Here is a 56,907-nt window from a genome sequence, read left to right as displayed (position 1 = left end):
GGAAGCGTTGGACGCCTTTCCGGACGCGTTGACTGGCTTGCGGATGCGTTGGAAGGCATTCCAGGGCCGTTGAATGACTTGCGGAGCCGTTGGCAGCCTTTCCGGTACCATCGGACGAGGTTCCGGAGCCGTTGAATGACTTGCGGAGCCGTTGACTGGCTTGCGGAAGCGTTGAATGAATCGCCGGAACCGTTGGCTGGCTTACAAAGAGCGTTTATTCCCCGCCATACAGCGCCTCCAGCGCCCCGCGCAGCTCCGGATACTCGAACCGAAAGCCTTGCGCCAGCACCTTTTGCGCGCTCACTTTCTGCGAGGCCAGCACGATTTCGCTCATTTCGCCCATGGCCAGCTTCAGGCCGAAGGCGGGCACTTTGGGCAGCACCAGCGGCCGGTGCAACACCTGGGCCAGCGTTTCGGTGAACTGCTGGTTGGTGACGGGGTTCGGCGCCACTGCATTATAGGTGCCCTGCCAGGAAGCATCTTCCAGCATGGCAATGAACAGGCGGCAGATGTCGTCCAGGTGAATCCAGGACATATATTGCTTGCCGCTGCCCAGCGCCGCCCCGGCGCCCAGCTTCACCGGCCGGGCAATCTGGGGCAGGGCGCCACCGTCTTTGCTCAGCACAATGCCGATGCGCGGCACCACCGTCCGGATGCCCAGCGCCGCAATGGGCTCAGCGGCCAGCTCCCACTGGTGCGCCACGTCGGCCAGAAAATCCTGCGTGGGCAGTCCGGGTGGCGTTTCTTCGGTGAGCAGCTTGTCGCCGGTGTCGCCGTACACCCCTATCGCCGAAGCCGATATGACGGCTTGCACGTGGTGCCGCGGGTTGGCCAGTTCGCGGTGCAGCAAAGCCAGCCCGCCCAGGCGGCTGGTCATGATGTCGCGCTTGCGCTCGTCGGTCCATTTGCCGTCGCTCACACTTGCCCCGGCCAGGTTCACAATGTAGTCGGCGTAGAGAATGGCGGCATCATCGATGGTGCCCGCGCGCGGGTCCCAGCGGAAGCTGCGGTAGTGGCTGCTCTTGGCAGGCTCGCGGCTGAGCAAGGCCACCTCGTAGCCGCTGTCAATCAGCATCTCCGCCAAGCGGGTGCCAATGAGGCCGGTGCCCCCGGTAATGAGAACTTTGCGCGGAGAAGTTTCGGTCATAGTGGTCATTTCCAACAAAAGTAACCCCCGTTTCTCACCGCTGAATGCCGCCGCTTCAGCGGGGTGGCAACCAGCGGTGAAGCCAGCCCGGCTTATTTCCCGATTTGCCGCAGAAACTCCCGCCGCAGGGCTTCGTCGGTGGCAAAACGGCCGCCGTACTCGCTGGTCAGGGTCGAGCTGCTGGTGTCGTTCACGCCGCGGCTCATCACGCAGAGGTGGTCGGCTTCGATGAGTACGGCCACGTCGTCGGTGCCCAGGCTTTGCTTGAGCTCTTCCGAAATCTGGCGGGTGAGGCGCTCCTGCACCTGCGGGCGGCGGGCGTAGTACTGCACCACGCGGTTGAGTTTGCTCAGGCCCACCACGTGCTCGCCGGGCAGGTAAGCCACGTGGGCCTTGCCAATGATGGGCACGAAGTGGTGCTCGCAGCACGAAAACAGCGTGATGTCGCGCTCCACCAGCAGCTGATGGTAATCGTAGCGGTTCTCGAACATGCGCACTTCGGGCCGGTTCGCGGGGTCGAGGCCTTTGAACCACTCCTTCACGAACATCTTGGCCACGCGGCGCGGGGTGCCGGCCAGGCTGTCGTCGGTCAGGTCGAGGCCCAGCTCGCGCATGATGGCCTCAAAGTGGCCGCTGATGGCCGAAATTTTCTCGTCGTCGCTGCGCGCGAAGGCATCGTCGCGGAGCGGAGTGCGCAGGCCCATAGGCAGGTGCGAATCGGTTGCCGGGGCCGGCCCGGAAGGGTTATCCATGGTATTCTACAAAGTTACGGTCCGTCTCGTAGAGCGTGACCGACAAAGTCAGGCCGGCGGCAAGGTGCGGCCGCAGGCGCTGCCAAATAACGACGGCAATGTTTTCCGCCGTGGGGTTGAGGGTTCGGAATTCTTCCGTGTCCAGGTTGAGGTTGCGGTGGTCGTAGCGGTCCAGCACCTCGTGCTTGATGAGGTCGCTCAACCGCTTGAGGTCGTACACATACCCCGTTTCGGCGTCCACCTCGCCGGTGAGGCGCACGGTCAGGTTGTAGTTGTGGCCGTGGTAGTTAGGGTTGTTGCACTTGCCGAAAACCCGTTGGTTTTGGTCGTCGCTCCAGGCGGGGTTGTACAGGCGGTGAGCGGCGTTGAAATGCTCGGTGCGGCAAACGGTGACTTGCATAGGGGCTTACAACCCGCGCACGGCGGCGTTTGTTGCGTCTGGGCGCCCGAGGCAGGGCATTCACAAAATCAGCCTATCTGCATTTACTAGACTTAAAACATTATGAATTGAACAAAAGAAATAAAAACTGCATTATTCCTAAAAAAATTCTCGCGAAGAGAATTTGCATGAAAGAAAGGACTTAAATTTGAAAAGCCGGAAAACGATACCGGGGACAACAGTTCTTCCTTCGACCTCTTTTTTAGTTCTCATTAAGTTTATTGTTACCATGAAACGAAGCCTACTAATCCTACTTGTTGTATGCTTGGCAACGCTGGGTGGTTATGCTCAGAAATCCCCTGTGGATGAGGCCGATATGTCCATTGGCAACGTTCCGCGCACCGGCCAGCGCGTGAGCGTGCAGCTCGATAACAAGCGCGTGGAAGCCGCTTGGCTGAAGCAGCTGAACGACAAGTTTGGCAGCAAGGTGAAGAACAACAAAGGCGTCGTGACCATGGACGGCGTCATCATCGAAGAAATTGCACCCACGCCCATTCGCGTGATTTCCAAGGTGGACGCTACGCCCACCGGCACCACCGTGTGGTGGAGCATCGACCTGGGCAACGCTTACTTGGCAAAAGACAAAACCCCCGTGCAGTGGAAGTCGGCCGAGAAGTACCTGAAAGACTTCGCCCGCATGATGTACCGCGAAGACCTAGTGTCGCAGATTGCCGAAGCCGAGCGTGCCCTGGTGGCCTCGCAGAACAACCACATGGCCGTGATTGAAAAGGCCAACACCATCAAAAAGGACATCGAGAAGAACAAGGCCCGCAAGATTGAAATCCAGCAGATGCTGGCCGCCAACGCCGCCGAACTCCAGCAGTTCAACAACCTCATCGACCTCAACCTGAAAGAGCAGGAAGCCGCCCGTGGCGACATTGTGAACATGCGCGTGGCCCTCGAAGCCGTGAAGGACCGCATGAACAAGATTGAGTAGTCGGCCAAATCCGACGGCTCCGCAAAAGCCCCGCCAGCACTGGCGGGGCTTTTTTGTTTCTGGCGCGGGCCCAACCCCGCGGGGCCTTGCTACGTTGGCAAGGAAGGCGGTCCGCTCCGGGCCGCAATTGCTTACCGATACCACTACACCCCACCCATGGAAAAGAAAGATTCGCAGCACCAAGTGCACCTCGACAGCGCCATTCACCTCCTCACCGGCGACCTAGCCTCCACCGCCGAGCGCGCCGGCCTCGACAACCAGCTGCAGCGCTGGATTGAAGACCTGAAGGACGCCAACAACCCCGCCCTGCATCAGCTGGTGGTCGACCTGCAGGCCTTGAAAGCGCACTTTGGTAGCGGCTCGCTCGACGTGAACGTCATTGCCCCGTTGCTGGCTCGCCTCGGCACCGAAACCACCCAGGCCGCCAATTTCGCCGAGAACGTAAATACCGCCACGCGCATCACCAAGCTGGGCGAGGTCCTCAGCGGCGTGGCGCAGCAGTTGCAAGGCGGCACGGCAGAAGTCGACGGCAACCTGCCGCAGGATTTCTCCTCGCACAGCTAAGGAAATGCTCTGGCTGTCGCAATTGCGACTACCCAGAACCTAAAAAAGCCGGCCCCACGCGTGGGGCCGGCTTTTTTATTACAGGCAGCTGAAAAGCTGCGGCGTTGCTTAGGCGGTAGCCTTGCTGGCCACGTTCAAGCGACGCTCTTTGATACGAGCTTGCTTGCCCGAGAGGCCGCGCAGGTAGAACAGACGGGCGCGACGCACTTTACCGCGACGCACCACTTCGATTTTCTCGATGTTGGGCGACAGCAGGGGGAAGATACGCTCGGTGCCGATTTGGTTCGAAATCTTGCGCACGGTGAAGGTTTCGCCGTTCGAGCTGGGGTTGCGGCGCTGCAGCACCACGCCCTGGAACTGCTGGATGCGCTCCTTGTTGCCCTCACGGATTTTTACGTGCACGTTCACGGTGTCGCCGGCGGCGAAGTCCGGAAAGCTGGCGCGGCGCTCTTGCGATTCGGCCTGGATAAAGTCAAGTAGTACGCTCATGGCTGAGAAATTGCGAAAGACGGCGCCGCCGTCGGGAATTAGTATTTTATCGAAACGGAGCGCAAAGATAGGGCTTTCCGTTGAGGATAGCAAGTCATTTGTAGAACATGCGTTAGCTTGTTCACTGATTTGCTGTTGATTCAGAAAACGAAGCGCCCGAATCTGGTTTTAGCCCAATAAATCGGGCCGCCGCTGCTGGGTGCGGGCCAGCGCCTGCTCGTGCCGCCACTCCTCAATCTTGGGCGTATTGCCCGATAACAGGATTTCCGGCACCACCTGGCCGCGCCACTCGGCTGGCCGGGTGTACACCGGCGGCGCCAGCAAATCATCCTGAAAAGAATCGGACAAGGCCGACTCCTCGTTGCCGAGCACGCCGGGCAGCAACCGCACCACGGCATCGACCAGGATGGCCGCGCCGAGCTCGCCTCCGCTGAGCACGTAGTCGCCCACGCTGATTTCGTGGGTGATGTAGGTTTGGCGGATGCGCTCGTCGATGCCCTTGTAGTGGCCGCAGAGCATGATAATGTTCTGGAACAGCGACAGGCGGTTGGCCAGGGGCTGGCGCAGCGTTTCGCCGTCGGGCGTGAGGTAGATGATGGCGTCGTAGGGCCGTTGGGCCTGCAGCTCGTCTATCCAGGCGGCAATGGGCTCTACGCGAAGCACCATGCCCGCGCCGCCGCCAAATACGGCGTCGTCAATCTGGCCGTGCTTGTTGATGGCCTTGTCGCGCAGCTGGTGCAGGTGAATGTTAACCAGGCCCTTGTCTTGCGCCCGCTTCACGATGGAATGGGAAAAAGGGCTAACTAGCAATTCGGGCAAGCAGGTGAGGATGTCGATTCTCATAGAATGGCTGCAGGCCACATGCCGCAAGCCGCAAGCTGACTAGCCTTGGAAAGGCTTGTAGCTTCTGGCTTGCAGCTTGCGGCTGGTTTACGCTTCGTCGAATTCGTCGGGCTCGTCTTTGTCGCGCGAAGACGGCTTGAGGTACACATCGAGCAAGCCTTCTGGCAGGTTTACGTGGACCTGCTTTTTCTCGTGGTCGGCGTGGCTCACTAACTCATCCACCACCGGAATCAGCACTTCCTGGCCCTGGTAGCGCATGGCCAGCATGTCCTGCTGGGGCAGCTCGTAGAAGTTTTCGACGGTGCCCAACTCGCCCAGGGTTTCATCGACCACGGTGAAGCCAATGACGTCGTGGAAGTAAAACTGGTCGTCTTCCAGCTCAGGCAGTTCGGCTAGGGGCAGGTAAAGCTGAGAGCCGCGCAAGGGCTCGGCTTCCTCGATGCGGTCGATGCCGCGCAGCTTCAGCAGCACGCGGTTGCCGGACTGGGGCTGCACTTTCTCTACCTTGTGCTCTACTAGCTTGGCGGGGGCGGCGGGCAGGGCGAGGTACACTGTTTTGAGCTTGAGGTAGTCGTCCACGTCGTCCACGTCGAAGTGGGCGGCCACGTGGCCGCGCAGGCCGTGGGTTTTGAGGATGTAGCCGAGCTGATAGGTTTCGTCGAGGGTCATAGCGAGCGGGGGAGGGGAAACGAAAAAGAGTTTGGGGGTTGCCAGCCGGTCCGGCTCACAACTCCCAAACTCTTACGGTTTTCAGTTGCCTAAAAACTACTCGGCAGCTTCGGCGGCAGCCTCTTCGGCCGGAGCCTCGGTGGCTTCCTCGGCAGCCGGAGCGGGGGCGTTAGCAGCCAGCAAGGCAGCCTGCTTCTGACGCAGCGCTTCGGCGCGAGCTTCTTTCACCTTGGTTTCGGCGGCGAAAGCAGCTTTGCGGGCTTCTTCCTTCGCGTCGACCAAGCCAGTGCGCTTGCCTTCGATTTTGGCGTCCTTCTCCTGCTTCCAAGCGTTGAAACGCTCGTCGGCCACCTCTTGGGTGATGGCGCCTTTGTCGACACCCAGCTGCAGGTGACGACGGTAGAGTACGCCGCGGTAGCTCAGCATGGCCCGCACGGTGTCGGTGGGCTGGGCACCGGTCATCATCCAGTAGAACGCGCGGTCGGCGTCGTAGTTGATGGTGGCGGGGTTGGTGTTGGGGTTGTAGGTGCCGAGTTTCTCGATGAAACGGCCGTCGCGGGGCGAACGGGAGTCAGCAACTACGATGTCGTAAGTGGCGGCCTTTTTGCGGCCACGGCGGGCGAGGCGGATTTTAACTGCCATAAACCGGTGGGGTTGTGCGACGCAGCTCGTGCGTCTGATGAAGATTTCCCGAAATTGGGAGTGCAAAGGTAGCGCTTGGTCAGTGGATTAGCTAGCAGAAGAATGAAAAAAGCCCTGGCGGTAAGGCCAGGGCTTTCTCTTTGCTCTTGTTGCATCTACGCTGCCATGGCTTCGCGCTTGGGCTTGGCTAGCTTCGACATGGTGTTCAGGTTCATGTTTTTGCGCTTCACCTTGATGATGCCCACTTTGTTCAGGCCCCAAATGGCCACATAAGTAGGGTCGAATTCCCACCACTTCACGCCGAAGTTGACGCGCATAGGCAGCTTGTGGTGGTTGTTCTGGAACAGCTCGCCGAAAGCCAGGAAGTCCAGGGCCAGCGTGTTCATCGACTTGTCGTTGTTGTCGAAATTCTGGTAGCCGTACTTGTGGCCGCCCCAGTTCACGATGGCGCCGTGGATGGGGCCCATCAGGAAGTGGATGGGCAGCAGCAGGTACTGCCACCAGGCCGTGGCGAAATTGATGTAGAATAGCACGTAGGCCGTGCCCCAGCCCACCCGCGAATACACGGTGCCGCCGAATTTGTCGAGCCAGTTCCACTCCGGAATGTCGCCCTCGAAGCGCTTGGCGCCTTCGTGGTTGTTGTTCACCACGTCGTTGTAAATCACCTTGGTCTTCCACATCATGTCGAACGCGTTGTTCGAAAAGTGGGGCGAGTGCGGGTCCAACTCGGTGTCGGAGTAGGCGTGGTGCATGCGGTGCAGCAGCGCGTAGGCCCGGGGCGAGAGGAAACTGCTGCCCTGGCAGAGGTAGGTGAAGAGGAAGAAAAACTTCTCCCAGAAGCGGTTCATGGTGAACATCTTGTGCGCCGCATACCGGTGCAGGTAAAACGTCTGCGTGAACAGCGACAAGTAGTAGTGGGCAACGAAGAAAATGAGGATAGCCATAAGGGGTTCTAAAGCTGAACTGCAGGCAGAAGCAAAATGCCAGCGCTTAGGTTCAGTGGAAACGATGCAAAATTACGGCCACCGCCAGGGCAGGGGAGTTTTCGGTGCCAGAAGGCCAAAATCTTGCACCTTCGGTGAAATAAGCAAACGCCTGTCACCTTGAGTGCCGTGAAGGACCTTGCCACGTGGGCACGGCTTGTCTAGGCGTGAGAAGGTCCTTCGCGACAATCAAGGCGACAGGCGCTTAGCTGGCAACTGCTTACTTGTAGTACTCCCGGGCGGCGTCCCAGTGCGGAGCGTCGGGGAGGGGCGCGATGAACGTGAGGGCTTCTTTCGTGACGGGGTGCTGCAACTGCAGTTGGCGGGCGTGCAGGGCAATGCTCACGTCGGGCAGCGGGGCAATGAAGCCGTACTTCACGTCGCCCACGATGGGCGTGCCCAGGCCGGTGGCCAGCTGGGTCCGAATCTGGTGCGGGCGGCCCGTCACGGGGTTCACCTGCAGCAAGAAACGGTTGCCGGCCGGACCCAGCAGTTCGTATTTCAGCTCCGAGCGCAAGCCCTGGCCGTGGGCCGTGGGGTAGGCTTTGGTCACGTTGCGCACGGTGTCTTTCACCAGCCAATGCACCAGCGTGCCGCTTTCGGGCACCGGCGGCTTGCCGGTGAGGGCCCAGTAGGTTTTGTGAATCTTGTCGTCGCGGAACATCTCGTTCAGCCGGCTCAGGGCCTTGCTGGTTTTGGCCAAGATAACGATGCCCGACACGGGACGGTCGATGCGGTGGCACACCCCCACAAAGGCTTCGCCGGGCTTCTTGTATTTGAAGCGCAGGTATTCGGCGGCTTTTTTCGAGAGGGGCTCGTCGCCGGTGGCGTCGCCCTGCACGAGCAGGCCGGCGGGCTTGTTGATGACGAGGAGGTGGTTGTCTTCGAACAGAATTTCTCTGCCTTCGGACCAGAGGTTGGGACGATTCACGCGGCGGGGGCGGGCGGGAGGTTGGGTTTCGCAGGAGCGGGCCGGGGCCCACACGGGGGCTTCCGCACGTCATCAGACCACACTCGCCCGGCGCTCCGCTCTTGCTCTTTTGTGGGGCGAAGATACGAAGCCAGGTTGGAGTAGTCGGCTGTCACCCCGAACGCAGTGAAGGACCTTCTCACGCTGGAACGAGTCGTTCGTGGGCGAAAAGGTCCTTCACTGCGTTCGGGGTGACACCCGATAAAAAAGGCGCTAGTATCCCTCTTCTTTGCTCGGAAACTCGCGGTTTTTTACGTCGGCCACGTAGTGCTGCACCGCCTCGGTCATCACGTCGTGCAGCTCGGCGTAGCGGCGCAGGAAGCGCGGCTTGAACTCCTTGGTGAGCCCCAGCATGTCGTGCACCACCAGCACCTGGCCGTCCACGTCGGGGCCGGCGCCGATGCCGATGACGGGAATGGTCAGCTCTTCGGCCACTTGCTTGGCCAGCGAGGCGGGGATTTTCTCCAGCACCAAGCCAAAGCAGCCGATTTCCTGCAGCAGGCGGGCGTCTTCGAGCAGCTTTTGCGCCTCGGCTTCTTCCTTGGCGCGCACCGTGTAGGTGCCAAATTTGTAGATGCTCTGGGGCGTGAGGCCGAGGTGGCCCATCACCGGGATGCCGGCCGTGAGAATGCGGATGATGCTGTCCTTTACTTCGGCGCCGCCTTCCAGCTTCACGCCGTGGCCGCCGCTCTCCTTCATGATGCGGATGGCCGAGCGCAGGGCTTCCGAAGAGTTGCCTTGGTAAGAGCCAAAGGGCATATCAACCACCACGAAGGCCCGTTTCACGGCGCGCACCACGCCCTGGGCGTGGTAAATAATCTGGTCGAGGGTGATAGGCAGGGTGGTTTCGTGGCCGGCCATCACGTTCGAGGCCGAGTCGCCGACGAGCAGCACGTCGATGCCGGCGCCGTCGAGGATTTGGGCCATCGAATAATCGTAGGCCGTGAGCATGGAGATTTTTTCCCCCCGCTGCTTCATGGCGAGCATCTGGTGGGTGGTGACGAGCTTGACTTCCTTGTGCTGGGACATGGGGGTGGCCGGCCGGGGCCGGGTTGACGGGGATGGACAGCCGTTTGGCGGGGCAAAGCTGGCAACAATTTCGTTATCCGGCGGCGGCAGCCCAGCAAAAAGCCCCTGGCCGAAGCGCAGGGGCTGAAAAGATGGGGCGGAGATGAAAACGGGCGGCAGCTATTCGGCCGCGTCGCGGGTGGGTTCGGGCGACAGGTCGGGCTGGGGCAGCGACGAGGCTTCCGAGTGCTGGGGCCAGGCCGGGGCCTGCAACGCGAGCAGGCCCGGCAACTCGTCCGGGTCGCTCACCACGACGATGGGCGTGGGGGCCAGCACCTGCTGCTCCAGGGCCGTGGCCAGGGCCACCCCGTCCATGGCCCCCTGCAGGGTGCCGCTGAGCACGATTAGGTCGGGGTGCACGAGGCGGGCGGCCTTGAGGGCGGCGTCGCCGCGGGCTTCGATGCGCACCACTTCGTGGCCGGCGTCGTGCAGGTGGTGCTCAAGCGCGGCGGCTTGTTCGGGCGAGTCGGCGGCGAGGAGCACACGCAGAAAGAAGGGGTTCATGGCAGCGGCAGGGTCGGGTAGGATGCCAAAGCACGTCCTGCCATTTTTGCCACGCCGCCAATAACGTTCAATCTGAGCCGGCGCCCCCCCAACGACGGCAATCCCTATGCGAACGAAAACGGGCTTACTGGAACTGTACCGTGCGGTTCCGATTAATCTTCAAATCCTGCAATAAGCTGCTCTTGGCCGCAATGGTGAAATTGTACCCTTTGTACTGTCCAAACGGAATCCAGGTGCCGTTTATCTGCCAGCAGTGCAAATCCCGGAAGAAGCTCACGGTGGGAAACGTGACGGCCTGGCTGGTGAAATCGTAGCCGAAGCTGGTGGTGAGGCGCAGGTTTTCGGTGAGTTTCACCGAGCCATCGGCCCGAATGGTGTTGACGGCCAAGATGGGCGGGCGTCCGTTGGCCCGAATGTAGGCCTCGGTGAGCGGGGTGGTGGCCGTGGTGTAGCCGGCGTTGTAGCTCATGTTGAGCTCCCACGGAATGTCGAAATCGACGTAGTCGGCATAGTAGTTGGGCGGCCCCACCGTGCCCAGCGAAGGCGTGTTGGATGGAGCCACGGCGCGCGGCACGGTGCTTTTTTTCTTGCCCGAAGCGGGGTTGAAGGCGTAGTTGGTAGAGAACACCGCCGACTCCAGGCGCAGCAGCCGGCGCGGGTTCGATTCGAAGAGGTACTTGTTGATGGTGCGACCGGAGGCGTCGCGCTGGTAGGGGTCGAAGGTGAAGCTGCTGTTGAAGGCGAGCTTTTTGGCCAACTGAGTGCGGAAGCTCACGCCCAGCTTGGACAGGCGCTGCGTATCGGCCGCGAAGTTGTAGCTAAGGTTTAAATCAAGCCCTTCGATGAGGCTGACCTTGCGGAAGGGGTTGAGGCCGGTGGTGTCGTTCTCATCCCGAATTTTCAGCTCCACCGCGTTTTGCAGCTGAAATGAAAGGAGGCTTTGCGGGTTGCTGGTGGGCGCCCCAAACAGGAAGCCGTCGTAAGAATTGAACGTGTAGGCATTGAGTATTTTAGGGTCCGTCACCACGCGGCCAAACTGGTCCACGAAGCCGGTCAGGACTTCCTGTCCCTGCCGGTACACCGGCACGCCCTGCGGAAAATTGTTGTCGAGGCCCAGCGCCGGGGCGTAGGTGTAGGTAAGGCTGGGCGTCGCTTTGTGGCGCAGGGCCTGAATCTTGTGGGTGCCTTTGCGCACAATGGTGCCGTAGAACGTGGTGTTGAGGCTGGCCCCGCCCGAGTAGGTGCTCACGCGGTTGAATCCATACACCGTGTCGATGCGCACGGCCTGGGCCACGGGGCTGTAGCGGTAGCGCAGGCTCTGGGCATACCATACCTCGCTGTAGCTCACGGTGGGGCTCAGCTTGAAGTAGGGCCCCAGATTGTAGGAGCCCAGGCCGATGCCGAATTGGTGCTGCACGCCGTTGCGGGAGTTGCGCAGCAGCTTGCCCACATTGTTGAAGCTGAGCGGAATGCGGCTCACGTCGGTGGTGCCGCCCAGCAGGGGCAGGCCGTTGCTCAGCGAGCGGGCGCTCACTTGGTTGCTCAGTTCGTTGCGCGCAATGAGGTTGTAGCTCAGCGTGAATTGCTCGTAGGAGCTGGCGCCGAACTTGCCGCCCGCGCCGGGCTTGATGCCGAACCACTGGTAGGGGTACTGCCGGGCCACGCCCACGCTGATGTCGGGCAGCGTGAAGGTCATGGTGCCGTCGGTGCCCTGGCTCTGGCTCAGGCGCACGTCGTAGTTGATGGGCGAGTTCCGAATCTGCTTCGAGTAGCTGATGGTGGAACTGAACTGCGTGGACACGTTGCGCCGCACGTCGAGGCTGTTGATGCGGTTGTAGCTGGTGGTGCCGGCGTTCACGCTGGCCGAGAAGCGCCCGCCGCCGGGCTTGGGCACCGGCGTGTGATTCCAGGTAATCCAGAACGAGTTTTCGGACGGCGGCTTGATGTACTCGGGGCCTGTGTTCAGCGAGCCCGGGTCCAGTATCTGGGCCGTGGGGCGGGTGGTGAAGCGGAAGTTGAAGTTGCCCTGGTACGTGTAGCGCTTCAGGTACGTCACGTCGGCGGTGGCGCCCCAGCCGCCGAAGGTCTGGGCGTTGCCAGCGTACACGTCGCCGGTGAGGCGCACGCCGATGTAGTCGTTCGGGGCGAAGTAGTAGCCGCCGTTGGTGAGGTAGTAGCCGCGGTCGGCGGCCTGCCCAAAGGTGGGAATGAGCACGCCCGAGCCGCGGCTCTTGTTGGGCGTGGGGAAGAAGCCGAACAAGAAGCCCAGCGGCGTGGGCACGTCGCCAATCACCAGGTTGAAAGGTCCGGTCACCACCTTGTCGCCGGGAATTACCTTCATTTTCTTGGCCTGAATGTAGAAGTGCGGGTGCTCCAGGTTGCAGGTGGTGTAGCGCCCCATCAGGCCGTTGATGTCGCCGTTGGGCAGGCGCTTGATGACCTGGGCGCCCACGTAGCCTTCGCCCTGCGTGGTCACGGCCTCGGTCACCTTGGCTTTGCGGCTTTTGAAGTTGTAGGCAATGCTGCGGGCCTCGTACTTCTGGCCGTTGTCGGTGAGCAAGGGCCGGCCCACCAGCTTGTTTTTCACCGTGTCTTGTTTGCCTTCGGCCTGCATGGTGTTGTTGCCGTAGTTCACCGTGATGAGGGCGGCCTTGAGGTCGGTTTTGCCATACACCACGCTGGCGTTGTCGTAGAGGCGCGCTACCTTCTTGGTCACGTCGAACTGAATGGAGTCCTTGGCCGTGTAGTTGATGGTGGTTTCAATCTGGCCCTTGCGCTTGGCCGCCAACTGCAGCGAGTCGCCGGAGCGGCTCACCCCATTCACCAGGCCGGTGGTATCGGTAGGCGTGAGGCCGGGCAGGCGGGTGGTGCCGCCGGGGGCCAGCGTGTCGGGCACGGGCTTGTGCGAGGCGCCGGGAATGCGCGACTGGCCGGCGTTGACGGCGCCGGGCGGCGGCGGGCCCACGGGGTCGCGCGGGTCGGGCGAAATGTTGCGCACCGGCGGAGTGGGGGCGCTGCCGGGGCGCTGGCCGGGCTTGGCTTTGGGAATGGGGCGGGCCGGCACCACGGGGGCGCGGTCGGGGGTGGCGGGCGTGGCCAGTATGGCCTTGCGCCGGTCTTTGCGGGCTTGAATCTTGGCCTTGCGGGGCGTTTGCTCTTTGGGCGCCGAGGGCGTCACGGTTTGGCCCGCCGCCGGGCCGGCTACGCCGCAGAGCAGCAACAAAAACAGGGCCTGGTGCAACACCGCGCGCAGCCGGGCCCGGCGGAAACGGGACGGCCGTGCCCGAAAATCGGTGGCAGCAGGTAGGCCAAACCAGAGAGGCAAAGTATAGTAGCGGTTAATTCGTTTACTTTTGGGGCTTCTACAAAGGTAGCAGGTCGCTACCGCCCCTTCAACGAACGACGTGCGGATTATTGTCATCCTGGCCAGTGCCGCCCTCTTGCTGCTGGGCGCCGCAAGTGGGGAGTGGAAAGCAGAGGCCCAGACCACGGCCGACTCCACCCGCGTGGCGCCCGACTCGGCGGCGCTGCCCGACGCCAACGCGCCCTACCGCTACCGCCTGCGCACCGTGGTGCTCGACGCCGGCCACGGCGGCAAAGACCGGGGCTGCGCCGGCGCCAGCGCCCGCGAGGCCGACGTGGCCCTGGGCCTCATCCTGGCCCTGGGCAAGCAGATAGAGCAGAACATGCCCGACGTGAAGGTGATTTACACCCGCAAAACCAACGTGTTTGTGGAGCTCGACGAGCGGGCCGCCATCGCCAACCGCAACCACGCCGACCTGTTCATCTCCATTCACTGCAACGCCGGTCCCAGCCAGAGCCACGGCACCGAGGTGTGGACCATGGGCCTGCACAAAACCACCGCCAACCTCGGCGTGGCCCAGCGCGAAAACTCGGTTATTCTGCAGGAAAAGAACTACCAGACCCGCTACAACGGTTTCGACCCTAGTTCGCCGCAGTCGCACATCATGTTTTCGCTGTTTCAGTCGGCCTACATCACCAACAGCCTGCGCTTCGCCCAGCGCGTGGACCGGCAGCTGCGCACCACCGTCAGCCGCCCCAGCCGCGGCGTGAAGCAGGCCGGTTTTCTGGTGCTCTGGAAGTCGACCATGCCCTCGGTGCTCATCGAGTCGGGTTTCCTGACCAACCCCGCCGAGGAGCGGTACCTGAACGACAAAGCCAATCAGTCGTATATGGCCGCGGGCATCTACCGCGCATTCCGCGAGTACAAGCGCGAACTGGAAGGCGGATAGCGCCCAGGCCACGGTTGAGGTTGGTTTTTGCCCGCCCGCCCGTCCTTGGAGCACCCCGTTCTCGTACGTGACCAAAGTATAGGCCTGTTCCTCAATTCATCACTCAATACCTCTACACGTGTCTAAAGAAATCAAAGTGGCGCTGCTCACCATCGTCGCTGTTGTCGCTCTGGTGTTTGGCTATAATTTCCTGCGAGGCAGCAACTTGCTGTCGAACGACCGCACGTATTATGCCTCCTACCCCAACGCCGAAGGCCTAAACGTCGGCGCCGTGGTGCTGCTCAACGGCATCAAGGTGGGCCAGGTGAAAAACCTGGAGCTCATGCCCGAGCGCGGCAACATTGTGCGCGCCACCCTGGAGCTGGTGAAGGGCGTCACCGTGGGCGACTCCACCACCGCCGGCCTCAGCGGCTCGCTGCTGGGCTCCAAAACCATTACCCTCTTCCTGGGCAAAAACAGCAAGGAGTTCAGCGGCGGCGAAGAGCTGCGCACCAAGTCGGCCGTGAGCAGCATCGACGCCTTCCAAGCCAAGGCGCTGCCCGTGCTCGACACGGTGGGTGCCACTCTCTCGCACATCAACGGCTTCCTGAACAAAGACGCCCAAACCAACATCCAGAGCACGTTGCGCGGCGCCCGCGCCAGCACCGAAGCCCTGCAGGCGCTCATCGTGGCCAACCAGGCCAACATCAACCTCATCACCCGCAACCTGGCCCAGATGAGCACCGCCCTGAACAAGACCACCGGCAAGCTCGACAAGATTGCCGTGAACTTCTCGCAGCTGTCCGACTCGCTCAAAACCGCGCCCGTAGGCCCGGCCCTGCGCCGCCTCAACGCCACCCTGGCCGATGCCCAAACCACCGTGCAAAGCCTCAACACGGCCCTCAACGACCAGAGCGGCTCCATGGGTAAGCTCCTGCACGATTCCACGCTCTACAACAACCTGGCCGCCACCACCGCCAGTTCCAACGAGCTGCTCACCGACCTCAAGGCCAACCCCAAGCGCTACGTGCACTTCTCTGTCTTTGGCGGCGGCAAAGAAAAGAGCAAAGTAGAAACCACCAAAAAGCCCGACGGCAGCACCACTACCGAAGTGAAAGAAGTGAAAAAGGCGGATGCCACCCCGGCAATTAAGTAGCCGCGCTACTCTGCAATACCGTTCTGGTTTCGGCGTACTCTCCGTCGGACCCGTACCTTTGAAATCCGCCCCCGGGCGGATTTTTTTGCGCCCATTCCCACCCAAAATCCCACCGCTCTTTTTATGAACGTCGAGTTCAACCGCAACGAAGACCAACTCAAGCAACTCAGCTTCAACCTCACCCAAAAACTCCAGAAAGTGGCCCTCGGCGGCGGCCCGAAGCGCATCGAGGCCCACAAGGCCAAAGGCAAGCTCACCGCCCGCGAGCGGATTGAGTACCTGCTCGATAAAGGCGCGGCGCAGGTCGAAATCGGCGCGTTTGCGGGCGAGGGGATGTACAAGGAGGAAGGCGGTTGCCCCGGCGGCGGCGTGGTGGTGGTCATCGGCTACGTGGCCGGGCGGCAGTGCGTGGTAGTGGCCAACGACGCCACCGTGAAGGCCGGCGCCTGGTTTCCCATCACCGCCAAAAAGAACCTGCGGGCCCAGGAAATCAGCATCGAAAACAAGCTGCCGATTATCTACCTCGTCGACTCGGCGGGCGTGTACCTGCCCATGCAGGATGAGATTTTCCCGGATAAGGAGCATTTCGGCCGCATCTTCCGCAACAACGCGGTGATGAGCAGCATGGGCATCGTGCAGATTTCGGCCATTATGGGGCCGTGTGTGGCGGGCGGGGCGTATTTGCCCATTATGAGCGACGAGGCCATGATAGTGAACGGCACGGGCTCGGTGTTCCTGGCCGGCTCGTATCTGGTGAAGTCGGCTATCGGCGAAAGCATCGACAACGAGGCCTTGGGCGGCGCGAGCATGCACTCCGAAATCTCGGGCGTGACGGACTACAAGTTCGATACCGACGAGGAGTGCTTGGAGCACATCCGCAACATCTTCGACAAGATGGGCGGGCAGGCGTCGGCTGGTTTCAGCCGTGTGGCCCCGGCCAAACCGGCGCAGGACGAGCAGGAAATCTACGGCCTGCTGCCCGCCGACCGCGTGAAGCCCTACGACATGATGGACATCATCAACCGGCTGGTGGATAACTCGGAGTTTGAGCCCTACAAAGACCTGTACGGCCAGACGCTCATCTGCGGCTTGGCACGCATCGACGGCTGGGCGGTGGGCATCGTGGCCAACCAGCGCAAAATCGTGAAGAGCAAGAAAACCGGCATGCAAATGGGCGGCGTCATCTACTCCGACTCAGCCGATAAAGCGGCCCGCTTCATCATGAACTGCAACCAGAAGCGCATTCCGCTGGTGTTTCTGCACGATGTGTCGGGCTTCATGGTGGGCAGCCAGAGCGAGCAGGGCGGCATCATCAAGGACGGCGCCAAAATGGTGAATGCCATGAGCAATTCGGTGGTGCCCAAGTTCACGGTCATCGTGGGCAACAGCTACGGCGCCGGCAACTACGCCATGTGCGGCAAGGCCTACGACCCGCGCCTCATCGTGGCCTGGCCTACGGCCCAGCTCGCCGTCATGAGCGGTGCCGCCGCGGCCAACACGCTGCTGCAAATCCAAGTAGCCTCGCTCAAAGCCAAGGGCGAAGTCATCACCCCCGAAGCTGAAAAAGAACTGCTCGACCGCATCAAGGCCCGCTACGAGGAGCAGCTCTCGCCCTACTACGCCGCGGCCCGTCTCTGGGTCGACGCCGTGATTGACCCGCTGGAAACCCGCAAAGTCATTTCCGAAGGCATCGCGGCGGCCAACCACGCGCCGATTGAGAAGGCGTACAACGTGGGGGTTATTCAGGTGTGATGACCATAATTTTAGAAGAGGGCTATCAAACAAATTTGGGCGCGCTGCTGATTCCGCTCCGAAAGCAAATAGAAAGCCTGAACTGGCTAGTTACCAACCTGCAGTGTTGGACTCTGGGAGATTGGTCACCGCTGATTGATGCTTGGCAAACGCAGTCAGATAGTTCGGAATCATGCTATACCGTGGTGTCTGGAAAAGAATTGCATGACACGTTTGCTGGTCAAGCCATCCAAGTGGTGTGGGGCGTTTTCTGCGGAGTAGCTGGCGTTGTTCCAACTCTGACGCATGAAAAAGTGCCTTATGCTGACGGCAACCGGCGAATCTGGTCGGAGCCAGAGATGTTTCAGCTAGCAGGTTCCGAAATCGAAATAATAGCCTTCGACAGCTCCTTCACGCTATTAAATTTTCGGGATGAAGCGCTGGGGCGTCAGTTTTTGGCAGCATTCCCAGATGGCAGAATTATACAGAGCCCTGACGATATGCTGAAATCCTATCAGTAGCATGATGCAGGCCCTTTACCTTTTGGCCGGCTACAACGGCATAAATAAAACCGCCGCCATCGTCTACCGCTTAGCTTACCGCGGGCTTGTGAATGCCACTGAGAAAAGGCAATAACATCTCAATTCGCACCAATCCGCTCAGCTACCGTTTCAAAAAACGGCATGCGGTGCAGCGCCGCAAACTCCTGGATGTGGCTGCGCAGCCGGGTTTCTTCGGCCGCATCGTTGCCTATGGCGAAGTGCAGCTCCACCAGCCAGATGTGTACCTGGAAGTAGTCGAGCAACCAACTGTTGGTTTCCAGGTTGAAGAGGGAGTGCAGGTGTGGGGCGCGGGCGCTGATGAGCCCGGTGCGCAATTCGGCCACGGCCCGGAAAGCGCGCAGCAGCTGGTCGAACACATTGGTTTCGAGCCAGGCCAGCTCGGGAAATTCCTGGTTGGTGAATGCTAGCCAGTCGAGCAGCGCCGGAAACTGGCCGGTAAGAAATAGCGCCTCGGCCACGAAGAAGTGGTAGCCGGCCGGAAACAGGTTGTAGAACGCCGGCAGCGGCCCCTGGGGTACCACCGTGCGCGGCACGTCGCGGGCTTCCTGCCGCACCTGGGCCAGCAATGACGCCGGCACCACGCCGTCGGGCGCGTCGTGCCAGGCCGTCACGATTTCGGCAAAGGCCCGGCGGCCGCGGGGGAAGGCGTGCACCTCGGGCGGCACGGGCAAAGCGCGCACCACCGCTAGGCGGCGGCGCCAGGCCGGCTCGTCCTGGGCCAGAAATTCGGCCAGAAACAAGGCAGCGTGGCCAAACAGTTGGGCCTCGGGCGTGTGCTTATGCTGCAGGTAGACGGCCAGTACCTCCCCGAACGCGCCAGTGAGGTGGGCCAGGTCCACGAACGACTCCACGTAGAATTCCTGGCCAGCTGGGTGGGTAGCCAGCTGCAGGGCCAGGGGGGCTGCCGCACCGCCGGGGGCCGAAGGCCGCGTGATGCGCCCCAAAAAGTACCCCAACAGCAGCCGCTCGGGGTAGGCCAGCTGCTCCATGGCCAGCAGTTCGGGAATGTCGGTAGTGGCCGGGCTGCGGGCGGTAGACGGCTGCAAGGCGCGGCCCGACACCGATTGCCCGAAAGCCGCAAAATCGGCGTGGCCCGCGTAGCGCGCCAACGTGTCGAGGGTGTGAAGGTGATAGCCGCCGTCTTTTTCAACCAGTCCGAAGAAACGCCGCAGGGTGCTGGGACTAAGGCGCCGGCCAGCAGTGGCAGCGTTTTGCTGCAGTTCCAACTCCAGGGCGTCGCAGTGGCTGGGATAGCGCAGGGAATGGCCAAAGCGGGCCGCCACGGCCTCGCGTAGCGCGGCTTGCAGGGGAGGGGATAGGCGCGGCACGGTAGAGAGAAGGTTTATGCAAAGAAAAAGATTTTTTTGAACTTTGCGCTGCTTCGCGACGCCCCCGGATATTTGAAATCCTGTTCTATAAGCACCATTTTATGTCAAGTAAGTATTGCAAACACGGCCACCGGGTGCTGGGCGATACCTGTAGCCACTGTGCCCGGCGCATTCAGATATCCCTGATGGGCAGCAAAAACCCCACGCGCGCAGGTGCTGGCCCCAACGCTACCCTTACGGCCCTGCGCACTCTGAAAAGCCTGCTCGAGCAAGCCCATATCACCGAGGCGCAATACGACGAGCAGCGCAACCACATTCTGGCCAGCTTCTAGCCGCATTTACAGTGCCAAGAAAGCCCGTGCCAAATCAGGAACGGGCTTTTTGCTATTAACAAAAAATAAAGCTTGCAGGAAATAAATGCGTGCTTTACGTTTGCAGTGTACTAGATCAATAAGACACTAGAACGACAGCCTCATGGTCCGCATCCGTAACCTCCATTTCGGGTACTCTCGCAAACATCCACTTTTTCAAAACCTCAGCCTGACGCTGGAACAGGGCCACATCTATGGCCTGCTGGGCAAAAACGGAGCGGGCAAGTCCACCCTGCTCAAAAACATGGTGGGGCTGGCGTTTCCGCAGGCCGGCACGTGCGAGGTGCTGGGGCAGCCAGCGGCCAAGCGCCTGCCGGCCGTGCTGGCCGACCTGTTCTTCCTACCCGAAGAGGTGTACGTGCCGGGCGTGACGGCCGCGAAATTCGTGGCGCACACGGCGGGGTTCTACCCCGCGTTCGACCACGAGGCGCTGGCCCGGTACCTAGCCGAGTTTGAGGTGCCGGCGCAGGCCGTGCTGCCGTCGCTCTCGTTTGGGCAGCAGAAGAAATTCATGATTGCCTTTGCCCTGGCCGCCAACACCCGCCTGCTGGTGCTGGACGAGCCCACCAACGGCCTCGACATTCCCAGCAAGGCGCAGTTCCGCAAAATCGTGGCCTCGGCCCTCACCGAGGAGCGTTGCCTCATCATCTCCACCCACCAGGTGCGCGATTTGGAAAGCCTGATTGACACCGTGCTGGTGCTGCACGGCCGGCGCATTGTGCTCAACGCCGACCTGGGCGACCTAGCCGAGCGGCTGACCTTCGCCACGGTGCCGGAGGCCGACGCCACGGCCCTCTACGCCGAAGAATCGGTGCGCGGCGCCCAGGTCATCCGGCCCAACCGCAGCGGCGTGCCGGGCCGCGTCGACCTGGAATTACTATTCAATGCCTTGGTGAGCGAAGCGCCCGCGCTGACGCACCATTTATCAACCCAACCTTCTGCTCATGAGCCAGTTCTTTAGTATTTCGCGTTTTGGGCGCTTATTCAGTAAGCACACGGCCGAGCACGGGCGCGGCTACCTACTGGCCACGGGGGTGGTGCTGGGGCTGCTAGCCCTCTGGCTGGCCACTTCGGTGAACGGGTCGGCGGTAGAACCACTGCCCGTGGGCAATCAGATTGGCGCCTTCGTTACGGGGCTGCTTCTGGTGGGGCTGCTGTTCACGAGCAGCGTGTTTGCGCCGTTGGGCGACAAGCGGCAGGCCACGGCGGCGCTCATGCTGCCGGCTTCGACGTGGGAAAAATTCCTGGTGGGCTGGTGCTATGTGCTGCCCGTGTTTCTGACGGTGTACGTGAGCGGTTTCTTCCTCGTGGATGCCCTCGTGCTGCACTTTGCTGCCGGGCCGGGCAAAATCGCGAAGCTGCTGCCGCTGTTTTCGCAGGAAAGCAAGCTCTACTACATCTTGGTGGGCTACGCAGTGCTGAGCTCGGGTTTCTTGTGGGGCAGCATCTTTTTTCAAAAGCAGCACTTCGTGCGCACGGCTTTTGCCGGGCTGCTGGGCGCCGTGGCGCTTGTGCTGGCCAATACAATGCTGGCGAAAATTCTGCTGAAACCATCGTTGGACATGGTAATGCCGTTTTCGAACGTCACCTTTCAGGAGGGCCAGAAATGGTATTCCGTCAGCGTAGCGCCAGCCTACAATGGCTGGGTGCAATGGGTAATGCTGGGCCTGATGCTGCTGGCCTGGGCAGGCGCTTTTGCTCGATTGAAAGAGAAAGAGATTTAATCGCGAGGCATCAAAATCATGGATTTTAAAGAAAATGAAGCCATTTACCTGCAAATAGCCGGGTACGTGAGCGAGCTGATACTGCGGGGCAAGTGGCCGCCCGACAGCAAGATTCCGTCGGTGCGCGAGCTAGCCGGCGACCTGCAGGTGAACCCCAACACAGTGATGCGCACCTACGAGCTGCTGCAAAGCCAGGAAGTGCTGTATAACAAGCGGGGCATCGGCTTTTTTGTGGCCCCCGCGGCCGTGCAGCAAGTGCAGGCCGCCCGCCGCGAGCGGTTTCTGACGCAGGAATTGCCGGAGGTGTTTGGCACCATGCTGCTGCTCGGCATTGAACTGCCCGAGGTGCAACGCCGCTACGAAGAGTTCAAACACGCGCAACTACACCCCATTTCCCATGAAAACCAGTAACCAGTTATTTGCGGCGGGTGTGACGCTCTTGCTCGGCTCGCTTCTGACCTACAACCTGGCCCTGAGCGCCGAATACCGCACCGGCCACTACAAAAAGCCGTTTTACGGCTATACGGCGCTGCCCCTGACCAATTTTAGCGAAGTGGCCGTGCCCACGGCCACGCGCTTCAGCATCAAGGTGGTGCGCGGGCCCTATGCCGTGCACCTCAACGAAGGTGCCGCCAAGTACGTGCGCATCAGCCAGCAGGGCCAGCGCCTGACGGTGGCCCTGGCTTATCCCGACAAAGAAGAAGACCTGGGCAACCGCGAAACGGTCATCATCTCCTGCCCGGAGCTGCGGCGCTTCACCGCCGCTGTCCCTGCCACCGTGGCCGGCCGGCGCAAGGGAGCGGGCGGCCATGTGGTGCTGGAGAACCTGCTGCAGGACAGCCTGGCGGTGGATGCCGCGTCGGGGGTATCGGTGCAGGTGGTGGGCAGTGAGTTGGCGTATTTGCGGGTAAATGCGGCCAGCGGTACTGAACTTGGCCTCGAAAAAAACAACCGCATTCGGTCCGCGGACGTGGCCGTCGGCGACCGGGGCGTGCTCAATCAGGCGTGCGGCATCGAACATCCGCGCTACCGGTTTGCCGCCACGGCAACCGCGCATTTCGAAGGCGAGGCCGCGCAGGGGCTGGGCCCAACCGCGTCACGGTAGCCCCTGCGGCAGCGCCGTGCAACTGCCGCGTAAGTAGAGTGGGGTGTACCGCATTTAATTGACAAAAGGCCCGGCTCCCTCGCCGGGCCTTTTGTTTTTGCGTACAGCCAATGTCATAGCGCCGAAATCCATGCCGAAGAAATCCGTAGCTGAAATCATTGTTGATACCCTGCAGGCCGCCGGCGTCCGGCGCGTGTTTGGCGTGGTGGGCGACTCGCTCAATGGCATCACCGACACCATCCGGACCCGCGAGGGCATCGAGTTCATTGCCGTACGGCACGAGGAGGGAGGCGCCTTCGCGGCCGGCGCCGAAGCCCACCTCACCGGCGACCTAGCAGTGTGCGCCGGCTCCTGTGGGCCGGGCAATACCCACCTCATCAACGGCCTCTTCGACTGCCACCGCAGCCGCGTGCCGGTGCTGGCCCTGGCCGCCCAGATTCCGAGCGTGGAAATCGGCACCGGCTACTTTCAGGAAACGCACCCGGAGCGCATTTTCAAAGAGTGCAGCCATTTCTGCGAGTTGATTTCGACGCCGGAGCAGGCCGTGCGCACCATCGAAAGTGCCGTGGCGGCCGCCCTGGGCCAGCGTGGCGTGGCCGTGGTGGTGCTGCCCGGCGACGTGGCCTACCTCGAAACCGACGCGCCCGAGGTGCGCCTGCCCACCCTGGGCCACCACAGCACGGCCCGTCCCGCCGAGGCCGACATTCGACAAGCAGCGACGTTGCTGAATGCCGGCGAAAAAGTGGCCATTCTGGCCGGCATTGGCTGTGCGGGGGCGCACGCCGAGCTGCTGCTGGCGGCCGAGGCCCTGAAAGCGCCGGTGGTGCAGTCGTTGCGCGGCAAAGAGTTTGTGGAGCCCAACAACCCCTACGCCGTGGGCCTGACCGGCCTGCTGGGCATGCCCGCCGGCTACCACGCCCTCATGGACGCCGACACCATTCTGATGCTGGGCACCGACTTTCCCTACCGCCAGTTCTTCCCCGAAGATGCCCGGGTGGTGCAGGTCGACACCCGCCCCGAGCACATTGGCCGCCGCACCCGCGTGGAGATTGGCTTGGTGGGCGACGTGGCCGAAACCCTGCGTGCCCTGCTGCCGCACCTCACGCCGCGCGCCGATTCGGCACACTTGGAAGAAGCCCAGCAGCGCCACCGCGACGACCGCGCCCACCTTGCCGAACTGGCCACCGGCGAGGCCGGCGACACCAGCCTGCACCCGCAGCACGTGGCCCGCTTGCTGGATGAGCTGGCCGCCGAAAACGCCATTTTCACCTGCGACGTGGGCACGCCCACCATCTGGGCGGCCCGCTACCTGAGCATGAACGGCCAGCGCCGCCTCATCGGCTCCTTCGTGCACGGCAGCATGGCCAATGCGGTGTCGCAGGCCTACGGCGCGGCGTTGGTGGAGCCCGGCCGGCAGGTAATTGCCCTGTGCGGCGACGGCGGCGTGGCCATGCTGCTGAGCGAACTGCTGACCATTCGCCAGCACAAAATCCCCGTCAAAATCATCGTGTTTAACAACTCGGCCCTCAGCTTCGTGGAGCTGGAAATGAAAGCCGCCGGCCTGCTCGACTACGGTACCGCGCTCGATAACCCCGATTTTGGGGCCGTGGCCGAAGCGGCCGGTCTGAAAGGCTACCGCGTGCAGGACCCCGGCCAGCTTGAAGGCGTGCTGCGCGAGGCCCTGGCCCACGACGGGCCGGCGCTGGTCGACGCCGTGGTGAAGCGCCAGGAGCTGAGCATGCCGCCGAGCATCGACCGGAAGCAGGCGCAGGGCTTCGGGCTGTACGCGGTGCGGGCCCTGATGAACGGCCGCGGCAGCGAGCTGCTGGAGCTGGCCAAAACGAACTTGTTCCGCTAGCGGTTGTGTTGCAGAAATTCGCCCGGTTTGGCCCACCAACCCGCTTTTGAGCGTTAATTTGCCTTGCCGTGCCTTCTTCTGCAATGACCAACAAAGAAATTAAAGCCCTCATTTCGCTGCTCGACGACCCGGAAATCGCGCCCCAGATTCAGGACAAAATCCAGAACCTCGGCGAGAGCATCATTCCGTTTCTGGAAGAGTCGTGGGAAGAAACCCTCGACGGGCAGCAGCAGCAGCGGCTAGAGGATTTGATTCACCACCTGCAATTTGAGGGGCTGCAGCAGCGCCTGAAGGTGTGGCGCGAAGCCGGCGCCACCGACCTGCTGGAAGGCATGTGGCTGCTGAACACGTATCAATATCCCGATGCCGACCTGCAGGCCCTGAACCGCGCCATCGAGCAGCTCCGCTTCGAGGCCTGGACGGCCCTGCGCCCCGACATGCACCCCGCCGACCAGGTGCAAACCCTGAACTACATCATGTTCCGGGTGCACAAGTTCGCGGCCAACACCCAGCACTTTCACTCGCCGGCCAATTCCATGCTGCAGCGCGTGATTGAAACCAAGCGCGGCAACCCGCTCACGCTGTGCGTGATTTACCTGCTGGTGGCCCAGCGGCTCAACCTGCCGGTGTTTGGCGTGAACCTGCCCAACCTGTTCGTGCTCACCTTCCGCCCCGAACTCAAGGGCGCCGAGCCGTTCTACATCAACTGCTACAACCGCGGCCTCGTGCTCTCGCGCACCGACATCGAGCACTACGTGAGCCAGCTCAACATCTCCTCCAACCCGATGTTCTACGAGCCCTGCTCCAACATCGACATCGTGCGCCGCGCCCTGCGCAACCTGCAAATGAGCTTCGAGAAGCTGCAGGAACCCGTGAAAGCCGCCGAAGTGGCCGTGCTGCTGAGCATTCTGGAGTAGCAGCCAGACGTCTTGTCATTGCGAGCGCAGCGACGCAATCCGTCCTGTTCTCAGCGATAAGCCTAACTATGTGACAAACTCAAATAAAAGCCCCGGCACTGCGCAGTGCCGGGGCTTTTCACGTCTTAAAAGTGTCTGGTTTTGACAGGACGGATTGCTTCGTCGTGCCTTCTCGCAATGACAGGCGGCGCGGATGGCCCTCCCTTACCGCTTAATCAGGCAGCCAGCGGCGCGCTTGTCTTCCACGCCGGCGGGACGGCCGGCCAGCACGTTGTCGAGCACTTGTTTGAGGTAATACTGTTGCACGCTGCTGGCCACCTGGGGGTTGTCGTCGATGGCGCCGCGGTAGCGGATGGCGAAGCCGCCGGCCACCGGTTGCAGCACCACGGCCTCGGCGGTTTTGCTCACGCCGAGCAGGCTGGCCACTTGCTGGCTGGCGTCGGTGAGGGTGGGCAGCTCCACTTCGCCGGGCGCGGCGGTGCCGGGCGCGTCGAGGTTGATGGGCACGTTGATGAACAGAAACTGCACGCCCCGGCTGCGGTAGCTGCTGCTGAGCGAGGCCAGCCGTTCCTGGTAGAGGCGCGAAAAGGCACAGGCCGGGTTTAGAAATACCACCACCACGGCCTTGTCGTTGGCATAGCTCTTGAGGGACACGTCGGCGTTGGCGGCGGTTTTGAGGGTGAAATCGGCCACAGTGGGGCCGGTTTGGGCACGGGCCACGCCCACGGCCAGCGTCACGGCCAGCAGGGCCACGGCAGCGAGTATAGAAATTCGGCGGAAAGACATGGCAAACGGGTTAACGAAATCAAATGTAAGGGCCGGGGCCTACGCCGGCGACTCGTGGCAATACGTGAGCACGTAGCCCGGCGACGGTTGGGAATAGCAAATGCAGTGCCGCGTCTCAAAGTCGCTCAGTACCAGCGTAGCGGGGATGTGGCCGGCTGCGCGCGGCTCGAATTCGCCCAGCAAAAGCTGCGTTTTAAAAATGATGCCCCGCTGCGCGGCCAGCTTGTAGAGCGTCTCTTTGGCGCTCCAGAGCAGGGTGTAGTGGGTGCTGGCCTCGGCCGCAGTGGTGCAGGCGGCCTGGGCGGCGGCCCATTCGGCCGGGGCGAGGAATTTGCTGGCCAGCCGCTGGGCTTTGTCGCGAATTTCTTCGATGTCGACGCCCGCCCGGCCGCCCCGGGCCAGAATGGCGGCCACCCAGGCGCCCGAATGCGAGAGCGAAACGGTCAACTCGGCGCCGGGGCCGTCCAGCCAGGGCCGGCCGGTTGGGTCGTTGTGCACTTGCACTGCGGCGGCCACCGCCGGGGCGGCTTCGGCCAGCAGCCGGTGTATCAGCACCCGGCCGCCGAGCCATTGGGCCTGGCGCTTGCCGTCGGCGGTGGCGGGCAGCAGGGCGCGGTACGCCTCGGCCCGGGGCAGCAGCGGCCACAGGTCGGCGGGCGTTTCGCTGAGGCGCCACAGGCCCAGCAAGACGGTAGGGGAGAGGCGCTGGAGAGAGTGCAGGGGCATGGTGAGGAGAGGAGGCAAGGACGACGGAGCGGCCCTACTTCCAAACAAAGCTACCTTTGCAGGGCCCGTATGTCAGAAATTTTCCGTCCCCCCGTTGCCAAAATAGCCACCCTGGCCGGCCACCGCGACGCGGTGTACGCCCTCACGTTGGGCGGCGGCAGCACCATCTACTCGGGCAGCGCCGATGGCATGGTGGTGGCCTGGGACGCCGCCGAGCCCACGCGCGACGGCGAACTGCTGGCCCGCGTCGAAAACTCGGTGTACGCCCTGCGCCACCTGCCGCACCTCAACATGCTGGTGCTGGGGCACAATTTCCAAGGCATTCAGGCCATCGACCTGGCCGGGCGCAAGCTGGCGCACGCCACGGCCCTGCCCCCGGTGGCCATCTTCGAAATCGTGGTTTCGGAAAGCCGGCAGCGCCTATACGTGGCCCTCGGCGACGGCACGCTGGCCGTGCTGGCCCTGCCCGACTTTCGGCTGGGAAAACTCCTGCGCCTCGCCGACAAAAGCCTGCGCTGCCTGGCCCTACACGAAGGCCGCGGCGAGCTGGCCGTGGGCAGTTCCGATGCGCTCACCCGCATTCTGGACCTGGACTCGCTGGAAACCAAATTCACCCTGGGCGAAAGCACCAATTCGGTGTTTTCGGTGGCGTACTCGCCCGATGGCGCGCGGCTGCTCACGGCCGGGCGCGACGCCCAGATTCGCACCTGGGACGTGGCCGCCGGCTACGCGCTGGCCGGCACCGTGCCCGCCCACATGTACACCATCAACCACCTGGCCTTTAGCCCGGATGGCCAATTTCTGGCCTCCTGTAGCCTCGACAAGAGCATCAAGCTCTGGGACGCGGCCACCCTGACGCTGCTGCGCGTGCTCGACCGGGTGAGGTCGGCCGGGCACGGCACGTCGGTGAACCGGCTGGTTTGGCCGGGCAACCAAAACCGGCTAGTTTCGTGTAGCGACGACCGCAGCTTGGCGGTTTGGCAATTGGCAGTTGGCAGTTATCAGTGAACAGTTAGCAGAAAACCTGCTTCGCGTTCACGTTATTCTTCTGAATTGTTAACTGCTCACTGATAACTGTTAACTGAAAAATGAAAATCACCGCCCTCGATATCCGCCAGAAAACGTTTGAAAAATCCTTTCGCGGGGTTGACAAGGACGAGGTGCAAGCCTTCTTGAACACCATCTCGCAGCAGTGGGAGCGAATGGGCGACGAAAACCGCGAGCTGCGCCTCAAGCTGGAGCACGCCCAGCAGGACGTGCAGAAGATGCGCGAAGTAGAAAGCAGCCTCTACCGCACTCTGAAAACGGCCGAGGACACCAGCAACAACATCACCGAACAAGCCCAGCGCGACGCCGACCTCCGCATCCGCGAAGCCCAGTTTCAGGCCGAAACCATCCTCAACGACGCCCGCCAGCGGGCCCGCACAATAGTGGACGAGGCCTACCAGCAGGCCGAAAAAACGGTGGCCGACATGCAGCGCGAAGTGGGCGGCCTGGGCCAGGAGTGCCAGCGCCTGGAGCAGCAGCTCGACACCCTGGTGCGCGACCTGCACCACCTGGCTTCCGATGCCCTTGATAAGGTGGAAAAGGCCCGCAACCGGCCCAAGGGCGGCACGGCGGCCATCCTTTCCCGCGCCGCGCGCGTACACGTGGAGCGGCCCAAAGAACCGGCCGCCGACGCCACTCCTGAGCCCACGCCCGCCATGCAAGTCACTTCCGCCTCCTCCGTTTCTTCCGCTGCTGCCGTAGCTGCGGCCACGCCAGCCGCCTTCGCGCCCAACGCCCGCAGCCGCTCCCAGGAGCAGCTGGAGCAGGCTGCCCAGCCCACCGGCTACAACCCCAAGCCCGGCCAGCAGCCCGACCCGGGCACGGCCCCGCATCCCGACATTGAGCGCCCCAACGCGCCCGCCGAAAACCCCGGCATTTCGCCTGCACCCAACATCGAGCAGCCCGCGCCCTCGCAGGTGCCCCAGCCCGGCGCCCCGCGCGTGGAACCCACCGCCCCCGACATTCGTCCCGTTGGCCCCGACCGGCCCGAAATCACCCAGCCCCAGCCCATGACGCACCCCGGCATGGCCGCGGCTGCCCCCGCCACCGCCGAAGCCCCTGTAACGGCCGAAGCTGCGGTGGCAGAAAAGTCTTTCTTCGACGAAATCTAGCCTGCTACTTGGCCGCGCCGAAGTTCGTTTTGCGCGAGGTTTTCGGATGTAGTATTGCTGAGGTTTGCTGAACAGCCCGTCCGAAAGGACGGGCTTTCTTTTTTGTGGCGGACCTTTGCCGTGCCGCATGGCTGATTTGCCTGCGGCGCGGTACCTCACCCCACCACCACACCCCTCATCACATGGGCCAGATTGCACTTGAAGGCATGGAGTTCTTTGCCTTCCACGGGTACTACGACGAGGAGCAGAAAATCGGCAATAAGTACGGCGTCGACCTCTACATCAGCACCAACCTGCTGGCGGCCGGCGCTTCCGACAAGCTGCAGCAAACCGTGAACTACGAAGTGCTTTACCGCCTGGTGGCCGAAGAAATGCGGGCCCCCGCCCGGCTGCTGGAACACGTAGCCCACCGCGTGCTCGACCGCATCATGGCCGAGCTGCCGCACGTGCGCAAAGTGAAGGTGAGCGTGAGCAAGTTTAACCCGCCGTTGGGCGGCATTTGCCACCGCGCCCGCGTCACGCTGGCCAAGCGGCGCCCGGCAGCCGGCCCGGCCGAATAGCCACAGGGCGCATTGCTCGTACTCAGTTTGCCCCCTAAAGATGAAAAAAATTAACGTCTTGTTTTATAAGGCGTTAATAGTATTTTGGGTTGTTGTACGAATTATTTCGTAGGTATTGCTTGCAACTACGAAGCTATTCGTAACACCTTTGCTTTATCCTACGAAATAATTCGTAGTAACCTCACGTTTCAGCAGCATGAGCAAAGCCCCGCCCCCCAAACCTACGGATTCCGAACTGGAAATCCTGCACGTGCTCTGGCAGCACGGGCCCGCCACCGTGCGCGCCATCAACGACAGCCTCAGCCAGCGCCGCCAGGCGGAAGTGGGCTACACCACCACGCTCAAAATCCTGCAGCTGATGCTGGAAAAAGGCTTGGTGCGGCGCGACGACGCCGACCGCAGCCACGTGTACCGGGCCGCGGTGCGCGAGCAGGAAACCCAGGGCTTGCTCCTCGATAAGTTCGTGGACGCGGCCTTTGGCGGCTCGGCCCTGAAGCTGGTGATGCAGGCCCTGGGCAGCCGCCAGACGTCGGCCGACGAACTGGCTCAGATTCGCCGCCTGCTCAACGACATTGAAATCCAAAATTCCACCCCTAACCCCGACGACGATGACCGCGCTTGAGAATTTCGTTTCGCCCGCGCTGACGCGGGCCTTGGGCTGGACGCTGCTGCACTCGCTGTGGCAGGGGGCGCTGGTGGCGGCCGTGCTGGCCGGCGCGCTCCTGCTGCTGCGCCGCCAGCGGGCCGAGGTGCGCTACGCGGCCTCGGCCGGAGCCTTGGGCATGATGGTGGCGCTGGCCGGCATCACGTTTGGGCTGTATTTCCGGGCCGATTCGGTGAAGGGCGAAAAGGGCTGGCCCGCCGCGGTGCAGGTTTCGCAGTTGCCCTTGCGGCAGGCAGAAGCCCCAACCTGGGTAAGCGCAGCCACGGCTGCTCCACGGCCGATTGTGGAAGCCGGCGCCCGCAGCACGGCGCCCGCGGCCGGCCCACAGGCGGCCGCAGATGTGGCCCCGGCGGTTTCGGCGAATTGGCTGCTGGCTGGGCTGCGCTATTTTGACAAGCACCTGCCGCTGCTGGTGGTGGGCTGGCTGCTGGGCCTGCTGGCCATGAGCCTGCGCATGCTGGGCGGCCTGCTGTATGTGCAGCGCCTGAAGCGCTACCGGGTGCGGGCCGTGAGCGCGGCCTGGCACGAGCGGCTGGCCGCCATTTCGGCCCGTAGCGGCCTGCGGCGGCCGGTGGCGCTGCTAGAATCGGCGCTGGTGCAGGTGCCGCTGGTGGTGGGCCACGTGCGCCCCGTGATACTGCTGCCGCTGGGTGCGGTGGCGGGCCTGTCGGTGGCGCATTTGGAAGCCATTCTGGCCCATGAGCTGGCGCACGTGCTGCGCCGCGACTACCTCGTGAACCTGTTGCAAACGGTGGCCGAAGCGCTGTTTTTCTACCACCCGGCGGTGTGGTTTATGGGCAGGTGCGTGCGCACTGAGCGCGAAAACTGCTGCGACGACGCGGCCACGGCCCTGTGCGGCGGCGATTCGCTGCGGCTGGCCCGCGCCCTCACGGCCCTGGCCGAATGGAGCCAGAGCGCCGTGGTGCCCACCGCGCCGCGCCTGGCGCTGGCGGCCATGAGCGGCCGGGGCGCCCTGCTCAACCGGGTGCGCCGCCTGGTGCAGCGCCGCCCGGCCGCGCCCACGTTGGCCGAGGGCTTCATGGCCGGGGCACTGGTGCTGGGTGGCCTGGGGCTGCTGGGCAGCAGCGTGGCCCTGGCCGGCCCATTGGCCCGGCCCGCCGCTTCGGTGGCCGATTGGCAGACCGGCCCCGCCGCGCCCCGAGCCGCCGCCGCCGACACCACCAAGCGCGTGAAAAACACCGCTACCACGACAACGACCACCACGGCCACCGTGAACCAGCCGACGGAGGAGCGCCGCGAAATCACCGTGAACCGGAACGTCGACGCTTCCGACCAGGACCGGCCGCGGCCCCGCCGCCGGGACCGCCGCGCCAGCCGCAGCCTGCCGCCCTTCGCCCCGCTGCCGTACGTTGGCAATCCCGGCACGGTGGTCATCACCAAAGACAAAAAAGGCCGGGTGACCGACCTCGTGGTGAACGGCCAGCGCATCGAAACCGAAACCGGCAAGAGCAAACTCAAAATCAAGGCCAAGCAGGACCGCGACGGCCAGGACCAGTTGGTGCAGATTGTGCCGATGCCGACGGCGCCCGACGCGCGGGTCTTCGTGTACCGCAGCGACGCCGATGCCCAGCGGCGGCTGTTCGAGCGCAGCGCCGGGGCCGGCGAAACCTTTCGGTACCAGATGCAGGAACTGGAGCCCCTGCGCAACCAGTCGTTTCAGCCGCTGACGCTGAACGGCAGCCGGAGCTTCCAGCGGTTGAAGCTGGCCCCCGGCGGCTCGCTGAGCCGCGTCTACCGCCTGCAGCCGGGCACGGCGCAGGGCCCGCTGCAAGACGGCGAGGGCCAGCGCGAAGCCCTGCGCAGCGCCGAGCGCGCCCTGCGCGACGCCAGCACCGCCAAGGGCCTGAGCGCCGAGCAGCGCAAGCGCATCAACCAGGGCCTGAGCAAGGTGCAGGCCCAGCTCCGGCAGCTCGACGAGGCTTCTTCGACCCGCCGCCTGCGCCTGAGCGGGGCCGACGACCAGGAGATGGCCCAGCAGCTGCGTGACCGCGAGCAGGAGCTGCAGGACCAGCAAATGGCCTTGGTGGACCGGCAACGGGAAAAGCATGACCGGCAGCAGGAGATACTCGACCGCCAGGAAGACGAGCGGGTGCGCCGCGAGGAAGCGCGCGAGCGCATTTGGGAAGAAAAAAGGGAGCGCGCTGACCGGGAACGGGAGCGGGCCGACCGCCGCCGCGAGCAGGACGACGCCCTGGTGGACCAGCTGCTGAAAGATGGCCTGATTAAGGACCGGGAAAATTTTCAGCTTCGGCTCACGGCCAGCAGCCTCACCGTGAACGGCAAAGAGCAGCCGCAAAAGGTGTTTCAGAAATACCTGAAGCTGTACGAAGCCACCCACCCCGGCCGCAAAATGGGCCCCACCGGGTCGATGACCATCAACCGCAACGGCAGCCAGTCGACGTTCCGCGACAGCGACGGCTCGCGGCCACCCCGGCCGCCGCGCCCGCCCCGCGCGCCGCAGGCCCCCGGCGCGATGATGGCGCCGCCGGCTCCGATGGCGCCGCCGGCACCCATGTCGCCCCCGCCGCCGCCCCCGCCGCCCCGCGTCGATTCGGAGGCGTTGCGAAGCGAGCTGCGCAAAGACGGCCTGATTGGCGCCGACGACAAGAGTTTCCAGCTGCAGCTCAACGCGTCGGGCCTCACGGTGAACGGCAAAAAGCAGCCGGACGACGTGGCCGCCAAGTACCGCAAGCTGATGGGCGCCCGCGAAGGCAGCAACTACAACATGGGCATTTCGCTTGACTAAGTAGCTCAGGGCTATTTAGACGCAACAAGGGCCGGCTTCCCGCGGGGAAGCCGGCCCTTGTTGCGTCCGAGCCGGGCCGAAGCTCAAGGAGCAACATTTTCTGCGCTACAAGCAACTATTTGGCCCTGGCGGCATCTGTTGGCCTCTTCGCAAGTATTTTTTTTAGAGAAACGGGTTTATGTGCCGCTTTTTATTGGTGTTTTGGGGAATGATGTTGGGAATGGGCGTAGCCCGGGGACAGGCCCCCGCCGCGCCGGCTGCCAGTGGGGCGACAGCCCCTGCCCCCAAACGCCAGCTGCAGGCCGTGCGCATCAGCGCGGCGCCCAAGCTCGACGGCGTGCTCGACGAGGCCGTGTGGCAGTCGGCGCCCGTGGCCACGCAGTTTACCGAGCTGGAGCCCACGCCGGGCCGCCCCGAAAAATACCCCACCGAGGTGCGCGTGCTCTACGACGACAACGCCATTTACGTGGGCGCCACGATGCACGACATGGCGCAGGACTCGATTTTGCGCGAGCTCAGCAACCGCGACAACATCGGCAATTCGGACTGGTTCGGGGTGTTTGTGGATACGTATAACGACCACCTCAACGGCTACGAGTTCATCGTGACGTCGGGCGGGGTGCAGGTTGACATGCGCCAGTCGCCGGCCAACGGCGAAGACGGCAGCTGGAACGCCGTGTGGGACTCGCGCACGGCCCTGCACGGCACCGACTGGGTGGCCGAGCTGCGCATTCCGTACTCCGCCATTCGCTTCAGCAAAGCCCCGGAGCAGGTGTGGGGGCTCAACTTTGGGCGGCAGCGGCGGGCCAGCCGGCAGAAGTTTTTCTGGAACGAAGTGAAGCCGCAGGTGAGTGGCTTCGTGAACCAGTGGGGCGAGCTGACCGGGCTGAAGGACCTCAAGCCGCCGCTGCGCCTCTCGCTCACGCCTTACGTGAGCACCTACCTCAACCATTACCCCTTCAACGAACAGGGCAAGCAGAACACTACCACCAGCTTCAACGGCGGCGCCGACGTGAAGTGGGGCATCAACGAGAGCTTCACACTCGATGCCACGCTGGTGCCGGACTTCGGGCAGGTGCAGAGCGACAACCAAGTGCTCAACCTCTCGCCCTTCGAAGTGCAATACAACGAAAACCGGGCGTTTTTCACCGAAGGCACCGAGCTGTTTAACAAAGGCAACCTGTTTTATTCCCGAAGGGTGGGGGCCACGCCCATTGGCTTTGGCGGCGTGAGCGGGCAATTGCGCACCGGTGCCCGGCAGTTCGACGGCAGCCGCACGGGCGGCGAATTCGTTGTGCAGAACCCGGGCGTGACGCGCCTGCTCAATGCCACCAAGGTATCGGGCCGTACCAGCAAGGGGCTGGGCATTGGGGTGTTCAACGCCATCAGCAACGACGTGTACGCCACGGTGCAGGACAGCACCAGCGGCGCCCGCCGCGACGTGCTGACCCAGCCGTTTTCGAACTACAACATTGTGGTGCTCGACCAGAGCCTGAAGAACAACTCCTACGTCTCGCTCATCAACACCAACGTGACGCGCGCCGGCCAGACCTACGACGCCAACGTGACCAGTGCCCTGTTTCGCCTTGCCAACCAGAAGAATACCTACGCCGTGAACGGAGGCGTGGTGTATTCGAACCGCCGCGGCCAGGTATTCGGCCGCAACGAGGAAGTAGCTGACCGCGACGGCTACAAATACTACGTGGGCTTCAACAAAATCTCGGGCAACTTCACCTGGGGCGCCGACCACGGCATCGAGTCGCACAGTTACAACCCCAACGACCTGGGCCTGCTCTTCGGCAACAACAACATCTCGCAGAGCCTCTACGCCAACTACCGCATCTACAAGCCGTTTTGGAAGGTGAACCGGCTGAACACCTACGCCAACCTGAGCTACTCGCTGCTGGAGCGCCCCGCGCTGTATCAGGACCTGGGATTTTACGCGGGCGGCAACACCACGTTTACCAAGAATTTTCTCAGCGTGGGGGTCGATTTTTCGGCCATCCCTACCACCCGCGACTACTACGACCCGCGCCGTGCGCCGCTGGGCCGCTACTACGTGCGCAAGCCGGCCAACACCGGCCTGAGCGGCTTCATCTCGTCCGACTATCGCAAGAAATTCGCCTACGACATCAGCGGCGGCGTGCGGCTGTTTGCCGCCGACGGCGACCGCACCGGCCGCTACTCCATGTCGCTCACGCTGAGCCCGCGCTACCGCGTGAGCAACCAGCTCAGCTTCATCTACGCGCTGAGCATGGAGCGCAACCAGAACCAGATTGGCTACGCCGGCGGCCTCGACGGCAGCCTGCCCTACGACAACGGCTTCCTCACCAGCTTCGGCGGCGCCGATGCCGACGTGCTGCTGGGCCGCCGCCACGTCACCACCTTCACCAACACGGCCTCCGGCACCTACACCTTCACCAACCGCATGTCGTTCAACATCCGGCTGCGGCACTACGTGAGCAACGTGCACTACCGCGACTTCACGCGCCTGCATCCCGATGGTGTCGAAACGGCCGAGCCCGCCTACCAGCGCAACCGCGACAACACCTTCAACGCCTTCAACATCGACGCCGTGTACTCGTGGTGGTTTGCGCCGGGCTCGCAGGTGAGCATCGTCTGGAAAAACGCCAGCGCGTCTTTCTTCGAAGCCAACGCCGCCACGCCGCTCTACTTCGACAACCTGAGCAACACCATCAACACGCCGCACAACAACAACGTGTCGGTGAAGGTGCTGTATTACCTCGACTACCTGGCCCTGCGGCCCCGGCGCGGGTAAGCCGCGGGCGGAGGCGCGGGGTAGCTCCGGCAGTGCAGGGCGTTATTTCAGCGTCGTCATTTTATCCGCCAGCTTCACGGCTTCGTAGAGGTTCACGATGCCGCCGGTGCGCGAGAGCGTGGCAAAATCGACCAGCTGCTTGGTGCCGGGCCTGTACACCTGCGTGTGGTACGGCACCGCCGATTGCAGGATAATCTGCTTGAGCTGCAGGGCCGTGAGCTGCGGAAAGTAGGCCTTGAGCACCGCCGCCACCCCAGCCACCACCGGCGCCGCCATGCTCGTGCCGCTGAACGTGGAGTAGGTGTTGGCCGGGGTGGCGGAGTAGATGTCCACGCCCGGCGCAAACAAATCCACCGTCTGCTGGCCATAGTTGGAGAACGTGGCCGTCAGGGCCGGGGTATTGAGGCGGCTGCTGGCGCCCACGGTCAACTGGTTCGGAATGTCCTGGCCGTTGAGGTAGCGGTAGGAGGGGAAGTTCTGCTCCTTGTCGGTGTTGAGGCTGCTGTTGCCGGCGGCGTGCACCAGCAGCACGCCCTTCTGGTCGGCGTACTGCATGGCCGCGTCCACCAGCTCCTTGTTCGGCGAAAAGTCTTTGCCGAAGCTCATGCTGATAATCTGGGCGCCGTTGTCGACGGCGTAGCGAATGGCGTTGGCCACGTCCTTGTCGCGCTCGTCGCCGCTGGGCGTGGAGCGCACGCTCATGATGCGCACCGTGGCCGGAGCCACGCCGTCGGCCCCGAGCTGGTTGCCGCGCACCCCCGCAATGATGCCCGCGCAGTGCGTGCCGTGGCTGGCGTCGGGCCCCTGCGAGTCGGGGTTGCCGTAGCCGGTTTCGGTGAGGTTGGTCACGTCGTCGCCCACCAGCGGGCGCGGGTTGTAGGCGGGGTTGAGGCTTTTTTCGACGCGGTTGCGCGAGCGGTTTAGGGCCTCTTCCAGCGCCTTCAGCTCCTCGTCGGTGCTGCCGAAATGGGTGCGGCGCAGGTACGCGTACAACGACTTGGCGCTCGGCACATCGGGCCGCGAAACCATGGCCTGCCGCAGTACGGCCGTGTCGAGCACCGCCACGTTCAGGGCCTGCTTGACCTTGCCAAACGAAAACGTGTTGCTGGCAAAGGCCTCCTTCAGGTAAGCCAACTCCTTGTTCTCGGCGTCCACCGCTTTCTCAAAGGCCTTCTTGGCCCGTTGGTACTGGTCGAATTTCGCCTGGTCTTCGGGCGAGAGCTTTTTGCGTTTGGCGCCTTCAAACTGCGCCCGGTCCTGCGCCACGATGCGCGTTTGTTCCAGCGTTTCCACGGCAATGTTCTGCCCGTCTTTGCCGCCCAGGAAGTTCCAGCCGCGCACGTCGTCCACGTAGCCGTTTTTGTCGTCGTCGAGGCCGTTGCCGGCTACTTCGGAGGGCTTGCGCCACAAGATGGGCTTCAGGTCCTGGTGGGTCGAGTCGATGCCCGAGTCGATAACGGCCACGAGCACCGGCGCGGGGGTGCGGGTGGCCAGCAGCTCCCGGTAGGCGCGGTCGGCGCTGATGCCCGGCACGCCGTCGGCCTGCAGGTCGAGGTGCTGCCAGCGGCGCCCGGCTTCGCCGGTTTGGGCGCGGCTGCCGAAGGCCGTGAACGTGAGCAGGCCCAGCAGGGCCAAACGAGGATAAGGCGAACGAGCAGCAAACGCCATAAAAACCAAAACGTGAAACGTGAAAAAGAAAAACCGGGCCGATACTACGACGCGGCGAAGCTATTTGAAAACCACCACTTCGGCGGCCCCAAAAAATAGCGGGCAAGGCAACCGCCCCACCACCGCCCGCATCTTCCCTGCAAGGCCGCCGAGCTAATTCTGCATGAAAATGGTGGGCCTTGCCACAAAACTCTCCCTCTGCGGCCGGAAGCGGACAAGTGCCCGGAAGCGGACAGATTTTTAGCGGCTGAACATGCGAAGTGTTTGTTTATTTTAGTGATTATCAAATAATTATGCGTTTGGCACGCAAATAGAATCACTCTCAATACCCTTGGGCAGCAGTTGCTCAAAACCGGACAAGAGCCACTGCTGGCGCCGGCTTCCCAGGGGCGGTCCTTCGCTTCCTTCTCAACCCTTTTTTCTGCAAAAACCATGAAATTCCTCTCCAACCTCCGCCCCGCACAATTTGCCACCCAGGTTTCGGCCGCTGCCCAAGGCGCTCGTCCCGTACTCCTTGGCGCGATGGTCCTGTTCGGCCTGGCCCGTCCCGCCCACGCCCAAACGCTGGCCCAGGAGCCGGTGCAGGTGAGCCAGCCCGACAGCGAAAGCCTGCGCGTCCGCATCAACAACCCCGCACTAAAGACCATCGTGCTGCGCGTGGTGCACCTCGACAACGGCCGCTGGGTGCTGAACGAGTCCCACCGGGTGCCTGCCTACGGCACGCGCTTGCGCTTCAATGATTTGCCCACGGGCCGCTACGCCGTGATGATGCAGGTGGGCCCCGAGCGCTACCGCTACACCGTGGACGTGGACGGCAAAACGCCCGGCGCCTCCACCATCGCCGTGCGCGAGCTCACCACGCGCCGCGTCGAAAACGTGGTGGCTAGCGCGGGGATGTAGCCCCGGCCGTGCCCGTCAGGTCCAGCAGTTGAGTGGCCGCCGCGAAGGGCGTAATCCTTCCGGCGGCCACGTCCTGTTGCAGGGCCGGTAGGCGGGCATGCACGGCGGCATCGGCATAAAAGCGCGCTTCCAGCTCCTGCACGATGCTTTGGTGCAGCCACTGCAGCTGCTGTTGCTGGCGGCGCTGCTCAAAGTAGCCCGACTGCTGCGTGGCCGCGGCGTAGCCTTCGATGGCCTGCCACACCTCGGCCAGCCCCGTGCCGCTCACCGCCGACGTGAGCAGCACCGGCGGCACCTGCCCCGAGGGCGCCGCCGGAAACAGGTGCAGTGCGCTCTGGTAATCGACTTTGGCGCGGCGAGCGGCTTGCTCGTTGCCTTGGTCGGCTTTGGTGATGCACAGGGCGTCGGCCATTTCCATGATGCCGCGCTTCATGCCCTGCAGCTCGTCGCCGGCGCCGGCCAGCAGCAGCAGCAGGAAGAAGTCGACCATGCCGTGCACGGCGGTTTCGGACTGGCCCACGCCCACGGTCTCGACAAAAATGACGTCGTGGCCGGCGGCTTCGCACAGCAGCATGGCCTCGCGGGTGGCGCGGGCCACGCCGCCCAGGCTGCGCCCGGCCGGGGAGGGCCGAATGAAGGCCGCCGCCTGCGCCGCCAGCCAGGGCATGCGGGTTTTGTCGCCCAAGATGCTGCCGCCGCCGCGCTGGCTGCTGGGGTCTACGGCCAGCACGGCCAGCTTCTTGCCCCGGCTTTCGACCAGATAGCGGCCCAGGGCCTCAATGAAGGTGCTTTTACCGACGCCGGGCACGCCCGTGATGCCCACGCGCAGGCTGCGGCCGGTGTGCGGCAGCAGGGCCTGCAGCACCTCCTGGCCCAGGCGCTGGTCGGCGGGCAAGGTGCTTTCGACCAGCGTGATGGCGCGGCCCAGCACGGTGCGGGAGCCGGCCCGGATGCCGGCGGCGTATTCGGCGGCGGAAAGACGTTTGGGAAGCAAAATATTGACGGGTAGGCGCTAGCTTGCGCAGGCAAAGAACGGACGTTTCGGCAGTCTGCGCTAGCAAACGGCAAAGGCCGACCCGGTGGGCGGGTTGGGCGACTGCGGTTGGCGGCTCGGGGCGGGGGCCGGTTTTTTGCGGCTGCTCTTCCCCTCCCACCTCTTCCCAAACCTCCACCTTTTTTTCTTGCCTTCTGAATGAAAGCATCTTTCCCCCACTTTTTGCTGGCCCTGGGGCTGGCTTTGCCGGGCACCGCAGTGGCCCAAACCGAATTGGGCAACTTCTCGGCCGTGGGCCGGGGCGGGGTCATCAACACCTTCGCGCAGGGCTACCAGGCCATCGGCATCAACCCCGCCAACCTGGGCCGGTCTGGGGCGCCGCTGGTGTCGTTCACCATCGGCGAGTTTGGGGCGGGCGCGGCGTCGCGCACCCTGACCAAAGACATCTTCAAAAACATCATCACCAGCGACAGCCAGCCGCTGACGCCCGGGCAGCGCACCGAGCTGGTGAATGCCCTCTCGGGCCCCGACGTGCTCAACTTGAACCTCGACGGCACCACGCTGGGCCTAGCGGTGAGTCTGCCGAACGGCCTGGGCGGCATTGCCATCAGCAACCGCCTGCGCAATAGCCTGCATTTGGGGCTGAACCCCAACGCGGCCGACATCCTCGTGAACGGCCAGAACGCGGCCATCGTGAAGCAGTACTACCCCACGCCCAATACCGGCAGCACGCCCACGCCCACCAACCCCAACGCCCCACTGGTGTCGACGGTGCTCGACGGCACGTCCATTCAGCTGGCTTCTACCAGCGAATACAGCCTGTCGTACGGCGTCGAAGTGCTCAGCAAAGACGCCCTGCACATCTCGGTGGGGGCGGGCTACCGCTACATTCAGGGCCTGGGCATTGTGGACGTGCGCGCCGAAAGCGGCAGCCTCTACGCCTTCACGGCCCTCTCGCCGGTGTTCGACATCGACTACGGGGCGCTGTCGGCCAACCCCAACTTCAACAGCGTACGGGAATCGGGCTTGTTCAAATCGGTGGGCAGCGGCAACGGGTTCGATTTGGGCGTGGCCGTGGAAGCGGGCAAGGGCCTGCGCTTCGGCGCTTCGGTCACCGACCTCGGCAACATGACCTGGACGGGCAACGTGGTGACGGCCAACGACCAGCGCCTGCAGCAGCTGCAGTCGCAAGGCGCCACCACCTACGACATTTTCAGCAGCCTCGCCGACCAGTTCGACACCGACAAGCAAACCTTGTTCACCTACGAAGCGGCCAAGGAGCGCAAGGCCGCCCTGCCGGGCAAGTTTCGCTTCGGGGCCGGCATGCGCGTGAGCAACCTACTGGAAGTGGGCCTCGACGTGACCACGCCCCTCAACAAAGTGGCCGGCAACCTCACCTCGCCCTTTGTGGGCGTGGGCGTCGATTTTAAGCCCGTGAGCGGCGTGCGCCTGAGCAGCGGCGTGAGCGGTGGCGCCGGCTACGGCACCAACCTGCCCCTGGGCATCACTTTCGTGACTTCGGTGTGGGAAGCCGGTTTCAGCACGCGCGACGTGCTGGGGCTTTACAGCGACAAGTCGCCGTACTACTCGGTGGCGACCGGGATACTGCGTTTTCGCTTTGGCGGGAACAAGGAAGAGCAGTAGCAACACCACTAAATAGCACGTCATGCTGAGCGCAGCCGAAGCATCTCGCGTGTGGCAGTAAATCCTAACGATTGGAATACTACTGCCCGCGAGATGCTTCGACTGCGCTCAGCATGATGGTTTTTTACAAAACAAACTCAGCTCTTACGGCACCACCACAAAGGCCGGCAGGCCCAGCTTGCTGCGCCGGCCGCCCAGCTTCAGGCCTTCGTCCACGTACTTGCAGTCGGTGCCCAGGGCGTTGGGCTGCTCGATGACGCCGAGGTTGGGGTTGTCTTCGCGGGCCACGTAGATGCGCCCATCGGGGCCCAGCTGCAGGGCGCCGATTTTGCGATTGGCCGACTTGCCCACCAGCGTCTTGGCTTTGGTTTTGAGGTCGAACTGCCAGATTTCGGTTTGGCCGCCGCCCACGCCGTTGCAGGTGCCGTACACTTTCGAGCCGTCGGGCGAGAATTCCACGCCGTAGGCTTCAGCATAAGGCCCGAAGCTCCGCGGGTTGCTCACCTTGCCGGTGGCGCGGTCAAAATCGTAGATTTCAAACTTGTTGGTTTCGCGCCACAGCGCCGCGGCGAGGTGCTTGCCGTCGGGCGAGAACTTGAGGGCGCCAATGGCGTTGCGGCCGGGGCCGGCGTTCATGCTGCCCACGTTGCTCATGAGGGGCTTGGCGGCCACGCCGTCGGCCGTCACGAGGTAGCTCACGAAGGCGTTGGAGTTCCAGCGGTGGGCCACCACCCAGGTGTCGCGGCCGTTCTGGTGACGCACGGCGGCCAGCTTTTCGGCCACGGGCTGCACCAGCAGCAGGTTCACGCGGGGCAGGTCGCCGAAGCCGTTGTCGCGCGTCATGTCCACGATGGAGTAGCGCAGGCCGTTGGGCGTGCCCTGCGGGGCCACCGTGAAAATGTAGAACACGTTGCCCGAGCCCGGGTCGGGCACGATGAGGGCCGACTGGGTGCTGCTGCCGCTGCCCATCAGCTTGTGGCCGTTGGGCATGGGCTGGTGCTTGCGGTTCCACACGGTTTCGCCGTTGGTGTAAAAGAGCAGCTCGCCCCGGGCGGTGGTGGCCACGGCGCAGCCCTCGTAGGTACTCATCTTGCCGTCGTTCAGGGGCTTGGGGGTGCCGTCAGCAAAGGTGAGGCCGGCTTGCTGGCCGAAATACCAGATGTCGGTGGGCCGCTGGGCGCGGGCCGCGAGCGTGAAAAGCAAGGGAAGAAAGGCAAGAAACAGGCGCTTCATGGGCGGGGGTAATCAGGATGGTTTTGCGGCTAAACGAAAAAATCGTGCCCAATGGTGCGGGTTGACGTTCTGGCCGGTCGCCTCACCCCCTGACCCCCTCTCCCAAAGGGAATGCGACCAAGCATTCTTCGGGGGCACCGGTTTTGCTTCCAATGGGAATCGGCTGGCTCCCCCTCTCCCTGGGGAGAGGGGGCCGGGGGGTGAGGCGCCACGGCAGAACGAACTTACCGTGCCACCGCTAGCGCCTCCATTCGCAGCACGTCGTGGTGCTGCTCGAAATACGCGTAGCCGGGCATCAGGCTGCGCCAAAAAGCCTGGTGCGGGCTGCTACGACGCTTGGCCAGTTCGGCTTCGGTGAGCGGAAAGGGGAAAATGTGGACGGGAATGACAGGCTGCCCGGCAGCCCGCGCCGCCACGGCCAGCAGGTACACTTCCTCAATGCCGGCATCGGTGATGGGCATGCAGCCGATGGTGACCTCGCCGCCGTGAATAAAAATGTCGCCGCCGGGGTTGGGCTCGCCCAGCGCGCGGTCGGCCGCGTTGGGGTAATTGAGGCCCAGGGAAAGGTAGTAGTCGCTTTTCGGGTTGAACCGGTCGATTTCGTAGAAACCCTCGGGTACTTGCCGGTCGCCGGCCCGGCGCTTGGGGCCCAGCGTGCCCGAGGTGGCAGCCAGCGGGTAGATTTCGAACAACTCGTAAGGGCCGCTGCCCTGGTTGCGGGCCCACACCTCCACTTGGGCGCGGCTTTTCAGCATGCGGATGAACACTTCGAGCCGCTTCGGGTCGAGCGCGTGTTCGCGCAGGCGGGCCGCCAGCTGGGGCCCGATGGCCGCCTGCGCGGCGCGCACCCGCGGAAACCGCAGCTGCTCTTTCCAGAAAGCGGCCGGGCGCTTGCCCACCAGGCTGTCGGGCGGCAGCGCGGTGCCGGGTGCCGAGCAACTTTGGGCAAACAACTGGAAAACGGACAGCACGAGCAGCCCGCAGCACGACAAGCGACGCAGCATAAAACACAACCGGAATGGTGAAGAATGCCGCTACAACGGCATTCAAGTGTTTCTATTTTATGCCTTCGTGAAATTGCGCGTTTTCGCAAGGGCCAACCCGCCGGTGGGCTACCTTCGCGCCCGGTGGCGCGGCGGTGGCCCGCACCAAGCTTAGTTTATGCGCATTCGTTCCACATTCCGCCTTGTTGCGCCGCTGCTGCCGTTTCTGGCGCTGCTGGGGTGCTCCGGCAACACCAACCAGAAGCCCGCTGCCGAAGCACCCGGCGCTTTGCCCGGCCCCATTGCCGGCACCACCCAAACCCGGCTGCCCAACGGCTGGAAGCTCAGCCCCGCCGGCACCGCCACGCCCCTCGGCGACCTGCCCCTCAACCTGCAGCTCAGCCCCGACGGCCGCCTGGCGGCCGTGGTGAATGCCGGCTGGGGCCAGAACTCGGTGCAGCTGCTGGATGCTGCCTCGGGCCAACTGTTGGACACCCGCGTGGTGCCGGCCGCCTGGGCCGGGCTGGCCTTCGCGCCCGATGGCCGCACGCTGTACGCCTCGGGCGGGCAGCACAACCGCGTCCATTGCTTCCGGGTGGAGGGCCAAAAACTGCAGCCCGACAGCGCCCTGGTGCTGGGGGAGAAGTGGCCCAAGCAGAAGATTGGCGTAGCGGGCCTGGCCGTGGATGGGCGCCGCCAGCAGCTCTACGCCGTGACGCGCGAAGACAATTCGCTCTACACCATTGACCTGAAAACGCGCAAAACCCTGCGCACCCTCAAGCTGCCGGCCGAGGCCTACGGCGCCCTGCTGAGCCCCGATGGCACCCGGCTATACATCAGCCTGTGGGGCGGCCACGCCGTGGCTGTGTATGACACAGAGAAGCAGCAGCTGCTGGCGCCCATCCCCGTCGAAAGCCACCCCAACGACCTGGCCCTGAGCCGCGACGGCCGCCGGCTCTTCGTGGCCAATGCCAACAGCAACTCCGTGTCGGTCATCGACACCCGCGCCGGCCGCGTGACGGAAACCTTGAACACGGCCCTCTTTCCCAACTCGCCCGCCGGCAGCACCCCCGACGGCGTGGCCCTGAGCGCCGACGACACGCAGCTCTTCATCGCCAACGCCGACAACAACTGCCTGGCCGTGTTCGACGTGCGCGACCCGGCGGCCAGCCGGCCTCTGGGCTTCGTGCCCACCGGCTGGTACCCCACGGTGGTGCGCGTGGCGGGCCAGCAGCTGCTGGTGGTGAACGGCAAAGGCAGCACCTCGCTGGCCAATCCCAACGGCCCGAATCCCATCCGCGACGTGGGCGAGAAGGGCGCCGGCTACATCGGCGGGCTGCTGAAAAGCTCGCTCTCGCGCCTGCCCGTGCCCGACGCGGCCGCGCTGGCCACGTTTTCGGCCCAGGTGTATGCCAACACGCCGTTCACGAAGGCCCGCGAGGCCGCGCCCGAAGTGCCGGCCGGCAACCCCGTGCCCCAGCGCGTGGGCGAGGCCTCGCCCATCAAACACGTCTTCTACATCATCAAGGAAAACCGCACCTACGACCAGGTGCTCGGCGACCTGCCGGCCGGCAACGGCGACGCCAGCCTGTGCCTTTTCCCGGAGAAGGTGACGCCCAACCACCATGCCCTCACGCGGGAGTTTGTGCTGCTCGACAACTTTTATGTGGATGCCGAGGTGAGCGCCGACGGCCACAACTGGAGCACGGCAGCCTACGCCACCGATTTTGTGGAAAAAACCTGGCCCAGCAACTACAGCGGCCGCGGCGGCGAATACGATTTCGAAGGCAACAAAGGCGAAGTGGCCGAACCCAAGGACGGTTTTCTATGGGACTACTGCCTGCGCGCCGGCCGCACGTTTCGGTCCTACGGCGAGTTCGTGTTTCAGGGCAAGCCCACCACGCCATCCATCGCGGCCAACTACTGCAAGGAGTACCCGGGCTTCAACATGAAGGTGAAGGACGTGGACCGCGAAAAGGTGTGGGAGGCCGATTTTGACCGCCTGGTGGCCGCCGGCAAGCTGCCCAACCTCAGCGTCATCCGCCTGCCCAACGACCACACTTACGGCGCGCGCAAGGGCGAATTGCACCCCTGGTCCTACGCCGCCGACAACGACCTCGCCCTGGGCCGCCTGATAGAGCACCTCTCCCAAAGCCCTGTGTGGAAGGAATCGGTGGTGATGATAGTGGAAGACGACGCCCAGAACGGCCCCGACCACGTGGACGCGCACCGCTCCACGGCCTACCTCGTGGGCCCCTACATCCGCCGCCACGCCGTGGTGCACACCGCCTACACCACGTCCGGCATGCTGCGTACGCTGGAGCTCATTCTCGGCCTGCCGCCCATGAGCCAGTACGACGCCGCCGCGCTGCCGCTCTGGGCCTGCTTCACAGCCAAGCCCAACCTGAAGCCTTACACCCTGCGCCCCGCCACCACGCCCCAAGACGTGCGCAACACCGCCTTCAACGCCCCCGCCCGCCGCGCCCTGAAATTTGACATGACCCGCGAAGACGCCGCCCCCGACCTGGCCTTCAACGAGAACATCTGGCAGGCCATTCGGGGCGAGCACAGCCACATGCCGGCCCCGCGCCGGGCCGCCTTCTTGCGCGAGGCCAAGGCCGAGCACGAAGAGGAGGAAGAAGGGGATGACGACTGAACATCAACTCCCCTCCTCCGTTGAGGAGGGGACGCTTACGCGAAGCGCGAGCTGGGGTGGTTGCACTCGTTGAACGATGGGCGAACCACACGGCTGCGAGCCGTTCACCCCCCACAACCACCCCCGTTCGAGCCGTTGGCTCGAACATCCCCTCCTTGGTAAGGAGGGGAGTTTGACCGTCCAATTTACCCGATTCCATGCAGCTAAAACCTCTTTTTACCTTCCTCTCCGGCCTCGCCAAGCACAACGAGCGGCCCTGGTTTCAGGAGCGCAAAGCCACTTATGACCAGCTACGCGCCCAGTTTGTGGAAGACGCCGAGTATTGGTTTCAGGAATTGCAGAAGCTAGACACGGAACTGGCCGGGCCTGAGGGCCGCAAAAGCGTGTTCCGCATTTACCGCGACGTGCGCTTCAGCAACAACAAGGACCCCTACAAGACGCATTTTTCGGTGTACTTCACGGCCAGCGGCAAAGACATCGAAACGCCGGGCTACTACCTGCAGCTGGGGCCCAACGGCAACACGCTCATCGCCGGCGGCATGTACCAGCCCGAAAAGGAACAATTGGCCGCCATTCGCCAGGAAATCGACTACAACGCCGACGAGCTGAAAACGCTGCTGGCCGCGCCGGATTTCCAGCGCTACTTCGGCGGCCTGGGCGGCGACCGGCTCAAGAAAGCCCCCGCCGCCTATGCCGCCGACCACCCCGAAATTGAGCTGTTGAAGCACAAAAGCTTCGTGGCCACGCATCAGATGGCCGATGCCGACGTGCTCAACCACGAGGATTTTCGGGCCTATGTGCTGGAGGTTTTCCGCGCCATGGTGCCGTTTTGCCAGTTTCTGCGCCACGCCATCAGCCAGTAACCGCCCCGGGCATCGTCACGACAGGGAGGCTACCAGGTCAGGGTTTCCTGCTCATGGCCGGCCCGAAACAGGGCGCTTTGCTTTTTGCCGTTGGCCTCCACGTTCACGATGTTCATTTCATCGCCAAATACTTCCAGCATCATGGCCTGGCGCAGCTGCACGCCGGGCTGGGGGCCGGGCAGCGGCACTTTGCAGAACAGCCAGTAGCCGTCGTTCTCGGCCTGCATGCCCAGCACCTGCAGCTGCAGCGCTGCTCCCACCGTGGTGCGCACCTGCAGCGTGCGCTGCAGGTAGGCCGTGGCCAGCGCGAGGGGGCGCGGGCCGGCATCGGTGAGGTTCACGGGCGTGGGCTGGCCTTTGGAAATGGCCTTTTCAAAGTCGTCGGTGAACACCTTCACCGACAGCTCCAGCTGCTGCTTGGCCGCGTTGTAGCGCAGCTCCGTGATGGTGCTGTGGTAGGCGTGCAGCGCCGGGGCCGCGCCCGCCAGCGGCAGTAGCAGCACCAGGGCAGCGAGGGTGGCAAGCAAGCGCATGGGCGTGGGAGCGGGTTTGATAACGGGGGCGTCTGTCATCCTGAGCAAAGCGAAGGACCTTATCATGCCTGCAACAGTTGAGTTACTGCGCTTCGTTCGGCGGTGATAAGGTCCTTCGCTTTGCTCAGGATGACAGACGCGAGTCTGCTTAATTGAACAGTTTCATCACCTGCTTGAACACGATGACGTAGGCCATCAGGGCCAGAATCAGGACCGTGCCCACGCGCTGGGCGCCTTCCAGGAAGGCATCGGAGGGCTTGCGGCGCAGAATCATCTCGTAGAGCAGGAACACCACGTGGCCGCCGTCGAGGGCCGGAATGGGCAGCAGGTTCATAAAGGCCAGCACCATGCTCAGGCCGCCGGCCAGGCCCCAGAAGTGTTGCCAGTCCCAGGTGCCGCCAAATTGCTGGGCAATTTCCACCGGCCCGCCCAAGCTTTCGGAAGCCGAAATCTCGCCGCGGCCAATCTTGGCGAAAGCGCGGGCCTGCAGGCCAATCACACCAAAGGCTTTCTTCACGCCCGCCGGAATGGCCTCGGCCACGGTGTATTTGCGGGTACCCACTTTCAGGGTCGACTTGCGCTCGAAGCCGATGCGGCCCGACTCCGTGACCGGGATGTTCAGCGTGAGGGTTTGGCTGCCGCGCTGCACCACGGTGGCCACGGTCTTGCCTTTGTTGGCGAGCAATACGGCCTGCAGCTCGTCGAAGAACTGCACCGGCCGCCCGGCCACGCTCGTGATGACGTCGCCGGCCAGCAGGCCCGCTTTGGAAGCGTTGCCGCCGGGCGTCACGCGGTCCACGGCGAAGGTTTCGCGGGGGCGCACCAACAGGCTGTCCTCGCTTTGCTTGCTGAACTTGTCGAGGAAGTTTTTCGGGATTTTGAGGTCTTCCAGCTGCCCGTTGCGCTCCACGGTGTAGTAGGAATTGTCGCCCATGATGACGTCGGGCTTGAACACGTCGTCGAACTCGGTGAACGGCCGGCCGTTGATTTTCACAATCTTGTCGCCGGTGCGGAAGCCGATTTCGCGGCCCAAGCCGTTGGGAATAATGCCGTAGCGCGCCTCCGAGGCCGGCAGAAACGTCTCGCCGTAGTGGGCCGTCATGGCCGCGAAAATGGCAATGCCCAAAATCACGTTCATGATGATGCCGCCCAGCATCACCAGCAGGCGCTGCCAGGCCGGCTTGCCGCGGAATTCGTCGGGCTGCGGCGGGCCGGCCAGGGCCGAGGCGTCCTGCGTCTCGTCAATCATGCCGTGAATCTGCACGTAGCCGCCCAGCGGAAACCAGCCGATGCCGTATTCCGTCTCGCCGATTTTCTTTTTCACCAACGCAAAGTTGGCCACGTTGGGCATTGGAAACAGGAAGTCGAAGAAGATGTAGAACTTATCGACCCGGATTTTAAACAGCTTGGCGAAGGCGAAATGGCCGAATTCGTGCAAGCCGACAAGGATGGAAAGCGCCAGCACAAGCTGGCCAATCATGGTGAGGATAGCCAAGGGGGATTTTTTATTTATCTGTCATCCTGAGCGAAGCGAAGGACCTTATCACGCTCGCGCTGCAGGGGGGGAGTAAATCTGGCGAAGGCAGCCGTGATAAGATGCTTCCTTCGTCAGCATGACAACGATTTTTAAACCAAGGTTTCGGCGAGGCGGCGCGTTTCCGCGTCGGTAGCCACCAGGTCGGCCAAGATTGGCTCGGCAAGGTACGATACCCGCGCCAGGCACTCCGCCACCAGGTCCGACATCTGCCGGAAGCCCACCTGCTCCCGCAAAAATGCGGCCACGGCCACTTCGTTGGCCGCGTTGAGCACGCAGGGCGCGTTGCCGCCCCGCCGCATGGCCCCAAAGGCCAGCTCCAGGTTGGGAAATGCCACCCGGTCGGGCGCCTCGAAGGTGAGGGTGGGGTAGTCGAGAAACGAGAAGCGGGGGAAGGTATTGGCCAGCCGCTGCGGGTAGCCCAGTGCGTATTGAATGGGCAGCTTCATGTCGGGCAAGCCCAATTGGGCTTTCAGCGAGCCGTCCTCGAACTGCACCAGCGAGTGCACGATGCTTTGCGGGTGCACCACCACGTCAATCTGCTCGTTGGTCAGGCCGAACAGCCACTTGGCCTCAATCACCTCCAGGCCCTTGTTCATGAGCGAGGCCGAATCGATGGTGATTTTGGCGCCCATGTCCCAGTTGGGGTGCTTCAGGGCCTGGGCCTTGGTCACGGCTTCCATCTCGCGGGCAGTGCGCCCGCGGAAAGGGCCCCCGGAGGCCGTGAGGATGATTTTTTCGATGGGGTTCAGTTCCTCGCCCACCAAGCACTGGAATATGGCCGAGTGCTCGGAGTCGACGGGCAGCAGGCGCACGTTGTGCTGGCGCACGAGGCCCGTGATGAGCTCACCGGCCACCACCAGCGTTTCCTTGTTGGCCAGGGCAATGTCCTTGCCGGCCCGGATGGCGGCCACCGTGGGCAGCAGGCCCGCGTAGCCCACCAGGGCCGTGAGCACGATGTCGATTTCGGGGCGCGTCACCACTTCGGCCAGCGCCGTGGCACCGGCCAATACTTCGGTTTCGGGCTGCTGGGCCAGCGCCTCTTTCAGGGCCTGGTAGCAGCTTTCGTCGCCAATGACGACCACCGCCGGCCGAAACTCCCGCGCCTGCTGTGCCAGCAGCTCCCACTGCCGCTGCGCACTGAGCACCGCCACCCGGAACCGGCCCGGCTGCTGCCGCACCACCTCCAGCGCCTGCGTGCCAATGGAGCCCGTGGCGCCCAGCAACGCCAGCGTTTTCACCTCATTTTTTTCAACCATATTGCTATAAACACGGAAACGACGCAAAAGTACGCCCCTCCCATGCTCGCGCCCTTACGCCCGCTTGAGGGTGGCCGCCACAAACTGGTCGACGACGTCGGCAATGGCTTTCACTTCAGCCACCACACCGTCGGTGATGGGTGCGGGGCCGCCGGTGGGGGCGGGGCGCTCGGCCAGGGCGCTCAGGCGCGCCAGCTGGCCGCCAATGGCCCGGTACACGGGCTCCCACAGCACGGCGGTGCGGTCGGTGTGGGCGCCCAGGGTGCGGCGCAGCTCCAGCAGGCGCATCACCAGGCCCGCCAGGATGGCCAGCAAGGTCCGCTCGATGGGCAAAAACTGACGGGGCGGGCCGTCGTACACGCACAGCGAGCCCAGGTTGAAGCCATCGGGCGTGCGCAGGTTGTGGCCGGCGTAGAAATGCAGGCCCAACTGCTGCACCAGCGAGGTGTCGACGCCGGGAATGGTGGCCTGGGCCAGGTCTTCGAACACGGCCGTGTCGTTTTGCAAAATGGTGGCCGAGCAAATGCTTTGCTCGCGCGGAATTCGCTCGATGGGCACGGGCAGGTTGTAGGGCGCCTTCACCAGCACCTGGTTTTGCTCTACGATGGAGAGCATGGCGTTGGAAGCGCGGAACAGCCGGGCGGTGGCGGCCACCACGTCGTCGAGCACCTTTTCGCTGCGGGCGTCCAGCAGCTGGTAGCGGTCGAGGGCGTCGAGCCGGGCCGCGTCGTTGGCCGGTATCAGGGAAGTGGAAGTATCAGCCAAAACAAAAGGAAAAGAAAAAGCCGGCCAGAAGGGCCAACCACTACGGGCCGTGCAAGCCCCGTGCGCATACGGCTGAGCTGTCGGCCCCGACTTGTACCGCTGCCAGGGGGGCAGGGTTGCGTGGCCCGGTCGGCGGGTGCCGGCGCGGTTAGCGGCGTTGGAGCGTTGAAACCAGAAACTGGTCGATGATGCCCACGATGGCTCCGGCTTCTTGCGCCACGGCCGGGGCCAGCTCGCGGGTGGGGCCGCTTCCCAGCCGTTGCCGCTCGGCCAGCGCGCCCAGGCGGCCCAGCTGCTCGCCGATGGCGCGGTACACCAGTTCCCAGAGGGCCACGGTGGCGCCGGCGTGAGCGCCCAGCAGGCGGCGCAGCTCCAGCAGGCGCATCACCAGCCCGGCCAGGCGGCCCAGCAGCGTGCGCTCGGCCGGGGTGAAGCGGCGGGGCGGGCCGTCGAGCAGGCACAGCGCGCCGAGGTTGTGGCCATCGGGCGTGCGCAGGTTGTGGCCGGCATAGAAGCGCAGCCCCATCTGCCGCACCAGCGAGGTGTCGACGCCGGGCGCGCTGGAGTGGTCGAGGTTTTCGAACACGGCCGTGTCGTTTTGCAGAATGGTGGCCGAGCACAGGCTTTGCTCGCGCGGCACCCGCTCGATGGGGGCCGGCAGGTTGTAGGGCGCTTTCACCAGCACGGTGTCTTTTTCCACGATGGAAATCATGGCGTTGGATACCCGAAAGAGCCGGGCGGTGGCGGCCACCACGTCGTCGAGCACTTGTTCGCTGCGGGCGTCGAGCAGCTGGTAGCGGTCGAGGGCGCGCAGGCGGGCGTCGTCGTTGGCCGGAATCAGGGAGGCGAGGAAGGGAGTCACGTCCGGCAGGGTAGAAAAGGTGGTAGAGGGCAAGCTAGTGAAAAACGGGCAGAGGCCGGTAGGGGTTCGGCCCGCGGGCGGGCTGCAAGTCGTCCGTTACCTTTGGAGGCGTGTCGGTACCTGCTTCTTCTGCTTCTGATTACGATGTGGCCATCATCGGGGCCGGGCCGGCGGGCGCGGCCTGTGCGCTGGCCCTGCGGGCTAGCGGCCTGCGGGTGGCGCTGCTGGACAAGGCCCAGTTCCCGCGCGACAAGGTGTGCGGCGACGCCATTCCCGGCCACGCCCTGAAGGCCCTGCGCCAGCTCGACCCCGCCTTTGCCGAGGCCCTGTGGCAGCTGCAGCCGCTCGACGCCGTGCGCCAGTCGCGCCTAGTGGCGCCCAACGGCGACAGCCTCTGGATGCGCTGGAAGCTGCCCAGCTTCAACAGCCCCCGCGAAACCTTCGACGCTGCGCTGCTGGAGCTGGTGCGCCTGCACACGCCCACCACCATTCTCGAAAACACCATCCTCAAAGGCCTGCACGTGGACGCGGAGTGCGTGCGCCTGCACCTGGCCGAAGGCGCCGAGCTTACCTGTCAGGTGGTCATCGGCTGCGACGGGGCCAACTCGGTGGTGCGCCGCCAGTTGCTGCCCATGCCCCTCGACCGCGCCCACCACTGCGCCGGCGTGCGGGCTTATTTCGAAAACATCAAAGACGCCGAAGCCGGCCTCACGGAATATTTCTTCACGAAGGATTACCTGCAGGGCTACCTCTGGATTTTCCCCGTGGGCCAGGGCCGCTACAACGTGGGCCTGGGCATGCTGTCGGAAACGGTGGCCCGGCACAAAGTCGACCTGAAGCAGGTGCTGCCCGAGCTGCTGGCCACGCACCCCGCCCTGGCCGGCCGCTTCGACGACGCCCGGCAGCTGGGCGCCATTCAGGGCTTTGGGCTGCCGCTGGGCGGCGGGCGCACGGTGCCCGTGAGCGGCGCGCGCTTTCTGCTGTGCGGCGACGCGGCCTCGCTCATCGACCCCATTCAGGGCCACGGCATCGACACGGCCATGCAAAGCGGCATGCTGGCCGCCAAGCAGGTGCTGGCCTGCTTCAAAAAGCAGGAGTTTAGCGCCGACTTCATGCGGAGCTACGACGCCCAGGTGGCGCACCGCATCAGCCGCAAGCTGGCCAAAAGCTACCGGATGATGCGCTTCCTCAGCAACAAGCCGTGGCTGGTGAACGCGGGCGTGCGCCTGGCCCGGGTGCCCGGCCTGAAGCCGTGGGTGCAGAAGGCCATCGGGTGAGGTGCTGGCGTTTTAACCCCGTTTTAATCCGGTTTCGAATATCTTCTGCCCGGCGGTACGTACAAGCAGGTAGTTCATCCTTTGGATTTTAAACCTCCCGCTTATGTCTCGTTCTGCCTTTTCTGGCCGTCGCCGGCCCGTGCGCCTGCCGCGCTTCGTTGTTCTTGCCGCCCTGGCGGCTGGCTTGCTGGGCACGCTGCCCGGCTGCTCCAAAGACGAAGACATCACCACCCCCACGGTCACGAACCCCGACCGCATCAGTGTGCCGCAGGCGGCCTTGCATCCGGAGGGCGTGCAGTACGACGATGCCAACAAGCGCTTCATCGTGAGCTCGCGCACCAAGGGCGTCATCAGCACCGTGAAGGACGACAGCACCTTCGCCCAGCTGGCCGACGACTCCCGCCTGATTTCGACCATCGGCGTGAACCTCGACGCCGGCCGCAACCGCGTGCTGGTGGCCGTGTCCGACAACGGCGTGAACCCGGCCCGCACCACGGCCGCCACCCTGCGCAAGCGGGCCGCGCTGGCCATTTTCAACAACACCAGCGGCGCCCTGCTCAACTACGTGGACCTGGGCGGCCTCCCCGCTGCGGCCACTTACCCCAACCACTTTGCCAACGACATTGCCGTGGACAAAGACGGCAACGCCTACGTGACGGACAGCAACGCGCCCATCATCTACAAGGTCGACCCGCAGGGCGTGGCCTCGGTGTTCCTGACCAGTCCGCAGTTTGACGCCGGCACCGCCTTTGGCCTGAATGGCATCGTGTACCACCCCGACGGCTACCTGATTGTGGCCAAAGCCAATACCGGCACCCTCTACAAAGTGCCCATTGCCACTCCCGCCAGCTTCACCGCCGTCACCAACGCCGCCGGCCTGAGCCTGACCGGCGCCGACGGCCTGCTCCTCACCGACCCGCAAACGCTGCTGCTCGTTTCGGGCAGCCAAAGCACCGTGTACCGCCTCAGTAGCACCGATGCCTGGGCCAACGTGCGCAGCACGGGCACTTTCGCCACCGGCGCCGTGAGCCCCACCACCATCACCAAGCGCGGCTCTGATGCCTACGTGCTGTACCCGTACACCGCCACGTCGCCGCGGTTTAAGATTGTGAAGGTGCGTTTTTAAGCTGCCTGCTTTTGATGAAGCGGCGGGTTGTCGGCGCAGCCTTGGGTTGCCGACAACCCGCCGTTTTGTTTTCTATCCACAAGCTGACCGAGCGCTACCACTGCGCCGGCCAAACCCTGCACCTGCGTCACCTCAGCCCGATTGTCGCCAGCTGCTTGAGCAACGTGGGGGCGCTTATTGACGTGAATGTTAAAGAAAACCCGCAGGATGTAGTGGTAGAGGAGGTGTGGGCGGGTTGAGGAAGAGGCCCAAGAAGAAAAGTCTACGGCTCATCTTTGTAACTAACTACGCGCAATGACAGCTGCTTACACAAACATTCCCACCGCATTCTTGCTCGGTAGCGCGGTCTTGCCGGTCAGCAGCAAATCCACTTGCCGGGCGGCTTCGCGGCCTTCCGAGATTGCCCAGACGACCAGCGACTGGCCACGGCGCATGTCGCCGGCCACAAAGACGTTGGGCTGGCTCGTGACGAAGGTTTTGTCGTCGGCCAGCACGTTGCCGCGCGGGTCGAGGTCGATTTCCAGCTCGTTCAGCAGGCCGTCCACGCGGGGGCCGGTGAAGCCCAGGGCCAGCAGCACGCGCTGGCAGGGAATTTCGCGGTCGGAATCGGGCACCTCCTCGAAGCGGATGCGGCGGCCCAGCACGTCGGTTTCCCAGGTCACGTCGCTCACGCGCAGGGCGCGGAGCCGGCCGGCCTCATCGGCCAGGAATTCTTTGGTATTGATACCCCAGTAGCGCTGGCAGCCTTCTTCGTGCGAGGTGCTGCTGCGGAAAATGTGCGGCTCCAGCGGCCAGGGCGTGTGGGCGGGGCGCTCGGCGCCGGGCTGGTGCATGAGGGCAAACTGCGTGACGGAGCGGGCCCGCTGGCGGTTGGCCGTGCCCACGCAGTCGGAGCCCGTGTCGCCGCTGCCGATGACCACCACGTCCTCGCCCTCCACCCAGATGGGCGCGTCGGGCAGCTCTAACTCGCTCACGTGGCGGTTGTGCTGGGTAAGGTAGTCCATGGCGAAGTGGATGCCCGGCAGCTCCCGGCCGGGAATGTGCAGGTCGCGCGGCACGCTGGCGCCGCCGGCCAGCACCACGGCGTGGAAGTCGCGGGTGAGCTGGGCAAAAGGCAGGTCGCGGCCGATTTCGGTGTTGCAGCGGAAGCTGATGCCGTCCTCCTTCAGCAGGTCGATGCGGCGGTCGATGACCCACTTATCCAGCTTGAAATCGGGGATGCCGTAGCGAAGCAGGCCGCCGGGCCGGTCGTCGCGCTCGAACACCGTGACGGTGTGGCCGGCCCGCGCCAGCTGCGCCGCCGCCGCCAGCCCGGCCGGGCCGGAGCCCACCACCGCCACCGTTTTGCCCGATTTCAGGACCGGGGCCATAGGCTGCACGTAGCCCTTCGCAAAGGCAATTTCAATGATGTGCTTCTCGATTTCCTCAATGGCCACCGGGCTGCTGTGGATGCTGAGCACGCACGCCGCCTCGCACGGCGCGGGGCAGATGCGGCCGGTGAACTCCGGAAAGTTGTTGGTGGCGCTGAGAATCTGGTAGGCATCCTCCCATTTCTCCGCCCGCACGGCGTCGTTGAATTCGGGGATGATGTTGCCCAGTGGGCAGCCCGAGTGGCAGAACGGAATGCCGCAATTCATGCAGCGGGCCGCCTGTTGGGTGAGCTGCCCTTCGGAGTAAGTGCCGACGAATTCGTGGTTGTGGGCCACGCGCTCCTGCGGCACGGCCTTGGGCGGCAGCTCGCGGGCGAATTCTTTGAAACCGGTGGGATTAGGCATGGGTCGTTGGTTTGTCTGAACGATTGTAGAGACGCGACACTTCGCGTCTCGTCGTTGCTGATGTTAGTTAATTTGGTGCAGGTATGGGCGTGCAACGCGAGTCGTTCAACGACGAGACGCGAAGTGTCGCGTCTCTACAATCGTTCAGCCAACCGTCGCGTACCGCGCCTTCGCCAGCACCTTCTTGTATTCGCTCGGAAACACCTTTACGAACTTCCCGGCTTCCTCCTGCCAGTTCCCCAGCAGAAACGCCGCAACCTGGCTGCCCGTTAGCTCCACGTGCTTCCGCAGCAGCTCTTGAATCTGGTCCTCGTCATCGGCATCGAGCGGGTCTAGCTCCACCATTTCGGGGTTGCAGTTCTGCGGGAACGTGCCATTGGGGTCGTAGACCCAGGCGATGCCGCCGCTCATGCCGGCGGCGAAGTTGCGGCCCGTTTGGCCCAGGATGAGGGCGCGGCCGCCGGTCATGTACTCGCAGCCGTGGTCGCCTACGCCTTCCACTACAGCCGTCGCGCCGGAGTTGCGGACGGCGAACCGCTCGCCGGCCTGCCCGCGCACGAACAGCGCGCCGGAGGTGGCCCCGTACAGCGCCACGTTGCCGATAATTATGTTTTGCTCGGGTACGAAATGCGCGGCGAGGGAGGGGAAGATGGCCAGCTGCGCCCCGCTCAGGCCCTTGCCCACGTAGTCGTTGGCCTCGCCTTCGAGTGCGAAGGACAGTCCCTTCACGCTGAACGCGCCGAAGCTCTGTCCCGCCGAGCCGCGGAAACGGTAGTTGATGGTATTGTCGGGCAGGCCGGCGGCGTGGTAGCGCTTGGCAATCTCGTTGGAAAGCAGCGTGCCAATGGTGCGGTCGATATTTTGCACCTCGAACTCGGCGAAAACAGGCGTCTGCTCATTCAGGGCCGGCTGGGCGTGTTCCAGCAGCTGCCAGTCGAGGATGTGGGCCAGGCCGTGGTCCTGCGCTTCGCTCTGATACAAGGTGCCGCCGGAAATATTGGCGGCCGGATGTAGCATGTCGCTTAGGTCCAGATGGCGGGCTTTCCAATGGGTGATGCCTTCGCGCACTTTCAGGAATTCGGGGCGGCCCACCATCTCATTTATCGTGCGGAAACCCAGCTCGGCCATGATTTCGCGCAGCTCCTCGGCCAGGAAACGGAAGAGGTTCACGACGTGCTCGGGCTGGCCGGTGAAGAGCTTGCGCAGCTCGGGGTCTTGGGTGGCCACACCCACGGGGCAGGTGTTGAGGTGGCATTTGCGCATCATCACGCAGCCGCCGGCCACCAGCGCGGCCGTGGCCACGCCCCATTCTTCGGCCCCCAAAAGCGCGGCCACGGCCAAGTCGCGGCCGGTTTTGAGCTGGCCGTCGGCTTGCAGCACCACGCGGCTGCGGAGCTGGTTG

Annotated in this window: 52 protein-coding genes (1 of these 52 cut by a window edge); 26 read left to right on the top strand and 26 right to left on the bottom strand. The window is 63.7% G+C overall.

Going from position 1 to position 56,907, the window contains the following annotated elements:
- Positions 1-214 precede the first annotated feature (214 nt).
- The 3 genes from IC234_RS19105 to IC234_RS19095 all read right to left on the bottom strand — a co-directional run bounded on the left by IC234_RS19105 (position 215) and on the right by IC234_RS19095 (position 2,299).
- Complete coding sequence (locus IC234_RS19105; protein ID WP_190927806.1) at positions 215-1,147, bottom strand: TIGR01777 family oxidoreductase; 933 nt, start codon at positions 1,145-1,147, stop codon at positions 215-217.
- A gap of 92 nt (positions 1,148-1,239) precedes the next feature.
- Positions 1,240-1,899 carry a GTP cyclohydrolase I FolE gene (gene folE, locus IC234_RS19100; RefSeq protein WP_190927804.1) on the bottom strand — a complete coding sequence of 220 codons (660 nt, stop codon included), beginning with the start codon at positions 1,897-1,899 and terminating at the stop codon, positions 1,240-1,242.
- Positions 1,892-2,299, bottom strand: a complete 408-nt coding sequence (locus tag IC234_RS19095) for a 6-pyruvoyl trahydropterin synthase family protein (RefSeq protein ID WP_190927802.1) — start codon at positions 2,297-2,299, stop codon at positions 1,892-1,894. The genes folE and IC234_RS19095 overlap by 8 nt, the downstream gene beginning before the upstream one ends.
- 355 nt (positions 2,300-2,654) lie before the next feature.
- On the opposite strand from IC234_RS19095, the gene IC234_RS19090 reads away from it, so the two are divergent.
- Both IC234_RS19090 and IC234_RS19085 read left to right on the top strand, forming a co-directional pair.
- Positions 2,655-3,275, top strand: a complete 621-nt coding sequence (locus tag IC234_RS19090; protein ID WP_190927800.1) for a DNA repair ATPase — start codon at positions 2,655-2,657, stop codon at positions 3,273-3,275.
- Positions 3,276-3,431: 156 nt separating this feature from the next.
- The gene (locus tag IC234_RS19085; RefSeq protein WP_190927798.1) at positions 3,432-3,839 is read left to right on the top strand and encodes a hypothetical protein; all 408 of its coding nucleotides are present in this window, start codon (positions 3,432-3,434) and stop codon (positions 3,837-3,839) included.
- 108 nt (positions 3,840-3,947) lie between these two features.
- On the opposite strand, the gene rplS is transcribed toward IC234_RS19085, so the two are convergent.
- The 9 genes from rplS to IC234_RS19040 form a co-directional block, all read right to left on the bottom strand.
- Positions 3,948-4,328: a 50S ribosomal protein L19 gene (gene rplS, locus IC234_RS19080; RefSeq protein WP_190927796.1), complete on the bottom strand. Its 381-nt coding sequence runs from the start codon at positions 4,326-4,328 to the stop codon at positions 3,948-3,950.
- Between the two features lie 168 nt (positions 4,329-4,496).
- Positions 4,497-5,171, bottom strand: coding sequence for a tRNA (guanosine(37)-N1)-methyltransferase TrmD (gene trmD / locus IC234_RS19075; protein WP_190927794.1), 675 nt, complete (start codon positions 5,169-5,171; stop codon positions 4,497-4,499).
- 87 nt (positions 5,172-5,258) lie between these two features.
- The gene (gene rimM, locus IC234_RS19070) at positions 5,259-5,840 is read right to left on the bottom strand and encodes a ribosome maturation factor RimM (protein ID WP_190927791.1); all 582 of its coding nucleotides are present in this window, start codon (positions 5,838-5,840) and stop codon (positions 5,259-5,261) included.
- Between the two features lie 96 nt (positions 5,841-5,936).
- A complete protein-coding gene (locus IC234_RS19065; protein WP_190927789.1) occupies positions 5,937-6,482 on the bottom strand; it encodes a 30S ribosomal protein S16 in 546 nt (181 codons plus the stop codon).
- Between the two features lie 155 nt (positions 6,483-6,637).
- Positions 6,638-7,426: an acyl-CoA desaturase gene (locus IC234_RS19060; protein ID WP_190927787.1), complete on the bottom strand. Its 789-nt coding sequence runs from the start codon at positions 7,424-7,426 to the stop codon at positions 6,638-6,640.
- Between the two features lie 259 nt (positions 7,427-7,685).
- Complete coding sequence (locus IC234_RS19055; RefSeq protein ID WP_190927785.1) at positions 7,686-8,396, bottom strand: RluA family pseudouridine synthase; 711 nt, start codon at positions 8,394-8,396, stop codon at positions 7,686-7,688.
- A gap of 252 nt (positions 8,397-8,648) precedes the next feature.
- Positions 8,649-9,464, bottom strand: a complete 816-nt coding sequence (gene panB, locus IC234_RS19050; protein WP_190927783.1) for a 3-methyl-2-oxobutanoate hydroxymethyltransferase — start codon at positions 9,462-9,464, stop codon at positions 8,649-8,651.
- A 159-nt stretch (positions 9,465-9,623) separates the two neighbouring features.
- Positions 9,624-10,007 carry a response regulator gene (locus IC234_RS19045; protein ID WP_190927781.1) on the bottom strand — a complete coding sequence of 128 codons (384 nt, stop codon included), beginning with the start codon at positions 10,005-10,007 and terminating at the stop codon, positions 9,624-9,626.
- Between the two features lie 124 nt (positions 10,008-10,131).
- Positions 10,132-13,332, bottom strand: a complete 3,201-nt coding sequence (locus IC234_RS19040) for a putative LPS assembly protein LptD (protein ID WP_190927779.1) — start codon at positions 13,330-13,332, stop codon at positions 10,132-10,134.
- 181 nt (positions 13,333-13,513) lie between these two features.
- On the opposite strand from IC234_RS19040, the gene IC234_RS19035 reads away from it, so the two are divergent.
- The 4 genes from IC234_RS19035 to IC234_RS19020 all read left to right on the top strand — a co-directional run bounded on the left by IC234_RS19035 (position 13,514) and on the right by IC234_RS19020 (position 17,647).
- Positions 13,514-14,260 carry an N-acetylmuramoyl-L-alanine amidase family protein gene (locus IC234_RS19035; protein WP_190928160.1) on the top strand — a complete coding sequence of 249 codons (747 nt, stop codon included), beginning with the start codon at positions 13,514-13,516 and terminating at the stop codon, positions 14,258-14,260.
- 118 nt (positions 14,261-14,378) lie between these two features.
- Positions 14,379-15,395 carry an MlaD family protein gene (locus IC234_RS19030; protein WP_190927777.1) on the top strand — a complete coding sequence of 339 codons (1,017 nt, stop codon included), beginning with the start codon at positions 14,379-14,381 and terminating at the stop codon, positions 15,393-15,395.
- Between the two features lie 123 nt (positions 15,396-15,518).
- Positions 15,519-17,147, top strand: coding sequence for an acyl-CoA carboxylase subunit beta (locus IC234_RS19025; protein WP_190927775.1), 1,629 nt, complete (start codon positions 15,519-15,521; stop codon positions 17,145-17,147).
- The gene (locus IC234_RS19020; protein ID WP_190927773.1) at positions 17,147-17,647 is read left to right on the top strand and encodes a hypothetical protein; all 501 of its coding nucleotides are present in this window, start codon (positions 17,147-17,149) and stop codon (positions 17,645-17,647) included. The genes IC234_RS19025 and IC234_RS19020 overlap by 1 nt, the downstream gene beginning before the upstream one ends.
- A 119-nt stretch (positions 17,648-17,766) precedes the next feature.
- Here the strand turns inward: IC234_RS19020 and IC234_RS19015 are convergent, their stop codons facing one another.
- On the bottom strand, positions 17,767-19,017 hold the full coding sequence (locus IC234_RS19015; protein ID WP_190927771.1) for a hypothetical protein: 1,251 nt from the start codon (positions 19,015-19,017) through the stop codon (positions 17,767-17,769).
- A gap of 101 nt (positions 19,018-19,118) precedes the next feature.
- On the opposite strand from IC234_RS19015, the gene IC234_RS19010 reads away from it, so the two are divergent.
- The 7 genes from IC234_RS19010 (at position 19,119) to IC234_RS18980 (ending at position 24,992) form a co-directional block, all read left to right on the top strand.
- Entirely contained in the window at positions 19,119-19,349 is a 231-nt protein-coding gene (locus IC234_RS19010; protein WP_190927769.1) for an SHOCT domain-containing protein, read from the top strand.
- Positions 19,350-19,491: 142 nt separating this feature from the next.
- Complete coding sequence (locus tag IC234_RS19005; protein ID WP_190927767.1) at positions 19,492-20,349, top strand: ABC transporter ATP-binding protein; 858 nt, start codon at positions 19,492-19,494, stop codon at positions 20,347-20,349.
- On the top strand, positions 20,333-21,112 hold the full coding sequence (locus IC234_RS19000; RefSeq protein ID WP_190927765.1) for a hypothetical protein: 780 nt from the start codon (positions 20,333-20,335) through the stop codon (positions 21,110-21,112). Before IC234_RS19005 ends, IC234_RS19000 begins: the two co-directional genes overlap by 17 nt.
- 18 nt (positions 21,113-21,130) lie before the next feature.
- On the top strand, positions 21,131-21,523 hold the full coding sequence (locus IC234_RS18995) for a GntR family transcriptional regulator (protein WP_190927763.1): 393 nt from the start codon (positions 21,131-21,133) through the stop codon (positions 21,521-21,523).
- Positions 21,510-22,217 (top strand): hypothetical protein, encoded by a 708-nt coding sequence (locus tag IC234_RS18990; RefSeq protein WP_190927761.1) that lies wholly within the window; start codon positions 21,510-21,512, stop codon positions 22,215-22,217. Before IC234_RS18995 ends, IC234_RS18990 begins: the two co-directional genes overlap by 14 nt.
- A gap of 130 nt (positions 22,218-22,347) precedes the next feature.
- Entirely contained in the window at positions 22,348-24,075 is a 1,728-nt protein-coding gene (gene poxB / locus IC234_RS18985; protein ID WP_190927759.1) for a ubiquinone-dependent pyruvate dehydrogenase, read from the top strand.
- An 83-nt stretch (positions 24,076-24,158) separates the two neighbouring features.
- Positions 24,159-24,992 carry a transglutaminase-like domain-containing protein gene (locus IC234_RS18980; RefSeq protein ID WP_190927757.1) on the top strand — a complete coding sequence of 278 codons (834 nt, stop codon included), beginning with the start codon at positions 24,159-24,161 and terminating at the stop codon, positions 24,990-24,992.
- Positions 24,993-25,196: 204 nt separating this feature from the next.
- On the opposite strand, the gene IC234_RS18975 is transcribed toward IC234_RS18980, so the two are convergent.
- On the bottom strand, positions 25,197-25,778 hold the full coding sequence (locus IC234_RS18975) for a redoxin domain-containing protein (RefSeq protein ID WP_190927754.1): 582 nt from the start codon (positions 25,776-25,778) through the stop codon (positions 25,197-25,199).
- A gap of 39 nt (positions 25,779-25,817) precedes the next feature.
- On the bottom strand, positions 25,818-26,504 hold the full coding sequence (locus IC234_RS18970; RefSeq protein ID WP_190927752.1) for a 4'-phosphopantetheinyl transferase family protein: 687 nt from the start codon (positions 26,502-26,504) through the stop codon (positions 25,818-25,820).
- Between the two features lie 69 nt (positions 26,505-26,573).
- On the opposite strand from IC234_RS18970, the gene IC234_RS18965 reads away from it, so the two are divergent.
- The 6 genes from IC234_RS18965 (at position 26,574) to IC234_RS18940 (ending at position 35,433) form a co-directional block, all read left to right on the top strand.
- A complete protein-coding gene (locus IC234_RS18965; protein ID WP_190927750.1) occupies positions 26,574-27,512 on the top strand; it encodes a WD40 repeat domain-containing protein in 939 nt (312 codons plus the stop codon).
- 80 nt (positions 27,513-27,592) lie between these two features.
- Positions 27,593-28,663, top strand: coding sequence for a DivIVA domain-containing protein (locus IC234_RS18960; RefSeq protein WP_190927747.1), 1,071 nt, complete (start codon positions 27,593-27,595; stop codon positions 28,661-28,663).
- Positions 28,664-28,845: 182 nt separating this feature from the next.
- Positions 28,846-29,223 (top strand): dihydroneopterin aldolase, encoded by a 378-nt coding sequence (folB, locus tag IC234_RS18955; RefSeq protein WP_190927745.1) that lies wholly within the window; start codon positions 28,846-28,848, stop codon positions 29,221-29,223.
- A gap of 196 nt (positions 29,224-29,419) precedes the next feature.
- Positions 29,420-29,845 (top strand): BlaI/MecI/CopY family transcriptional regulator, encoded by a 426-nt coding sequence (locus IC234_RS18950; RefSeq protein ID WP_190927743.1) that lies wholly within the window; start codon positions 29,420-29,422, stop codon positions 29,843-29,845.
- Positions 29,832-32,654 carry a M56 family metallopeptidase gene (locus IC234_RS21935; protein WP_223827781.1) on the top strand — a complete coding sequence of 941 codons (2,823 nt, stop codon included), beginning with the start codon at positions 29,832-29,834 and terminating at the stop codon, positions 32,652-32,654. The genes IC234_RS18950 and IC234_RS21935 overlap by 14 nt, the downstream gene beginning before the upstream one ends.
- A 208-nt stretch (positions 32,655-32,862) precedes the next feature.
- On the top strand, positions 32,863-35,433 hold the full coding sequence (locus IC234_RS18940) for a DUF5916 domain-containing protein (RefSeq protein ID WP_190927740.1): 2,571 nt from the start codon (positions 32,863-32,865) through the stop codon (positions 35,431-35,433).
- 42 nt (positions 35,434-35,475) lie between these two features.
- Here the strand turns inward: IC234_RS18940 and IC234_RS18935 are convergent, their stop codons facing one another.
- Positions 35,476-37,101, bottom strand: a complete 1,626-nt coding sequence (locus IC234_RS18935) for a S8 family serine peptidase (protein WP_190927738.1) — start codon at positions 37,099-37,101, stop codon at positions 35,476-35,478.
- 432 nt (positions 37,102-37,533) lie between these two features.
- Here IC234_RS18935 and IC234_RS18930 point away from each other — a divergent pair, with 432 nt between their 5' ends.
- Complete coding sequence (locus tag IC234_RS18930) at positions 37,534-38,001, top strand: hypothetical protein (protein WP_190927736.1); 468 nt, start codon at positions 37,534-37,536, stop codon at positions 37,999-38,001.
- On the opposite strand, the gene meaB is transcribed toward IC234_RS18930, so the two are convergent.
- Positions 37,985-38,998 (bottom strand): methylmalonyl Co-A mutase-associated GTPase MeaB, encoded by a 1,014-nt coding sequence (gene meaB / locus IC234_RS18925; RefSeq protein WP_394354895.1) that lies wholly within the window; start codon positions 38,996-38,998, stop codon positions 37,985-37,987. The two genes, IC234_RS18930 and meaB, sit on opposite strands and share 17 nt — an antisense overlap.
- Before the next feature lie 195 nt (positions 38,999-39,193).
- On the opposite strand from meaB, the gene IC234_RS18920 reads away from it, so the two are divergent.
- The gene (locus IC234_RS18920) at positions 39,194-40,639 is read left to right on the top strand and encodes a DUF5723 family protein (protein WP_190927732.1); all 1,446 of its coding nucleotides are present in this window, start codon (positions 39,194-39,196) and stop codon (positions 40,637-40,639) included.
- Between the two features lie 144 nt (positions 40,640-40,783).
- Here IC234_RS18920 and IC234_RS18915 read toward each other — a convergent pair whose 3' ends face one another.
- Positions 40,784-41,842 (bottom strand): TolB family protein, encoded by a 1,059-nt coding sequence (locus IC234_RS18915; RefSeq protein WP_223827780.1) that lies wholly within the window; start codon positions 41,840-41,842, stop codon positions 40,784-40,786.
- A gap of 254 nt (positions 41,843-42,096) precedes the next feature.
- Entirely contained in the window at positions 42,097-42,876 is a 780-nt protein-coding gene (locus IC234_RS18910) for a L,D-transpeptidase family protein (RefSeq protein ID WP_223827779.1), read from the bottom strand.
- Between the two features lie 157 nt (positions 42,877-43,033).
- Here IC234_RS18910 and IC234_RS18905 point away from each other — a divergent pair, with 157 nt between their 5' ends.
- Together IC234_RS18905 and IC234_RS18900 are read left to right on the top strand one after the other, a co-directional pair.
- Positions 43,034-45,511: a bifunctional YncE family protein/alkaline phosphatase family protein gene (locus tag IC234_RS18905; RefSeq protein WP_190927728.1), complete on the top strand. Its 2,478-nt coding sequence runs from the start codon at positions 43,034-43,036 to the stop codon at positions 45,509-45,511.
- 197 nt (positions 45,512-45,708) lie between these two features.
- Positions 45,709-46,374, top strand: coding sequence for a DUF2461 domain-containing protein (locus IC234_RS18900; protein ID WP_190927726.1), 666 nt, complete (start codon positions 45,709-45,711; stop codon positions 46,372-46,374).
- A 29-nt stretch (positions 46,375-46,403) separates the two neighbouring features.
- Here the strand turns inward: IC234_RS18900 and IC234_RS18895 are convergent, their stop codons facing one another.
- From IC234_RS18895 to IC234_RS18875, 5 genes are all read right to left on the bottom strand, one after another.
- A complete protein-coding gene (locus IC234_RS18895) occupies positions 46,404-46,907 on the bottom strand; it encodes a DUF6702 family protein (RefSeq protein ID WP_190927723.1) in 504 nt (167 codons plus the stop codon).
- A gap of 148 nt (positions 46,908-47,055) precedes the next feature.
- Positions 47,056-48,387: an RIP metalloprotease RseP gene (rseP, locus tag IC234_RS18890; RefSeq protein ID WP_240539779.1), complete on the bottom strand. Its 1,332-nt coding sequence runs from the start codon at positions 48,385-48,387 to the stop codon at positions 47,056-47,058.
- A gap of 146 nt (positions 48,388-48,533) precedes the next feature.
- Complete coding sequence (locus tag IC234_RS18885; protein ID WP_190927719.1) at positions 48,534-49,700, bottom strand: 1-deoxy-D-xylulose-5-phosphate reductoisomerase; 1,167 nt, start codon at positions 49,698-49,700, stop codon at positions 48,534-48,536.
- A 54-nt stretch (positions 49,701-49,754) separates the two neighbouring features.
- Positions 49,755-50,465 carry a GAF domain-containing protein gene (locus IC234_RS18880; RefSeq protein WP_190927717.1) on the bottom strand — a complete coding sequence of 237 codons (711 nt, stop codon included), beginning with the start codon at positions 50,463-50,465 and terminating at the stop codon, positions 49,755-49,757.
- A 148-nt stretch (positions 50,466-50,613) separates the two neighbouring features.
- Entirely contained in the window at positions 50,614-51,327 is a 714-nt protein-coding gene (locus IC234_RS18875) for a GAF domain-containing protein (protein ID WP_190927715.1), read from the bottom strand.
- Between the two features lie 110 nt (positions 51,328-51,437).
- Between IC234_RS18875 and IC234_RS18870 the strand changes: the two genes are divergently transcribed.
- From IC234_RS18870 to IC234_RS18860, 3 genes are all read left to right on the top strand, one after another.
- Positions 51,438-52,604 carry an NAD(P)/FAD-dependent oxidoreductase gene (locus IC234_RS18870; protein ID WP_190927712.1) on the top strand — a complete coding sequence of 389 codons (1,167 nt, stop codon included), beginning with the start codon at positions 51,438-51,440 and terminating at the stop codon, positions 52,602-52,604.
- 103 nt (positions 52,605-52,707) lie between these two features.
- Complete coding sequence (locus IC234_RS18865; RefSeq protein WP_190927710.1) at positions 52,708-53,730, top strand: SMP-30/gluconolactonase/LRE family protein; 1,023 nt, start codon at positions 52,708-52,710, stop codon at positions 53,728-53,730.
- 65 nt (positions 53,731-53,795) lie between these two features.
- Positions 53,796-53,969, top strand: a complete 174-nt coding sequence (locus IC234_RS18860) for a hypothetical protein (RefSeq protein ID WP_190927708.1) — start codon at positions 53,796-53,798, stop codon at positions 53,967-53,969.
- A 66-nt stretch (positions 53,970-54,035) separates the two neighbouring features.
- On the opposite strand, the gene IC234_RS18855 is transcribed toward IC234_RS18860, so the two are convergent.
- The gene (locus IC234_RS18855) at positions 54,036-55,505 is read right to left on the bottom strand and encodes a glutamate synthase subunit beta (RefSeq protein WP_190927706.1); all 1,470 of its coding nucleotides are present in this window, start codon (positions 55,503-55,505) and stop codon (positions 54,036-54,038) included.
- Between the two features lie 144 nt (positions 55,506-55,649).
- Positions 55,650-56,907, bottom strand: partial view of a glutamate synthase large subunit gene (gene gltB / locus IC234_RS18850; protein WP_190927704.1) — the 3' end only. The gene runs 3,263 nt beyond the window's last position; 1,258 of the gene's 4,521 nt are visible here — the last part of the coding sequence; its start codon lies beyond the right edge, outside the window; it ends in the stop codon at positions 55,650-55,652.

This window comes from Hymenobacter armeniacus, assembly GCF_014699055.1.
In the GTDB taxonomy this organism is placed as follows: Bacteria; Bacteroidota; Bacteroidia; order Cytophagales; family Hymenobacteraceae; genus Hymenobacter; species Hymenobacter armeniacus.
The sequence above is the reverse complement of the archived record's forward strand: the minus strand, read 5'-3'. Positions and strand labels throughout refer to the sequence as shown.

Coding starts and splice junctions, on each gene's coding strand:
- IC234_RS19105 (WP_190927806.1), bottom strand. CDS start 1,147: ATGACCGAAACTTCTCCGCGCAAAGTTCTCATTACCGGGGGCACCGGC.
- folE (WP_190927804.1), bottom strand. CDS start 1,899: ATGGATAACCCTTCCGGGCCGGCCCCGGCAACCGATTCGCACCTGCCT.
- IC234_RS19095 (WP_190927802.1), bottom strand. CDS start 2,299: ATGCAAGTCACCGTTTGCCGCACCGAGCATTTCAACGCCGCTCACCGC.
- IC234_RS19090 (WP_190927800.1), top strand. CDS start 2,655: ATGTCCATTGGCAACGTTCCGCGCACCGGCCAGCGCGTGAGCGTGCAG.
- IC234_RS19085 (WP_190927798.1), top strand. CDS start 3,432: ATGGAAAAGAAAGATTCGCAGCACCAAGTGCACCTCGACAGCGCCATT.
- rplS (WP_190927796.1), bottom strand. CDS start 4,328: ATGAGCGTACTACTTGACTTTATCCAGGCCGAATCGCAAGAGCGCCGC.
- trmD (WP_190927794.1), bottom strand. CDS start 5,171: ATGAGAATCGACATCCTCACCTGCTTGCCCGAATTGCTAGTTAGCCCT.
- rimM (WP_190927791.1), bottom strand. CDS start 5,840: ATGACCCTCGACGAAACCTATCAGCTCGGCTACATCCTCAAAACCCAC.
- IC234_RS19065 (WP_190927789.1), bottom strand. CDS start 6,482: ATGGCAGTTAAAATCCGCCTCGCCCGCCGTGGCCGCAAAAAGGCCGCC.
- IC234_RS19060 (WP_190927787.1), bottom strand. CDS start 7,426: ATGGCTATCCTCATTTTCTTCGTTGCCCACTACTACTTGTCGCTGTTC.
- panB (WP_190927783.1), bottom strand. CDS start 9,464: ATGTCCCAGCACAAGGAAGTCAAGCTCGTCACCACCCACCAGATGCTC.
- IC234_RS19045 (WP_190927781.1), bottom strand. CDS start 10,007: ATGAACCCCTTCTTTCTGCGTGTGCTCCTCGCCGCCGACTCGCCCGAA.
- IC234_RS19025 (WP_190927775.1), top strand. CDS start 15,519: ATGAACGTCGAGTTCAACCGCAACGAAGACCAACTCAAGCAACTCAGC.
- IC234_RS19020 (WP_190927773.1), top strand. CDS start 17,147: ATGACCATAATTTTAGAAGAGGGCTATCAAACAAATTTGGGCGCGCTG.
- IC234_RS19010 (WP_190927769.1), top strand. CDS start 19,119: ATGTCAAGTAAGTATTGCAAACACGGCCACCGGGTGCTGGGCGATACC.
- IC234_RS19005 (WP_190927767.1), top strand. CDS start 19,492: ATGGTCCGCATCCGTAACCTCCATTTCGGGTACTCTCGCAAACATCCA.
- IC234_RS19000 (WP_190927765.1), top strand. CDS start 20,333: ATGAGCCAGTTCTTTAGTATTTCGCGTTTTGGGCGCTTATTCAGTAAG.
- IC234_RS18995 (WP_190927763.1), top strand. CDS start 21,131: ATGGATTTTAAAGAAAATGAAGCCATTTACCTGCAAATAGCCGGGTAC.
- IC234_RS18990 (WP_190927761.1), top strand. CDS start 21,510: ATGAAAACCAGTAACCAGTTATTTGCGGCGGGTGTGACGCTCTTGCTC.
- poxB (WP_190927759.1), top strand. CDS start 22,348: ATGCCGAAGAAATCCGTAGCTGAAATCATTGTTGATACCCTGCAGGCC.
- IC234_RS18980 (WP_190927757.1), top strand. CDS start 24,159: ATGACCAACAAAGAAATTAAAGCCCTCATTTCGCTGCTCGACGACCCG.
- IC234_RS18975 (WP_190927754.1), bottom strand. CDS start 25,778: ATGTCTTTCCGCCGAATTTCTATACTCGCTGCCGTGGCCCTGCTGGCC.
- IC234_RS18970 (WP_190927752.1), bottom strand. CDS start 26,504: ATGCCCCTGCACTCTCTCCAGCGCCTCTCCCCTACCGTCTTGCTGGGC.
- IC234_RS18965 (WP_190927750.1), top strand. CDS start 26,574: ATGTCAGAAATTTTCCGTCCCCCCGTTGCCAAAATAGCCACCCTGGCC.
- IC234_RS18960 (WP_190927747.1), top strand. CDS start 27,593: ATGAAAATCACCGCCCTCGATATCCGCCAGAAAACGTTTGAAAAATCC.
- folB (WP_190927745.1), top strand. CDS start 28,846: ATGGGCCAGATTGCACTTGAAGGCATGGAGTTCTTTGCCTTCCACGGG.
- IC234_RS18950 (WP_190927743.1), top strand. CDS start 29,420: ATGAGCAAAGCCCCGCCCCCCAAACCTACGGATTCCGAACTGGAAATC.
- IC234_RS21935 (WP_223827781.1), top strand. CDS start 29,832: ATGACCGCGCTTGAGAATTTCGTTTCGCCCGCGCTGACGCGGGCCTTG.
- IC234_RS18940 (WP_190927740.1), top strand. CDS start 32,863: ATGATGTTGGGAATGGGCGTAGCCCGGGGACAGGCCCCCGCCGCGCCG.
- IC234_RS18935 (WP_190927738.1), bottom strand. CDS start 37,101: ATGGCGTTTGCTGCTCGTTCGCCTTATCCTCGTTTGGCCCTGCTGGGC.
- IC234_RS18930 (WP_190927736.1), top strand. CDS start 37,534: ATGAAATTCCTCTCCAACCTCCGCCCCGCACAATTTGCCACCCAGGTT.
- IC234_RS18920 (WP_190927732.1), top strand. CDS start 39,194: ATGAAAGCATCTTTCCCCCACTTTTTGCTGGCCCTGGGGCTGGCTTTG.
- IC234_RS18910 (WP_223827779.1), bottom strand. CDS start 42,876: ATGCTGCGTCGCTTGTCGTGCTGCGGGCTGCTCGTGCTGTCCGTTTTC.
- IC234_RS18905 (WP_190927728.1), top strand. CDS start 43,034: ATGCGCATTCGTTCCACATTCCGCCTTGTTGCGCCGCTGCTGCCGTTT.
- IC234_RS18900 (WP_190927726.1), top strand. CDS start 45,709: ATGCAGCTAAAACCTCTTTTTACCTTCCTCTCCGGCCTCGCCAAGCAC.
- IC234_RS18895 (WP_190927723.1), bottom strand. CDS start 46,907: ATGCGCTTGCTTGCCACCCTCGCTGCCCTGGTGCTGCTACTGCCGCTG.
- rseP (WP_240539779.1), bottom strand. CDS start 48,387: ATGATTGGCCAGCTTGTGCTGGCGCTTTCCATCCTTGTCGGCTTGCAC.
- IC234_RS18885 (WP_190927719.1), bottom strand. CDS start 49,700: ATGGTTGAAAAAAATGAGGTGAAAACGCTGGCGTTGCTGGGCGCCACG.
- IC234_RS18865 (WP_190927710.1), top strand. CDS start 52,708: ATGTCTCGTTCTGCCTTTTCTGGCCGTCGCCGGCCCGTGCGCCTGCCG.
- IC234_RS18855 (WP_190927706.1), bottom strand. CDS start 55,505: ATGCCTAATCCCACCGGTTTCAAAGAATTCGCCCGCGAGCTGCCGCCC.